Genomic DNA, 46,014 nt, shown 5'->3' on the forward strand with positions numbered 1-46,014 from the left:
CGATCCTAGGATATTGTGCTGCTGTAGTTTCAAGTTCATACGCTCGAGCAACAACTGGACCATACAACTCACCATCGCGTAATTCCACGCCCCATGCAAGTTCGATTGCTCCGCGAAGCGGTTGTTGCATCGCTAATCCTAACAGGCAGTGGCTACCCGCCAGTACAAATAGGCAGTAAATCCCGTTCATTGGACACTTTACTGTCTGATCCCCCAACGAAACGAAGGAGACCAAACCATCGGACCATCTTTGAGTAGTAATACGGGTTCGCTGCAATTCATCAAAACTTGCACGTAGTTGCGGTGGCAACGCAGCTCTACGGGGCGAATTCTGTTGAGCTTTCAAAAAACCTCGCAACATCGCATCGGCTTGTCGTTGTAACGCGAAAATAGGTCCTATGCTCTCTTTCACAATTGTTAAAAACTGTTGATGTTCTTTGTCTGAGGCAAAAGATGGCAGTATGCCTTGATCAGCGAACTTAGTACGTTGTCCGAGAAGATCGATGAAACTAACTGCATAGTTACACACTGTCCAGTTGGTCGGGGTCTGATTTGCTTCTTCCGTACCCACTAACTTGATCTCATCTGTTTCAGATCCACTATTGTTTAATTTGGGATGGCTTCGATTCTGCGGTACAGCCAGCCACCGACATAAAATGATACGCCGACCACGATCAGCGTGCCGATCCTGACCAGCGGGGCGGATGACCCCAGATCGTAGAACAGCACCTTGCCTGCCGAAATGGCGAAGATGAGCAGGGAGGATTGTCCCAGCAGCTTGTCCTTCCAGCTCAGCGACGCCAGCAGACAGCCCAGCGCCAGCGCGCCCCACGCCAGTGACACCGCGATGCGGCCGGTGAACAAATGCGTGGCGGCCGCGATTGCGGCCAGATGTCCCGCGAACAGCAGCAGCGGCCACGCGCCCTTCGCCGCGTTCGCGCGGCGCGCCAAAATATAGCCGCCGTACAACTCCACGGGGTACAGGACGGAGAGTGCGTCCGCGCCGACGACCATGTGGCGATCATAGTCCGCAACGATGCGCACGTAGTTGATGACGAAGATCAGGAACACCGCCAGCCAGACGAAAACTCCCGCCGCCGAAAGCTTGCCCCTGAGCATTCCAAAAACGGCCGTTACCGGCAGTACGATGAGTCCCACCCACGGCATCCAGGCCTCGGGCACGGACTCCAGATAGCCGGCGTGGAAAATCACGATCGCGATGTAGGCGCCCAGCAGCATCCGTCCGCCGGGCATGTCGCGCCTCAATAGGGCTCGCGCGACCATATAAATGATCGCGAGCACGGCGGCGCTTCCCACCGCCACCCACGGCGCATAGGCTGGAATGTGCCGGTCCAGCAATTCGTATTGCAGCACATAGAAGATGAGCAACGCCGGCAGGTGCGCCGTGGCCGTGGATTCGTTCATCGGCGCCATGCGGCGCACGGAATAAAGCGCCGCGGTGCCGGCGAAGATCAGGAATTGCACGGCTTGGAACACCACCACAATCAGCCATTGCTCATAATGGCCGCCGTCGCGCCACGCCTGATCGAAGCCGATCAGCGCGAGGTACAGCGCCAGCAGATACACCGAGCGGGTGCCCACCCAAATCGAAAACCAGCAGAACACCACGCTCCAGCAGGAGTAATAGACGGCCAGATCGGACACGTCCAGCAGCAGGCTGCGCAGCAGAAAGGGCGCGGAATAGGTACCCGCCACGGCGAAGAAGGCATAGAGCGTGCTCTGGAACACATGGCACAACCACAGGGACAGAATGCAGATCAGCAGCACGGCGGACAAGGCGGCGGGCACGCCGATGAGCGCGTAATAGAGATGCGCGCCATAGACGGACAGGAACAGAATGACCACGCCGGCCGCCGGCAGCAGGCCCGCATAAGCGCGATCGCCCGCGCGCAGCGCCCAGCCGACGCCGATCATGGCGAAGGCGGACAACACGGCCAGCATGACCTGCCGCTCCGGCGTGAGCCAGCCGGACACCAGCGCCAGCTTGATGACGTAGGACGCCGCCAGCACCAGCGCCGCGGCCCCGCCCCACCCCAACAGTTGCGTCGCGAACGACGGACCGTGATGCTCGTCTTTTTTCGGCGCTTTGGACGTTGAAGGTTTGGAAACCGCCGGCGCGGGTGCCGTTGGTTTGCCCGGCGCCGTCGCTTCCGGTTTGAGACCGATGTGGGATTCAATCTTTTCCAGCCGTGCCTCTAACGCCGCCAGCTGCTGTTCAATCTCCGCCATGCTCCCTCCTCCCTTTAATGCGTCTTGCGCGAAGCATCCATGCGCTTACCTTCAGGTAAAGCGCTCGGTGAATGGCTCCTTCTTCCAGCCGTGGCCGAAGCGCCGCAACGCCTGATAGACCGCAAAGCGTTGAACGCTGGTCGCGCCCAGATCGGCCATCGCTTCATTGGCCAGGATGTTGTCAGCATCCTTGCGCGTCAATGCCGTCTGACCGCCATCTTCCAGCGTGACCACTCCTTCATATTGATAGAGGACGTCATGCACCCAGCCGCCGAGTTCTATGCGGGGGTCGTCGCTGGCCATGAAGATCGACCATGCAAACTGGGGGATCGACGCGAGATCCGAGACATATCCCTGTGGCACCGTGATGATACCGCCCGCGATGTCACTGCGGAATCGCAGCGGCACCTGGAGGACGAACAGCGCCACGCCGAGCGGCTTGCCTTCAGCCTGCAATTTCCACGGCGCCAGTTGCAATGATACATCGCCATCAATATCGAAGAAGCGGTTGGGCATTACTGCCTCCGGCCGGGCGTGGCCTCGCTGTTCACTTCTTCCGCCCGGCGCGGGCGATGGCTTTGGGATCGGCGCGCTTGAGCCTTTTCGCGGCGCGCTGTTCGCTGCGGTGGCCGCGTCGATCTTCGCGCTTGAATGCCTTCTTCTTGGCCTTGGAACCGTAGATCTGCTTCCACTTGCCGTTTTTGAAGATGATCTGGTAGCCGCCGGACAGGATCTGGAACGGCTCCCTGATCTTTTTCATCTGATCGAACTGCACTGAGCCCGGTTTGTGGAAGGCCTCGAAGTACGCCGGGAACACGAAGTCCGTCATCGGGACGCCCTTGACCGGGAAGCTCAGCGCCTCGACCGGATCGGCGCTTTCGTAGGCGTACATCAGATCCGGATCGGGGCCGGTGGTCATCATGTTGATGGCCGGGTCCACCAGCATCTCCACCAGTTCATGCGAGGCCGATACGCTCACCAGATCCTTGTTCTCCAGTGTCGTTTTCACAAAGACTTTGGCCTCGGGCAGGCCGTCCGGCGTGAGATCGTGGTAGGCGAGCGCGCCGGGTTGGTCGGCATCGTCGAGGAACACCATCGCCCAGGCGCCCTTGATGAAGCCTTCAGACTTGATGAGCTTCGCGGGCGTGCCCCAGACGGGCGCGACGTACTCGTCGATGAACACCTGCATGGCGGTAATGAGTTTGTCGAAGTTGACGCCCAGTTTTGTCTTCGCCTTGTTGAAGCAGGCAATGGTGGGCACGCCGCCCTGATTGAACGCACCGCGTAGTGGTTGTTTGCCTGCGACGCGGGGCGGTCTGCCGGCGGAGCGGCGCGGTTTGATCGCGCGGCGGGCCGTTTTTTCCGCCACCGGCGGACGCGTTGTCTGCGCCGGCCTGGCGACAGGCAGCGGTTCCACCGCGATTTCAAGGATGATGAGTTCGGTCGCGGGCAGGTCTTGCAGCTTGGCGAACAGCGCTTCGAAGGCCTGTTTGCTGCCGCTGATGGAATCCTGGCCCATGGTCTGACCGAGTAGAATGCAGCCCCCGGCGTCCTTGTCGGCATCGCCGGGGTGGATGTAGACGCCCTCGAAATTCGGCACGTTCACCAGATGCGGCAACAGCCGCTGGAACCGTGAGGAGAAATCGACCACCACGTCATAGGCCCCCGCGGGAATGACCCCGGCGCCGCCGATCTTTTCAGATGTCAGGCATTCATATTCACCATTGACGTACAGTTCACCGATCGCGCCCTTGTCAGTGAATTCCTTGCGTATGAGTTTTAATTCCATATTTTTATTTTCCTCGAGTCAGAAATTCAGGTTTGCATCATGAAATGGCATGGCAGTCATCGGCGCGCATAAATCCCGCCGCTCGGATGCAGTGGATGATTTCCTCCATGGAGATGAAAGCCATCGGGCGGCACTTTGCCCCTTTCATCAGAAGCTTTTATTCTAAATTTTGCGATCAGCCTACTCCTGTCATTATTAAAAATCACCGGCTTTTCAGGTTCAAGGGCGTTTCACCTGCAAACGATGCGGTGCCGCGTGAATTCAGCTCTGACATATTTTTTATGGGGTTATCGTGAACCCCTGCAAAAACATGTGAAGTTGCCACCTTATTCACTGACTCACGATTGCCCCATGACCGTGCGCTTGGTTCATTGACAGGCTGGAAAACACCTTGTTGCGCCGCACAAATTAAACGCTACAATGACATTGCATCACACTGCCCAATCACAACAGCGCGAAGGGGGACGTATGGAGATCAAAGACAAAGTGGCTGTGATTACAGGCGCCGGCAGCGGCATCGGCTGCGCCCTGGCGACGGAACTGGCCGGGCGCGGAATGAAGGCGATCGGCCTGATCGACCTCAGCGACGGCCTTGCCGAGGTGTGTGCAAAGATCAACAAGGAAACCGGCAGGGCCGTGGCGCATCCCTTCAAGGGCAACACCACGGACGTGGAGTTTCGCAAGCAGGTCTTCGACGCGATGGAGTCGCAGCACGGCACGGTGACGATTTGCGTGCCGGCCGCGGGCATCACCCGCGATGATCTGGCGGTCAGGGTCGACAAGGCCACCGGCAAGGCGCGCGTCTATCCCGTCGAAAACTTCCGTCTCGTGCTCGAAGTGAATCTGGTGGCGCCCGTGTACTGGGCGATGGAGATGGTGGCCCGCATCGCCGAGGATCGGCTGCGCAAGGGCCTCAAGCGCTGGACGCCGTCGGAGCGGATCCAGGGTACGGTGGTGTTCATCGGCTCCATATCGTCACAGGGCAACAAGGGTCAGATTTCCTACGCCAGCACCAAGGCCGGCCTGGAGGGCGCCGCCGCGACGCTGACGAAGGAGGCGATTTTCCACGGCGTGCGCTGCGGCGTGATCCATCCCGGCTTCACCGACACGCCCATGGTCCGCGCGCTGGGCGCCGAATACATCGAACGCAACATCCTGCCGTTCACTCAACTCGGCCGGCTGATCCGCACGGAGGAAATCGCCGATGCGATCTGCTTCATGATCTCGAACTCGGCGGTGAGCGGCGAGTTGTGGGCGGACGCGGGCTGGCACCCCTCGCCGGCTTAAGTCCGGCAGCACTCCAGTACCAGCCGTTTCCGGTGGCCTCACCGTGGAATCCGCTCACCGCGAGCGGGGCCGGGAGATATCTGAACGGTTTTATCGTGCTGCTTTGGTTCGCCAGCCTGTTTTTAAATGCGCATCTGAGCGAATAGCCGCGCTGCTCAATTCGTATTGCTGGTCGTCAGCGGCTTTGAGCTTCTCTCGCTCAACCGGGTGATGAAGCCATCCATGCCGTATTGCTGTATTTCCGTATCCACCCCCGTGCGGAACGTCACCACGATGCTGACACCGTCCGCCAGGACGTCGTAGACCTTCCAACCCCCATCCGTCTTGATCATCCGGTAATCGATGTTGAGCTGTTGTTTACCGGGCACCGATATGCGGGTGCGCACGACCGCCAATGCCGGGTCGTCGCCGTGCGTCGTCTGCAGGTATGCGATGCTCACGTCGGTATAGTCGGAAACATTGATGGCGTAGGTCCGCAACAGCAGCCGCTTGAAATTGTCGATGAATTGCTGCTGCTGCTCGGGGGTCGCCTCGCGCCAGTGTTTGCCCAGGATCAAGCGCCCGGAACGCACGGTATCCACGTGCGGCGATACGATCTGATCGACGAGTTCAACGGCGTGATTGGGGTCGCTGTCGATGATCGCCTTGTCGCGCAGCACCGCCGTTCGCAGGTCTTCCACCGTGCCGCGGATAACGGCCTGCGGATCGCCGGAACCATCCGCCGCCGCGTTTGCGGCGACGGCAAACACAGTTGCGGCAAACAGCATCAATAGTCGCGAAAAAACAAGCTTGGCCATGAGTTTTATTCCTTGGGAAAATCTGAATGAACCTGCGGGTCTTTCTTGCACGGATACATTTCTAATAGACAACAAATACGGCGGGGAGTTTAACCGTTCATATTCGCGGGATACCAGCCGATTACTGCGAAGCGTATCACAATTACGGAAGTGAATTGCACCCGCCAAGGCTCAAATATCAATGGCCGATAACTGAATTTTTGGTTATTTTCTCCACCGATTCATGCTGTATATTACTAAAAAACGGAGGATTAAGTATGCGCAAAACGATACGAAGGCGCACGCGGCGTTCTTCATCGTTACGACCCGGGCGCAAAGCCGGTGCCCGTTCTGCGACCGTCGCAATGGCCCTGCTTATCGGCTCGCGCAAGGGCGCATTCATACTGCATGCCGGCCCCGGACGCCGTGACTGGCGGACCGTCGGCCCGCACTTCCTCGGCCACGCCGTGCACCACATCGTGCTGGACCCGCGCGATGGCCGCACCCTGCTCTGCACGGCGCACGCGGGACATCTCGGACCGACCCTGTTTCGTTCCACCGATCGCGGCAAGTCCTGGCAGGAGTCGAAGAAACCGCCCGCCTTCGCCAAGGCCCCGGAAGGTGAAACCGGCCGTTCCGTCGATCATGTCTTCTGGCTGGCGCCCGGCCATGCCAGCGAACCCGGGGCATGGTATGCCGGCACATCGCCGCAAGGTTTGTTCCGTTCCGAGGACGGCGGCGTCACCTGGGAGGGGGTCGCGGGGTTCAACGCGCATCCCAAGCGACCGGCCTGGTGCGGCGACGGGCAGCAGGCGGCGCCGGACGGCGCCACCCTGCATTCGATCATCGTCGATCCACGCGATCCAAAACATCTCTACATCGGCCTGTCCTCCGGCGGCGTCTTCGAAAGCACCGACGGCGGCCGCGACTGGGCGCCGATCAACCGAGGCTGCCGCGCCGATTTCATACCGGTGCCGGATCCGGAATACGGCCATGACGTGCACTGCATGCGACTGCACCCGCTCGCCCCGGATCGCCTGTACCAACAAAATCACTGCGGTATCTATCGCATGGACCGCGCCGAAAGCCGCTGGGTGCGCATCGGCGAGCGCATGCCGAAAAAGATCGGCGACATCGGCTTTCCGCTGGCGCTGCATCCGCGCGACCCGGACACGATGTGGGTGTTCCCCATGGATGGCTCGACGGTCTGGCCGCGCGTCAGTCCCGGCGGCAAGCCGGCGGTTTATGTCTCGCACAACGGCGGCGGCAGCTGGCGGCGCCAGGATCGCGGCCTGCCGGTCAATCAGGGCTGGTTCACTGTCAAGCGCCAGGCGATGTGCGCGGATCGGCACGATCCGGCCGGTGTGTACTTCGGCACGACGGGGGGCGAGTTGTGGGCCAGCACGAATGAAGGCGAAAAATGGAACTGCCTCGTCCGTCACCTGCCGGAGATCTATTCGGTCGAAACAGCGGTATTCGCGTGATGCGGGTGCTCATTCCTTCGCAACTTCAGGATTACACGCGCAACGAGAGCCAGGTCGAGGCCAGGGGCGGTACCGTTGGCGAGATTCTGGATGATCTTGACCGGCGGTTCCCCGGGATCCGGTTCCGGATCATCGATGAGCAGGATCGCATCCGCAGACATCTGCGCGTTTTTATCAATGAAGAACAGACCCATGCCCTGGAAACACCGCTGAAGCCAGATGATCGCCTGATTATCCTGGGCGCCCTGAGCGGCGGCTGACCTCCAGCACGCGAAACAATTTCGACAGTTCGAAAAAAATGAATGTCGCAAGGCCGGCAATGAGGCATAAGGCCAGATCGGACGGACGCAGCTCGCCGAACAGGAATAAATTGCTGAGCGCCGGCAGATAGAGAATCAGTCCCAGCAAGGCCGCGGCCCCGATCGTGATCCACCAGAGCGCGGCATTTGGCACGCCCAGCGTGGCCAGCGCCGGGCGCGACCACGAGCGGTTGGCGAAGATCAGGCCGATGCTCGCCAGCACCATGGTCGTGAAAGTCAGCGCCCGGGCCTCATTCGCCCCCCGCCCCGTCATCAGCGCCACCGAGAATATCGACAGGACGACGGCAAGCAATACGAATCCCTGCGTAAAACTGCGCTTCAGGATCCCGCGGTCGAACAGCCGCGCGGATGCGGATCGCGGCGGCCGCCGCATGACATCGGCCTCTTCCGGTTCGGCCTCGAACACTATGGAACATGCGGGATCGATGATGAGCTGCAGGAAGAGGATATGCACGGGCATCAGCACAATCGGCCAGCCCATCATCACCGGGATGAGGGACATGCCGACAATCGGAACGTGCACGGCGATGACGAAAGCGAACGCCTTTCTCAGATTGTCGAAAATGCGGCGTCCGAGTTTCACTGCGCTGACGATCGAGGAGAAATCATCGTCCAGCAGCACCAACGACGCGGATTCGCGCGCCACATCCGTTCCACGTCCGCCCATGGCAATCCCGATGTGTGCCGCCTTGAGCGCCGGCGCATCGTTTACGCCGTCGCCGGTCATGGCAACGATTTCACCATCGGCCTTGAATGCATCCACCAGACGCAGCTTCTGCTCGGGAACCACGCGGCAGAATATGTGAGCAGTTTTGATGCGTTGCTGCAGCTCGGAATCACCCAGCATGCCGAGTTCCGGCCCGGTAATGACGCCATCCCGGCCATCAAGGCCGATCTGCCGGGCAACGCTGAGCGCCGTTGCGGGATAATCGCCGGTGATCATCACCACCCGCAGCCCCGCCCTCAGGCTTTCCGCAATGGCGGCGGCGGCCGTGGGCCGCAAAGGATCGTCGAGTGCGATGAGACCGAGCAGGCGAAACTCAAAATCATGCTGGATTTCAGGCAGGGTCTGGTGAACGAACACCGCCTTGGCGACGCCCAGCACCCGCAGACCCTGTCCGGCCAGGATGTTGACGCGCCGGGTCAACACAGCCGTGTCGGCGGCGTTCAGATGGCAGAGATCGGCGATGGCCTCAGGAGAACCTTTGGCCGCAATGACATAGTGCCTCCCGCCGGGCGATCGCCAGACCCGCGACATCGCCAGCAAATCCCCGGAGAGTGGATAGTCCTCAACCAGCTGCCAGTCGGCGTGCAGGTGCTCCGTCTGCGCGAGCAGTTTGAGCCCGGATTCGCGGATCGCCTTCTCCGTGGGGTCGAAGGGATCCCGGTGGCTCGCCAGCACTGCGAATTCCAATGTTTCGTGAAACTCCTCGGGGAACAGCTGCCCGGAGGATTGCGCGACATCAAACAGCCGGTCGCCGACGGCGAGCTGTGCGAGCGTCATGCGATTCTGTGTCAGCGTGCCGGTCTTGTCCACGCATAAGACCGTGGCGGCGCCGAGCATTTCCACGGCGGGAACGCGCCGGGTCAGCACCTGCTCTTTTGCAATACGCCAGGCACCGAGGCCCAGAAAGATGGTCAACACAACCGGCAACTCTTCGGGCAGAATTGCCATGGCAAACGTGAGACCGGCCAGAAAACCGTTCAGCGGATCCGCGCGCGCCACGCCGTACCATAGCGCGATGCCAGCCGCCAGAGCGGAGCCGAACCATGCCACGCGTTTGACCACCTGCGTGATCTCGCGTTGAATACGGGTTGCCTCCGGCGCAATGGACGCCAGCGACTTGCCGATGTGGCCCATGGCCGTGCCGTCGCCCGTCGCCAACACGCGTGCGAGGCCCTTGCCCTGTGTCACCAGTGTCCCCGAAAACACGAAGGATGAATCGTCGCCGCCGGGCCGCCCCATGGTCATCTGCGTCTCATCACCGGCCAGTTTGCGGACCGGCACCGACTCACCGGTCAACAGCGATTCGTCGACGGTGAGGCTCTTGCTCTCCAGCAACATGCCATCCGCCGGAACGCGATCTCCCTCGGAGAGGACGACAATGTCGCCGCGCACCACCTCACGGCCGGCGATGCGGATCTGCACGCCGTCGCGGATCACCAGCGCGCGCGGGCTGGAAAGATCGCGCAAGGCCTCGAGAGTGCGCTCAGCCTTGCGTTCCTGGATGAAGGTAATTCCCATCACCACAAAGACGAAGGCCAGGAGCATCAGGGCTTCCTGTCTGTTGCCGAGCAGCAGGTAAATGGCACCGCAGGCCACCAGCAGCAGGAACATCGGTTCCCTCGCAACATTGATCGCAATCGCGAAAACGCTGCGCGGTCTGGCCGAGGGAAGTTCGTTGTAACCCTCGAGTGTCAGCAGCTCGGCCGCCCGGGAGGCGGTCAGGCCGCGTGGAGATGAGATGGGAGAGCCCGGGTTCATCCTTTTGTCCTGGCTGTTCAACTGTGGGATGACTCTGCGCTAAACTGAAATGCGCCGGCTATTCTGCACTCCGGCCCCGTCAATGCGCCAGCGATCGGGATCAAACGCCCGGATCATAATGACATGCCGCAAACAACCAAACACACCGCCGCCTTTTTGCGCATATTGCTGCTGGGCGCGCTGACGTCCGCGGTGGTCCTGCTGCTTCGTTATCAACTCGTCGAACCGGATGACATCGCCCAACTATGTCTCCGCACCAACGCGCCGGCATGGTGTGGCGCCAGGCAGTGGGTCGTGCTGGGATTTGCCTGGAACGCCTATGGCTGGGCAAGTCTTGTATTTGCAATCACGGCCATTTTGACCCGTTCGGCCGCGGCCGCCACCGTCGGATTGATCCTGGGCCTGACGGGCGCTTTACTTTACCGCTACTTCCCGGCCGGGCTGGGATTGTTGTTGAGCGCGCTGCTGCTCTCCCGCCTCTGGGCGCCGCCAGTCACAGGTGCCGCCCGCGAGCAGGAGGCACAACGCCGCCCATGACCAGGCGGCGCAGTTGAGACCTCGTTCAACCGCGATGAGGAGCAGCCCGGCCAGCGGCAGCCACCACACCATCAACAGTTCCTCCGGCGCCAGTCGCGCGCGTGAAACCGTATCGCGCGCCCTTATCGCCTCCACGAGCGCGATGCTCGTCACCGGCAGGACCAGCAGCGTTATGGGAAAATTCCGGTAACGTCCATCCAGCACCAATCCCAGATTCAGATACGACATTCCGGCCAGCAATCCGAAGCGGAGCAATCCCAGCATCCGCGACATGGACCATTGACCACCATGGCGGAAGACTGCGATCGTTTCCCCGATGCTTGCGATGCGCGGCAATGCTGCACGTCCATCCAGCCATGACTTGAACGCCGAAAGTATCAATAGGAATGCCAGCCACCCCCATGCGGTGCCTGCGCCCGACAGTAGCCACTCGATGGCATCGCGGCTGTCATTGGCAAGATAATCATACTGCGCCGTCAGCGTGGCGCCGGTGATCACACCGGCGGTTGCCAGGAGGATCATCGCCGGCCGGCCGGCGCGCGGAGGAATGCCGGCGCCGGCGATCATGAAGAGCAGCGCCGCCGCCAGCGCAGCTTGAAGGCCGCGTTGCCAGTCTTCCACTTCGCGCACCGGACCCTGCAAACCGTACTTGGCTTCGCCCCGGGCGTCATACAAGCCCCAGAAGCCGCCGACCGTTCCCTCGGCGAGACGTTTCCAGGGCTGGTCGTAGGCCTCGATCAGGTTGTAGTCGAGCTGATGATCCGCGGCGTAGCGTGTGAATTCGCGTATATAACGTGCGGCATTGATCCGCGAAGGCACGGCGCCCGCGCGGGGCCGCCCGGCGGTGGGCCAGCCGGTCTCACCGATGAGCACGTGCTTGCCCGGGAATTGCCGCGAAGTCTTCGCATACACCTCGCGCGTGTGATCGAGAGCCGCGTCCACGGAAACGGGATTATTCTCCCAGTAGGGCAGTATGTGTATGGTAATGAAAGACACCGCACCGGCGAGGCCGGGGCGCCGCAGCCAGAATTCCCAGACATCGGCATAGCTCACCGGTAGATGCGTGGCGGCATGAACGCGCTCGAGATAGCCGCGCAATGCCGCTTCCGATTGCTCATGCCGCAGCAACACCTCGTTGCCGACGATGATGGCCTTGATGACATCCGCATTGTCCCCCGCCAATCGTGTCGCGATGCGGATTTGCATCTCGTTGTCCGCCGCATCCGGGCCAATCCATACGCCGAGCAACACTTTCATTCCGTATTTACGGGCGACGGCGGGCACGGCGTCCATGCCGCGGGTCACGGCGTAGGTGCGCACGCATCGGAAACGATTCGCCAGGCGCCGCAGATCGACATCGATTTGCGCCGGCGTGATTTCGGCGCCCGGTGCCTCCGGCTGCCAGGCTGGCGTGTAGGATACGCAGGCCAGCCTGCCCTCCGGCGCATTAGGCAGCTCGACGGGCCGTCCCAACTGCCACCAGCGCAGCACGCAAAGCAGCGCCGCCGCGCCAAAGACGACGAGCACGACGATCTTGCGGCTCGAATACTCCACCGGAGGTAACGGTTATTTTTTCTTCAGCAACGAAGCGAGGCCGGCGAAGGGCTGAAAGGTCGCAGCCTTCGGCTCGCGCACGCCGGCTGTCGAATCACCACCGCCGTAACGCACCTGATCGACGTGGCGCATATGCTCCTGGTCGTGACAATAGAGACAGAGCAGTTCCCAGTTGCTGCCGTCGGGCGGATTGTTGCCGTGGTTGTGATCGCGATGATGCACCGTGAGTTCATGCAGGTTCTCGCGCGTGAATTCGCGCCCACAGCGGCCGCAGATCCACGGATAAAGCTTCAACGCCTGTTCGCGATACTCCTGTTCGCGCCGTTCGCCGTAACGGCGCGCCTCGTGGACCAGTTGGTCCAGTTTGCTCCGACCCTGTTCCTTCTTCTCGCCTTTCATCATCGCAACAACGCTGTAAAAAAGTGGATTCTCAGCGAAACGCCTTTTTCATGCATTGATCGCGGGCGTCAGCGGCGGCGGCGGCCAGCTGCTGCTTTTCCGGCGGCATCGATCGATAGGCGGGATCGTTTCCGTCCCGGGTCACCAACACGATATAGTCGTCGAACGTCAGGTCCAGGCTCAGCCTGCCATTCAGGCAATTGCAGAACCGCTGGTGGCCAAAGGAGCTGAGGCACGCGGCGTGACGTTCGTCTGAAATCTTTTTCAATTCCGCCAGGGTATCGAGCGCCTTGAAGCCGGGGTCGGTTGCAGGAGTGCCGCCCCTGGCCACGGGCCGGTTTTCAGCTCCGGGCTCCTCCGCCGCGACGGCGGCAAATACCAGGACGAACATGGATACGGCGACGGCGTCGGCGAGATGCGGCATCACCAATACAACCACCAGGTACCCTCGGAACGGATGGCGTGCCCTTGCAGTGTGATGCGGGCATCGAGCGGATTGCCCGGTTCGATATCGGGCATCGGCGCGATTTGATGCACGGTGTGTCCGGAATGAACAACCATTCCACCTGGAACATAGCGATGCACTGCCGGCGCGGTGGAATGCACCCTTTTCGCGATTTCGTCTATCGGCAGGCCGCGCACCTTTTCATAGCGGATATCCCAGGTATGCAGGCCGCCGCCGCCACGCGGCAGCACGATGCTGGCGGTGAACGAAATGGGCTTCTCAAAATCCGGGTGCGGGTGGTCGCGCCAGTCGATAAGCTGGTATTGCAAATCCACGTGAATGGAGGCGATGGACTGCCGGAACAGCGGTGTCGGCATGAATATGTGGAATCCCGGCCGGCCCGCGCGCCGCTCGAAGGCGCAGGCCCCGCCCAGATGCTCCGCCAGTGATTTCGATAATTTGGCGTATAGCCACTCGAAGTCCTTCTCCAACAGCGGGTTCAACCGCGCGGCCTTGTCGTAATAGCACTTTTTCCTTGCGGCTGGATCGGTGGCGTCGAGGTAGCTTGCCGCACCGAGGGTGTAAAAGGGCGCTTCCGCGTGGCGCTGTTCCCAGTGCGTGCGCAGGGCATGGACGGCGTCCGCTGTACGGCGGCACTCCTCGCTGTTCAGGAATTGATATCGCTCAAACATGGCGGCATTTGCCGTTGATTTTAAATGTAGTGTAGCCCAATTGACGCAGAATTCATCTGAGCGAGTTACGCTAACCTACTGTTGCACAAATAAAACGGATATGTTTCAATGAGCGAAGTTGTACAGTGTTGCAGACATGCGTCTTTCGTCAAGGATATGCAGACTGCGTAATGAAAGCCGTCCTGTCTTATCCGATCTCCCGCTTTGGGCGGTCTTCGACCGCCGCTATCGCACGTTCGTCTCTTCATTTTCGATTCTCGCACGAAAGGGATATGCCCATGAATATTTACGTCGGTAATCTTGCATACAGCATCACGGATGCTGAATTGAAATCCGCTTTTGAACCATATGGTCAGGTCATTTCCGCTGAAGTTATCGTCGACAAACGCACACGCCGCTCGCGCGGTTACGGTTTTGTACGCATGGCCAATGAAGCGCAGGGCCGCGCCGCCATACAGGCGCTGGATGGCAGGGAATTCCAGGGCCGACCGCTGCGCGTCGATGAGTCCAAACCCGGCAGTCAGGAAAAACGATCGCCGGCCAGCCGCGGCGGCCGTTCTTCGCGCGGCCACGGCCGCCATCAGCGCCCCGCCACCAGTGCCTCGGCGGCGCCCGCCGCCCCGGCGCGCGGCGTATTGTCGTTCTTCAAAAAGATATTCTCCAGAGGTTGATCGTGGCACCGATCACGCGGCGCAAAGCCGCGTGATCGGTTTGCTCGTTCACCGGTGCAACCCGTTCCACAGCACCCCGAAGATCACGCTCGTTTGGATTGACAGGTCCCATCATCCTCTCCGGTGATATTCGGCTGACGACCGGTCCGGCGTTCCGACGCTGGCGCGTCAGCCTTGCTCCAGCAATTTGCGCAAATCGCCCAGCGCCGCGTTGGCGCGCGAGAGATAGCTTGCCATGACGAGCGAATGGTTGGCGACGAAACCGAATCCGGTGCCATTCAGGATCATCGGACTCCAGACCGTCGCCTGCGTTCCCTCCAGCTCGCGGATGATCTGCTGCAGGCTGACCAGCGCATTCTTTTTCTCCAGTACACCGTGAAAATCGATTTCGGCCGCCTTCAGAAACACAATCAACGCCCAGGCTGATCCGCGCGCCTCGTAAAATACGTTGTCGATCTCCAGCCACGGCGTCTTGACGCTGATCTGCGCCCGCTCGTCCGTGGAGCCGGCAACGGCGGTGGGACTGTTGAGATCGATGTTGACCCGCTCCTGGCCCACGCTGGCCGACAGCCTCTGCGACAGGCTGCCGAGGCGCTTTTCAACCAGCGCCAGCCAGTCCTTCAGGTTGTCGGCACGGGCGTAGAATTGGGCGTTCTGATCCTTTTCATTCAACAGCCGCGACAGATAGCGCTCCAGCGCCTCGTTGCCGGCGCGATACTCGCTCTCGCTCGACGGCAGTATCCAGGCGTCGTTCTGGTAGTTGAAGTGCGGCTCGGCGGTCTGCAAATCGGGATCCTCGGTGGATTGCGTCTGCGAGCGGCTCATGTCGTTGCGCAGCGCCTTGGCCAGATCGCGCACCTGCGTCAACACGCCGAATTCCCAGCTGGGGATGTTATCCATGAACACGCTCGGCGGCATGACGTCATTGCTGAGATAGCCGCCGCGTTTGTCGAGCAGCGTGTTCACGGTCTCGATCAACGTCGAGGTGATGACCACGCCCGGCCACAGCTTTTTCTCATCGCCACCCACGCGTTTGAGCGCGACCGCCTTTACATCGAACAACTCCGGCTCGCTGTCCCAATACTCCATCAACACCAGATTGATCAGCACTATCACAGTGACGATGCCGCCGATGGCGGTCATTTGCAGGGAATTCTTCAGTCGCTGCAGCATTATTTTCTTGCCTCCCCACGATGATTCCGCATTTGAATTTTTTGATCCATGGTCGTGTCCGGGACTCCGGCACGGTCCGCGTTTGTTTTCACCCGCGCATAGGCCCATGCGATCCATGGCAACAACGTCCCGACATCGACGGTATCCACCGTGGCGCCGCACCAGAGACGCAGACCAGGCGGCGCGTCGCGATGCGCGGCGATGTCATAGGCCACCCGCTCGGCTTCGAGCAGCCCGCACATGTCTCTCACGATGCGCCGGCGTTCTTCCATGCCCTTCCGTATGAACCACGGATCGGTGAACTTGAGACACACGGAGGTGCATGAGCGCGTCTCCAGGCGTTCGGCAAGAAAATCGATCCACGGCGTGCGCTCGACCCACCCGGCCACGACGGCCAGGTTGCGTTCACTGCGAGCGGCCACCTCCGGTACGCCGCCAATCGATGCCGCCCATTTCAGCGTGTCGATTTGATCCTCCACACAGAGCATCGACGGCGTATTGATGGTACTGCCGGTGAAGATTTCCTCATCCAATTTCCCCTTCTTTAGCAGCCGGAACAACTTGGGTAGCGGCCACGGTGGCGTGTAATTCTCCAGTCGCGCCACGGCGCGGGGACTCAGGATCAGCATGCCATGCGCCGCCTCACCGCCCAGCACCTTCTGCCAGGAATAAGTGACGATATCGAGCTTGGACCACGGCAGCGCCATCGCGAACACCGCCGACGTGGCGTCGCAGAGGGTCAGACCCTGACGGTCATCGGCGATCCAGTTGCCGTCAGGTACGCGCACGCCCGAGGTGGTGCCGTTCCAGGTAAAAACCACGTCGCGATTGCAGTCGACACGGTTCAAGTCGGGCAGCCGGCCGTAGTCGGCTTGAAACACGCGCACATCGCGAAGTTTCAACTCGTTTTTCACATCATGCGCCCAGCCGAGACCAAAACTCTCCCATGCCAGGAGATCAACACCGCGCGCGCCCAGCAGAGACCAGATCGCCAGTTCCATCGCGCCGGTGTCAGAGGCCGGCACAATTGCAATCCGGTAATCCCGCGGCAATCCCAGCAGTGCGCGGCTGCGATCCAGAACTTCGCGCAGGCGCCCGAGCCCATCCGACGAGCGGTGCGACCGGCCAAGCAAGGCGCCGCGCAATACCTCGGGCGACCAGCCGGGGCGCTTGGCGCAGGGGCCAGAGGAAAAAAACGGGCGTTCAGGCCGGAGAGTGGGTCGGTTCAACTTATTGATTCCCGAGTTGAGAATTCTGAATGGGTTATTCTACTCGTTATTTTTATGCACCACATTGAAACATATGGCCATGGAAATGGGATCGCTATATCTCAAAAGCGGGCTTTGCGTGAGCCTCATTTCAACGCCCGCGCAATTTTGCGTCATGCCCCACGTTCGGGCTTACACGTCTGCCACCAGGGGTTTATCGCCGCTTTGTTAACGAACTGTGTCAATTTTTCCGCTCGCGCATGATATTAAGAAAGTTCAATAAACAAAGGAGTTATGTGACACAGTTCCATCCGCTACTGATGCGGGTCTCGACTTCCGTCACAAGGACTGCCACACTTAGATTAATGGGAAGCCCGTGTCCCAAGCCTCTACAGAAACTGCGGGATGATCAATTTCAACAAGAAAGGGTAATGCTTATGAAGACGATGAGTAAATTGCTGTCCGCCACCGCGATCGCGCTCGCTGTTGCCACTCCTGCCAGCCCTGCGGCGGAGGGTTCTGCGGGCATTCAGGTCGGCATACTGACCTGCAATGTCGTGCCGGGCAGCCGGGTAAACCTCCTGATCCGCTCAACTGCCGACGTCTCATGCACCTATGAAAACCAGGGACAGACCGAAAAATACAAGGGCGAGACCGGGATCGCGCTGGGTCTGGACCTGAGTTTCAAGGATGATGAAAAATTCGCCTTTACCGTGATCGCCGCTTCATCGGACGTGAAGCCGGGCGCATATGCGCTGGCGGGCAAGTATGTCGGTGGCACGGCGAGCGCCAATGCGGGCGTCGGCATCAGCGCCTCTGCACTGGTCGGCGGCGGCAACAAGAACATCAGCCTGCAACCGCTCGCGCTCGGCACCAGCACCGGTCTCGGCGCTTCGGGCGGCATCGGTTTCCTCTACATCGAAGCTGCGAAGTAAGTCAGGCCTTCATCCCAGCGCCGGCCGGATGGCCGGCGCTGGCGCGGTTTGTATCGTTAATCTTTGTTTCAAACAATCGTTTTCATTACCCGGCCCCGCATGCGCAGGATTCAGGCAATCTGCCGGTCCGGACGGTAGAGCTCGTAGGCCTTGGCGTATTCCATGATGCGGGCCACATCCCGTATAAACGCCTCGTCGTAGCCCGCACGCTCCAAAAGATAAAATCCCATCTCCATGCCGCTGGTGATGCCGCCGCCCGTGATGATGCGCCCGGCGTCCACGACGCGCGCCCGTGAAATTTTCGCCCTGGGGGCGATTTCCGCGAGCCGATCGATGGGCACCTTTCCCATGTTCGAGGCCTCGATCCGATCGGGCTCCTTGCGATTGGTCGCCGGCAAGCCGTCGAGCAGCCCCATTTGTCCGTAGATCCAACTGCCGGTACACACGCTGGTCAGGAGGGTCTCCTCCGGCAGTTCCGATATGAAACGATGCAGATTGGCGTTATAAGTCTCCTGCCGGGTTCCGAATCCGCCGGGAATCAGGAAGGCGTCCATGGCGGGATTATCAGCGAAGCCATAATTGGGCAGCACGGTGAAACCGGCCTGTGCCTGCACCGGCCTCAGGCTTTCTGCGATCAGGAAGGCATCGAGCGATGGATCGAGGCGCCGCGCCACGGAAAAGACGCCGTAGGGGGCGGCGAAATCGACGATTTCCGCGTCCTTGTATATATACACCCCGAGCCGGAATCCAAGTTTATGCGGCATGCTGTTCTCCTTTCACTGCTTCAATTGTTGAATCACCACGGCGCTGGGAATAATCTTCTGGTTTGGTGGGTGCGATCCCCGGGTCGGAAAGATAAACCATGGCCAATGTAAAAACCATTACCAAGACTCTGTGGAGCGAAACCATCATCGAGATGCTGATCGATGGCCTGAAACGCAATGCCGGCGACAAGGAAATTCGCGAATTGATACGTGAGATCCGCAACAAGGGATTCAAACGCCGGTACGTGCTTGCCAAGGTCGAAAAATCCGTCGGCACCCCGGCGATGGAACGTGTCAGGCAGCTGAGCAGTGGTTCAAAATCACCGGAACAGCCGAAGCAATGAGGCCGGAGAGGGAACCCTCTCCGGCGTCGTTATTTCAATGTGAGTGCGGGGCGATGCAGGTGAGGGTTTCCAGTCGGGGGACGACCACCCGTTCCCGCCGTTCCAGCTCCGCCGCCCGCGGCGCAATCAAACCATCGATGAGCCGCTGGACGCTCGGAGGATATTGCCGCTCCACGGAGAAATACAGCAGACCGTGCAGCGCCATGAGTTCGCGGCGCAACAGGTCGGTGGGGTCATTGCCGGCGTTGTTCATAACGGCCACCTCCTCGTTAGGGGACCGGTGGCGATCTTGCGCGCTCAATTTTACAGCTTCGTGAAATCCGCAGGACTCCGTTGCCGCGCGCGGAACAGGATTGAATTCCGCGTCAGGAAACCCTGGGACTCTCCGGCACCGGCGTTGTATCGCGAACCCGACGGGTGGCTTCACGGCTTTCCACGAACCAGCGGATGACGGAGTAAAACACCGGTGTCAGCATCAAACCGAAGAACGTCACGCCCAGCATGCCGAAGAACACCGGCGTGCCCAGTGCCTCACGCATCTCCGCGCCGGCGCCGGTGGACAGCATGAGCGGCACCACGCCCATGACGAAGGCAAACGACGTCATGAGGATGGGCCGCAGCCGCAACCGGCAGGCCTGCAGGGCGGCCTCGATGCGTGACAAACCCTGATCCTGGCGCGACTTGGCGAACTCGACCAGCAGAATGGCGTTCTTGCTGGCCAGTCCCACCAGCACCAGCAACGCCACCTGCGTGAAAATATTGTTGTCGCCGTGGCGCAGGTCCACGCCGCTGAGCGCACACATGATCGTCATTGGCAGGATGAGGATTACCGACAACGGCAGCGACCAGCTTTCATAAAACGCCGCCAGCACCAGAAACACCAGCAGCGTGGACAGCGCGAACACATACAGCGCGATGTTGCCGGCGAGGATTTGCAGATAGCTCAACTCCGTCCATTCGAAACTCATCGACGTCGGCAATTCGCGCTTCGCGAGATCTTCCATGATCGCCACTGCCTGGCCGGAGCTGTAGCCTGGCGCAGGCGCGCCGTTGATTTCGATGGCCGGGTAGGTATTGTAGCGCACGACGCGATCCGGCCCGCTGATCTCCTTCAGGTGCAGCAACCCGCCCAGCGGCACCATCTCGCCACGGCTGTTACGGACCTTAAGCCGGCGGATGTCATCCTCGCGCATTCGGAAGGGCGCGTCGGCCTGGGCCGTCACCTGATAGGTGCGGCCAAACAGATTGAGATCGTTGACGTACAGCGAACCCAGATAGATCTGCAGGGTGTCGAAAATATCCGACAATGGAACGCCCTGCGACTTGGCCTGCACGCGATCGATGTCGGCGTAAATCTGCGGTTCGTTGTTCTGCACACTGGTAAAGAGGCCCACGACGCCGCGCTCTCGATTACCGGCCTCGATGAGCTTGCTGACCGCGGCGTAAAGATTGTCCTGGCCCACCGCCGCACGATCCTGGATCTGCAGCTTGAAACCACCGAGACTGCCCAGACCCAGGATGGGCGGCGGCGGAAACACGCCGACGAAGGCGTCCTGAATGACGCTCATCTTCTGAGTCAGCGAGCCGAGGATGCGCCCGAGCGTTTCGCCGCGTTCGACCCGCTCATGGAAATCCTTGAGCGGCACGAAGACGGTACCGGCATTGGGCGTATTGGCAAAACTGACCACGGAAAATCCCGGGAAGGCCACGGCGCCGGCCGCACCGGGTTCCGAAAGTATGATATCGGACACGCGGCGGATGACCGCCTCGGTGCGGTCGAGCGACGACGCCGGCGGCAACTGCGCATATACCACGAGATAGCCCTTGTCCTGCGAAGGGATGAAGCCCGCCGGCACGCGTTGCAATTCGTGGCCGGTGAACACCAGCAGTCCGGCGTATACCAGCAACACCACCACGGCCAGCCGCAACAGGCGGCCCACGACGGCGGCGTAGAGATTTGAACCGGCCCGGAAGGCCACGTTGAAGATTTTGAAGAACCAGCCCAGCAACAGATTCATGACGCGGGTGGGCAGATCAGGCTTGTCGGCATGTGACTTGAGCAGCAACGCCGCCAGCGCCGGACTCAAGGACAGCGAGTTGAAGGTCGAAATCACCGTCGATGCGGCGATGGTCAGCGCAAACTGCTTGTAGAACTGACCGTTGATGCCGGTGATGAACGCGGCTGGCACGAACACGGCGATCAACACCAGCGCTATGGCAATGATGGGCCCGCTGACCTCGTTCATCGCCTGCCGGGTGGCGTCACGGGGGGACTGGCCCAAAGCGATGTGGCGCTCGACATTCTCCACCACCACGATGGCATCGTCGACGACGATGCCGATGGCGAGGATGAGCCCGAACAGCGACAGCGTGTTGATCGAGAATCCCATGGCCGCCATGACGCCGAAAGTGCCGACGATCGACACCGGCACCGCCAGCAACGGAATAATGGCGGCACGCCAGGTTTGCAGGAACACCAGCACGACGATGACGACCAGCGTCAACGCCTCAAAAAAGGTATGGACCACGGCATCAATGGATTGCTGCACGAACACGGTCGTGTCGTATACGATGCGGTAGTCTATGCCTTCGGGGAATCGATCCTTGAGCTTCGTCATCAATTGCTTGATGTCGCTGGCGGTGGACAGAGCATTGGCGCCTGAACGCAACGAGATTGGGATGGCCGCCGCCGGTTCGTTGTTCAGCAGGCTGCGCAAAGAATAGCGATTGGCGCCCAATTCGATGCGCGCCACGTCGCGCAGCCGCGTCACCTGGCCCGCCTGTCCGTATTTGACGATGATGTTGCCGAAATCCTCCGCAGTGGTCAGACGTCCCTGGGTGGTGACCGTAAACTGAAAGGAAACCGAGTTGTCGGCCGGCGACTGGCCGACGGTGCCTGCGGCCACCTGAACATTTTGTTCGCGCACCGCATTGACGATGTCCGTGGCGGTCAGGTTCAGTGCCGCGATCTTCTCCGGATCCAGCCACAGGCGCATGCCGTAATCACCGGCGCCGAAGATGCGCGCATCGCCAACACCCGGCAGCCGCAGCAGTTCGTTGCGGATGTTGAGCAGGGCGTAATTTGACAGGTACAACTGATCATAGCGTTTCGACGGCGATATCAAATGGATCACCAGCAGGATGTCCGGCGAGCGCTTGGCGGTTGTGACGCCGAGACGACGCACGTCCTCCGGCAGTTTGGGCAGTGCATTGGAGACGCGGTTCTGCACCTGCATCTGGGCGATGTCGAGGTTGGTGCCGATCTCGAAGGTCAGCGTGAGTTGCATCTGGCCGTCGGAGGTCGACTGCGAGGACATGTACAGCAGCCCCTCCACGCCGTTGATCTCCTGCTCGATCGGCGTGGCCACGGTGTCGGCGATGACTTTGGGATTGGCGCCGGGGTAGGACGCCGTGACCACGATGGTCGGCGGAACCACCTCCGGATATTGGGCGATGGGCAGCAGGATCATCGACAGGCCGCCGAGGAGCGTGATCACCGCCGACAGCACCAAGGCGAAAATGGGCCGGTCGATGAAAAAATGCGCCAGTCTCATGGGGTGCGATGCTTAATTTTTTGCGCCGGGCGACGCGTCGGCGGCGGGAGACGCCGCCTGGGCGACAAATTCCGTCATGGTGGTTTGCTGCGGAGTGACGGGCGCGCCGGGGCGGGCGCGCTGCAGGCCGTTGACGATGATCCAGTCACCGGCCTCGATGCCGGACTTGATCACGCGCAGACCATCGATGTCCGCCCCCAGTTTGACGGGACGGTATTCAACGATGTGTTTCGCGTTCACCACCATCAGGTACTGCTGGCCCTGATCGATGCCGACGGCGCGATCCGTGACCAGCAGCGCGGGATATTTACCGCTGCCCGGGATTCGCACGCGGGCAAAAAACCCCGCGCTCAATTGATCGTCGGCATTGGAGAAAACGGCGCGGGCGCGCACCGTGCTGGTATTCGGGTCCAAACGCGGTTCGACGTAATCGATGTAGCCCTGATGCGGAAAGCCGTGTTCATCGGCCAGCGCCATTTCAACGGGGATGTGCGCATCGCGGGCGCTTTCCCGCTTGCCTTCGCGCGCCAGCCGGCGGTATTTCAGGACTGAACGTTCATCGGCATCGAGATAGGCGTAGATGGGATCGATGGACACCAGCACGGCCAGCAGCGTGGCTTCGTTGCCGCCGCCGACGATGAGGTTGCCGGGCGTGACCAGCTCGCGCGAGATACGGCCGCTGATGGGGGCGCGGATCTCGGTGAACTCCAGATTGAGCTTGGCCAGTTCCAGCGCGGCGTTGTCCGCGCGCACCGTGGCCTCGGCCTCCTCCAATTCCCGGCTGCGGATGTCGAGCTGCTCCTCGGCCAGCACATGCGTGCTGAACAACCGCTTGGCGCGCTCCAACTCGCTCTTTGCCAGCGCCGACTGCGCGTTGGCCTGCTGCAACGTGGCCTCGGCCCGTTCCACTTCGGCGCGGTACTGGCGCTGGTCGATGACGAACAGCAGATCGCCCTTCTGCACCTTCTTGCCGGCCTCGAAAAGCACCTTGTCCAGATAACCGCTGACGCGGGCGCGAATCTCCACCGTTTCCGCCGCGTCCAGACGGCCTGTGTATTCATCCCACTCCATGACATCCTTTTGCACGGGTTGGGCGACGGTCACGGCCGGCGGGGGCGGTGCGGCGGCGGCGGCGGCCGAATTGTCCGCCGAGCGGCTGCAACCCGCCAGCCAGGCACCAGCCAAGAGACACAGGAAACCATGCGGCGAAAGAATAAAACGCCAGACATTCATTGAGATACGACTCCCATTGAGACCGCGAAGACGCGTATTGTACCCGTTCTTCTGTAAAGCCTTTTGAACGGCTGCCGTGAAAATGTTCGACACGGCATTTCCCCTCGTTTAGAACTTCATGTCTTCAAAAAAATTCCTGACCCCGTCCAGCCATGAGCTGGTCTTTGGGCTGTGTTTGCCATCCGTCCCTTCCAGCGAACGGCCGAATTGCTGCAACAGCTCCTTTTGCTGGCGGTTGAGATTGACAGGCGTTTCCACCATCACCCGGCAAAGCAAATCGCCCACGCCGGCGCCGCGCACGGACTTCACGCCCTTGCCCCGCAGCCTGAACACGCGGCCGGTCTGCGTCTCCGGCGGTACCTTGAGCGCCACGCGCCCATCCAGCGTTGGCACGTCCAGTTCGCCGCCCAGCGCCGCCGTCACGAAACTGATCGGCACCTCGCAGTGCAGATCGTTCTGCTCGCGATGAAAGATCGGGTGCTCCTTGACGTGCACGCTGACGTACAGGTCCCCCGGCGGGCCGCCATGCTGTCCGGCCTCGCCCTCGCCCGTCAGTCGGATGCGATCGCCGCTGTCCACGCCGGCTGGCACCTTGACCGAATGCGTCTTGTGATCGCGCACGCGCCCGTGGCCGTTGCAGGTGGGACAGGGGTCGCGGATGACCTGCCCCGTGCCGCGGCATCGGGGGCAGGTCTGTTGTATGGAGAAAAATCCCTGGCTCATGCGCACCTGGCCGTGGCCCTGGCAGGTGTCGCAAGTCATGGGCTGGGTGCCCGCGCGCGCGCCCGTGCCATGACAAGACGCGCATTCCTTGGCGGTGGGCGTGCGGATCTTGACGGTGGTTCCGAACACCGCCTCCTCAAGCGTCAATTCCAGATCGTATTGGAGATCGGCGCCGCGATGAACGCGCGGACCGCCGCGGCGCGCGCCGCCGCCGCCGAAGATGTCGCCGAAGACCGAATCAAAGATATCGCCGAAACCGCCCACGCCGGCGCCGCCGAAGCCCGCGGCGGCGGAGGGATCGACCCCGGCGTGGCCGAATTGATCGTAGGCGCCGCGCTTGCGCGCGTCGCTCAAGACCTCGAAGGCCTCCTTGATCTCCTTGAAACTCTCCTCGGCCTGCTTGTTTCCCGGATTGCGATCCGGATGGTGTTTCATCGCCAGCCGGCGATAGGCCTTCTTGATGTCGGCCTCGGAGGCGTTGCGCGCCACCCCCAGCAGTTCGTAGTAGTCCTTTTTCGCCATAACCCAGTCAGTGTGAGCCGTGACAATAAACGGCGAAGGGGCGAGAAGTTTCCGCTTCTCACCCCTCGCACTCCCAATAGCTGTTCTTCTCTTTTACTGCTTCTTGTCGTCCTTGACCTCTTCGAAGTCGGCATCGACCACATTGCCCTCCTTCGGCTGTGCATCGCCAGCCCCGGCACCCGGTGCGGATCCGGCGGCGGCGCCCGCTTCCGCCGCCTGCTTGTAGGCCCGCTCGGCGATCTTGCCGGACAGTTCCATCAAGCGCTGCGACTTGGCTTCTATCACCGCCTTGTCGTCACCGTCCATGACCTTCTTCAATTCCTCGATGGCCGCCTCGATGTCCTTCTTCTCGCCCTCCGCGACCTTGTCTCCCAGTTCCTTCAGCGACTTCTGCGCGGCGTGGATCAGACTGTCGGCATGGTTGCGGGCGTCGACCACCTCATGGAACTTCTTGTCCTCGGCCGCGTGCGCCTCGGCGTCCTTGACCATGCGCTTGATCTCGTCCTCCGACAGGCCGCTGGAGGCCTTGATGACGATGGACTGCTGCTTGCCGGTGGCCTTGTCCTTCGCCGATACGTTGAGAATGCCGTTGGCGTCGATGTCGAAGGTGACCTCGATCTGCGGCATGCCGCGCGGCGCCGGCGGGATGTCCGCCAGGTCGAAGCGGCCCAGCGACTTGTTGGCCGCCGCGCGCTCGCGTTCGCCCTGCAGCACGTGCACCGTCACCGCCGTCTGGCCGTCCTCGGCGGTGGAGAATATCTGCTGCGCCTTGGTCGGGATGGTGGTGTTCTTCTCGATGAGCTTGGTCATCACGCCGCCCAGCGTCTCGATGCCGAGCGACAGCGGCGTGACGTCGAGCAGCAGCACGTCCTTGACGTCGCCGCCCAGCACGCCGCCCTGAATGGCGGCGCCGACCGCCACCGCCTCGTCGGGGTTCACATCCTTGCGCGGCTCCTTGCCGAACAGGTTCTTGACGACCTCCTGCACCTTGGGCATGCGCGTCTGGCCGCCGACGAGGATCACCTCGCCGATGTCGGAGGGCGCGACACCCGCGTCTTTCATCGCGGTTTTGCAGGGTTCGATGGTCTTGTCGATCAGATCCTCGACCAGCGACTCGAGCTTCGCCCGCGTCATCTTGACGTTGAGATGCTTCGGACCGCTGGCGTCGGCCGTGATGTACGGCAGGTTGACGTCGGTCTGCTGACTCGAGGACAGCTCGATCTTGGCCTTCTCCGCCGCCTCCTTCAGGCGCTGGAGGGCCAGTGGGTCGTTGTGCAGATCGAAGCCGTATTCCTTCTTGAATTCATCGCACAGGTAGTCGATGACGCGCAGGTCGAAGTCCTCGCCGCCGAGGAAGGTATCGCCGTTGGTGGACAGCACCTCGAACTGCTTCTCGCCGTCCACATCGGCGATTTCAATGATCGAGATGTCGAACGTGCCGCCGCCCAGGTCATAGACCGCGATCTTGCGTTCGCCCTTGCCGGCCTTGTCCAGGCCGAAGGCGAGCGCGGCCGCCGTGGGCTCGTTGATGATGCGCTTGACCTCGAGTCCGGCGATGCGGCCGGCGTCCTTGGTCGCCTGCCGCTGGGAATCGTTGAAATAGGCCGGCACCGTGATGACGGCGTCGGTCACGGGGTGGCCAAGATAGTCCTCGGCGGTCTTCTTCATCTTCATGAGCACGCGCGCGGAGACCTCCGGCGGCGCCATCTTCTTGCCGTTGACGTCCACCCAGGCGTCGCCGTTGTCCGCGGGGACGATCTTGTAGGGCACCATCTTGATGTCCTTCTGCACCATGTCCTCCGCGTACTTGCGGCCGATCAACCGCTTGACCGCGTACAGGGTGTTCTTGGGATTGGTGACCGCCTGACGCTTGGCGGACTGCCCCACCAGCACTTCATCGTCATTGGTGTAGGCGACGATGCTCGGCGTGGTGCGCGTACCTTCGCTGTTCTCGATGACCTTGGGCTTGCCACCCTCCAGGATGGCCACGCAGGAGTTGGTGGTGCCTAAATCGATGCCGATAATCTTGGACATGCTGCATTCTCCATCATCAAACCGGGGTTGTCAGTAAATGTGGGGGCGACTGGCCGTTTTTCAAGCCTTAAGGCGTGTTATTCCTGAACCTTGCCGCGGGCCACTATGACCAGCGCCGGGCGCAACAAACGGCCGTTCAACGTGTAACCCTTCTGTACCACGGTCAGCACCGTGCTGGACTCTGCGTCGGATTCCTGGGTGCTGATGGCCTGATGCAGATCGGGATTGAATTTTTCACCCAAGGGGTAAATTTCAGCGACGTTGAGCTTCTCCAGCGCGGTATTGAAGAGTTTCAGCGTCAATTCCATCCCCGCGCGCAGGCCGGCGGCCTCGGTGGCGGCCTGCGCCGCCGTCAGGCCCAGTTCCATGCTGTCCTTTACCGGCAGCATTTCCAGGATCAGGCGTTCCTGCCCGTATTTGTGGGCGTTCTCAATATCCCGCTGCGTGCGTTTGCGCAGGTTGTCCAGTTCGGCCGCAAGACGCAGCAGGTCGTTCTGGTAGCCCGCCGCCCTGGACCGCCATTCCTCCAATTCACGGGCCAGGGTCTCGATGTCCCGGCCTTCTTCGGCGGCCGGCGTATCTTCCACCATGTCTGATGGCTTCTCGGCCATCGGCGCCGCGGCGGCAATGTCTGTCACATGCTTCTTTTCCTTAGCCACGATGACTCCATGATTAAAAGCAGGGTTGTCAATGAGTTAAACAAGGCCGTCCGTTTATGAGGCGGATTCTTAAATTAATATATAGACCAAGGAAATGGGGCCGAAACTGCCAAATTCAAGCCTGAAAGTCTGGCGGAACTGGAAAATATCAGGTCAGCGTCTTCAACGCCGCGCCCAGAACCTTGGCGGTCAAATCCACCAATGGCACCACCCGCTCGTAAGGCATGCGGGTCGGCCCAATCACGCCCAGAACACCGATGACCCTGTCCTCGCTGCCGTAAGGCGCGGTCACCACGCTGTAATCGCTCAATACGTCGTAACCGGATTCCTCGCCGATAAAAATCTGCACCCCGTGGGCGTTCACGGCCTGATCGAGCAGGTGCAGGATGTCGCGCTTCTGGTTGAAGGCCTCGAAGATCTGCCGCAGCTTGTCGATATTGGACAGGTCATTGATGGCCATCAGGTTGGTCTGGCCGCTGACGACGTATTCATCGCCGGATTTTTCGGCCACCAGCGCCTTTTCCGCCATTTCGATGGCGGCCTGCATGTGCCGGTCCAGTTCGGCGCGATTGCGCGCCATCTCCCGCAGCAAATCCTCGCGCACCTGCAATAGATCCCGTCCGGCGAAGGCCTGGTTGAGATAATTCGCCGCCTGTTCCAGTTCGGAGGCGCTGTAGGCGCGAGCGGTCTGGATGATGCGATTCTGCACTTCCCGCTCGTTGAAAATCAGGATGGCGAGCACGCGATTATCCGATAGCGGCAGAAATTCAACCTGCCGCAACGCCCGCTGCTCCACCCGGGGGATCATCACCACGCTCGCCAGCCGGGTGATCTCAGACAGCATGTCGGAGGTCTTGAGCAGCAGCCTCTGCACGTCCGCCTCGCGTTCCAGGTCTCCGTGGATGCGCTCCACTTCGCCCGCGGACGGCGCGCGCATGGTCATGATGCTGTCCACGAACAAGCGATAACCCAGCACCGTTGGCACACGGCCGGCCGAGGTGTGAGGCGCGTGAATGAGGCCCAGGTCCTCCAGATCCGCCATGACGTTGCGTATGGTCGCCGGGCTCAGGGTCAGATTCGCCTCCCGCGCGAGCGTGCGTGAACCCACCGGCTGGCCCTCGGCGATATAGCGCTCGACGAGCAGCCTGAACAGGTGTAAGGCCCGCTCCGAGAGTACGCCGGGCGCGGGGGGGCGATGAATGGAACTTCCGGACATAATGTTTTGGAATTTAGCACTCTGCCCCCACGAGTGCAAAAGGACGGATGAGTACGCGCGGCGCTTTGAGATGAATATCAGGAAATGCTAAGGTGAAATCAGCGCCTACCGCGTTCCCCCGTCATGTTCAAACGCATCGGACTTTATGCCAAGCCGGATGACCCCCTCATCCTGCCCGCACTCCAGGCCGTGATGGCCTGCCTCAAACGGCGGCGGCTGGAAACCGTGCTGGATGAGACCAGCGCCGGTCTCATGGGCGGCAGCGCCGGCCGGCTTGCAGGCGGCGGTTGCGATCTCGTGATTGTCGTCGGCGGCGACGGCACGCTGCTCGGCGCCGCCCGCGCCCTGTATCAGGACGATGCCCGTCTGCTCGGCGTCAATCTGGGGCGCCTGGGATTTCTGGCCGATCTCACCCCCGGCGGCCTGCCGCAACAGCTGGACGCGATTCTTGACGGTTCCTACGCGGAGGAGCAGCGCCATTTGCTCCGCTGCGAACTGGAGCGCGGCGGCCGGGTGGTGACCGAAAGTCACGCCTTGAATGACGTGGTGATCCAGAAGTGGAGCACCGCCCGGTTGATTACACTGGGCACGACCATCGACGGCCAGCTGCTGCACAACCAGCGCTCGGACGGGATGATCATCGCCACCCCCACCGGCTCCACGGCCTACGCCGTGTCCGGCGGCGGGCCGATCCTGCACCCCCGCCTGCCCGCCTGGGTCATCGTGCCCATCTGCCCACACACCCTGACCCAGCGCCCCATCGTGGTGGCCGACAGCAGCCGCATTGAAGTCACGATCCATACCCGCAACCTGGACGATGCGCACCTCAACTGCGACGGCGAGGACTTGTGCGCCCTTGAGCCCGGCGACCGGGTGGCCATCACCAAACACAACCGCAGCATCCGCCTCATCCATCCGGCGGGCCACGACCACTACGCCACGTTAAGGGCCAAGCTGCACTGGGGCACCGATCCGTGCTGAGATACCTGGCGATCAAGAATTTCGCGCTGATCGCGGAAGTGGAGATGGAATTCGGCCCCGGCATGACCGTGTTCACGGGAGAGACCGGCGCCGGCAAGTCCATCCTCGTCGAGGCCCTGGGACTGGCGCTGGGCGACCGGGCGGATAGTTCGCTCGTGCGCACCGGCTCGGAACAGGCCAGCATCAACGCCGTGTTCGCACAGCCGTCCAACAAGGAGTTCCAGGCGTGGCTCATGGAACAAGGGGTGGACGCGAATGGCGATGAGATCATCATCAAACGTCAGTTCAGCGCCGACGGCCGTTCACGCGCGTTCATCAACGGCGGACCCGTGCCCCTGCAAACGCTGCGCTCGGTGGGCGAGCAGCTGGCCGACATCCACGGCCAGAACGAGCATCACGCCCTGCTGCGCCGCGAGGTTCAGCGCGATCTGCTCGACGGATATGCCAGCCATCCCGAACTCATGGAACGCGTCGTGGCGGCCTGCCGCCGGGTCCGCGAGACGGAGCGGGCGCTGGCGGAGATCGATGCGCTCGCCGCCAGCGAGCGCGAGGTGGAACTGCTGCGCTACCAGCTCGATGAACTGCGCGCACTCGATCTTACCCCTGAGGAAATCCTGCGCGTGGAGAGTGAGCACAAGCGCCTGGCGCATGCCGGGCGTTTGATGGATGCCGTCAGGCAGGCGCTGGCGGCGCTGAACGATGAGGACAGCTGCGCCGAAGTGGTACTGGAGCGGACACACATCGAATTGCAGGCGCTGGCCAGGCTCGACCCCGCCATCGACGAAGTCACCGCCCTGCTGGATCAGGCGTTGATCCCGCTGCGCGAGGCCGGTCATTGGCTGCGCCGTTATCTGGAGCGCCTCGACGCCGACCCCGACACCGTGCGCCAGTTGGACGACACCCTGGGCCGGCTGCACGATCTGGCGCGCAAACACCGCGTGCGCATGGAGGATCTGCCGCAGCAATTGGCGCAGATCGAGCAACGCCTGCAATTGCTGGAGCATCACACCGAACATCGCGCGAAGTTGAACGCCGATCTCGACGCGGCCCGGCAGGACTATAAGAACGCCGCCCACACGCTGCATGACAGCCGGCTCAAGGCCGCCAAGCGGCTGGGCAAGGCCGTCGCCGACAGTTTGCAGGACCTGGGCATGCCCGGCGGACGGTTCGCCATCGACGTCGCGCTGGACGCAGACACCCTCGGCCCACAGGGTAGCGATCGCGTGGAATTCATGGTCAGCGCCAATCCCGGACAGCCTTTGAAACCCCTGACCAAGGTCGCTTCCGGCGGTGAATTGTCGCGCATCAGCCTGGGGATACAGGTCATCAGCGCCCGCCATCAGACTGCGCCCACCCTCGTGTTCGACGAAGTGGACGTGGGTATCGGCGGCGGCGTGGCGGAGATTGTCGGCCGCCTCCTGCGCCGCCTGGCCGCGCGCGGTCAGGTGCTCTGCGTCACGCACCTGCCACAGGTGGCGGCGCAGGCGCAGGCGCACCTGCAAATCCAGAAACGCATAGCCAGGAACGATACCTTTGTTGCAATCAAGCCGCTCGGCAAGAACGAACGCGTGCAGGAAATCGCGCGCATGCTGGGCGGTGTGACCATCACGCCGCAGACCGTCGAACACGCGAAAGCCATGCTCGAACTGGCCGCTGCCTGACCCACGTATCTCCAATGGGACGCTGGCGGCCGCCCACTTCACAATCCTCCCCCTACATCACCGCAGAGGGTTATCAAGCCTTGCAGGCGGAGCTCAGGGGTTTGTGGGAACGCCGCGCCGAGGTCACCCGGCATCTGGCGGCGGCGGCGGTCGAGGGCGATCGCTCCGAAAACGCCGAGTACATCTACCGCAAAAAGGAGTTGCGCGAGATCGATCGGCGCATCCGCTATCTGCAAAAGCGCCTGCCGCTGCTGAAGGTCATTGCCCGGACGCCGGCGGACATGGAACGCGTATATTTCGGCGCCTGGGTCACGCTCGAAGCGGAGGACGGCTCCACGACGGTCTATCGGATCGTCGGGGCGGATGAGACCCGCGACGGCGAGAATTATCTCAGCGTGGATTCCCCACTGGCCCGGCAACTATTGAAAAAAAGCCCGGGGGAGGCGTTGATGGTTAAAACCGCCCGCATGACCCGGCGCTATCTGCTCATGGACATTGGTTATCAGCCGCCCCCGGCCAAAGCGGGGTAGGCCCTCCCGCCGCGTGGTTGTGCGGTGCGGATCATCCATATCCGGAAACAATGGGTTAGGGCAATATTCATATATCGTTTATACTGATTATTCCAGAATCGTGCCCAGCTTAGCGATCCATAAACGATAAAAAAATATTTCACATTTTGCCTCCCAATGAACGGCATCAGAAACCTCGAAAACAGCACCCTGGCCAAGTACCAGGTCATCAAGGAGATTGGCAAGGGCAACATGGGCAAGGTCTATCTCGGCCACGATCCCTTCGTTGATCGACCGGTCGCCATCAAGGTGGCGGATCAGGAACGGCTGTCCTCCATGGAAGACGGCGACCTCTACAAAAAGCTTTTTTTCAACGAGGCCCAGGCGGCTGGGATGCTGAAACACCCCAACATCACCGGCATCTACGACGCCGGCGCCAACGACGGCGTCTATTACATCGTCATGGAGTACGTGCACGGCGGCCAGACGCTGGAGAATTTTTGCGATCCCCAGAACCTGCTGCCGCTCAACGAGGTGATCACCATCACTTACAAATGCGCCGCGGCGCTGGACTACGCCCACAAGAAAGGGGTCATCCATCGCGACATCAAGCCGCGCAACATCCTCATCACCGAGGAGCATGACGTCAAGATCACCGACTTCGGCATCGCCGTGCTGCCGGAGGATCTGGGCAGCACCATGGTCAACCACGCCGGTTCGCCCCTGTACATGTCACCGGAGCAGATACAGGATCAGGACGTCACGCCGCAGACCGATATTTTCGCGCTGGGACTGGTGGTCTATGAGCTGCTGACAGGCCATCATCCATTTCAATCCAACAACATCGAGGCCATCCAGCACCTCATCCTCAACGGCGCCATTCCCCCCATCAAGAATTATCGCAATGACGTGCCCGACGTGCTGGAACGCATCGTCCATCGCGCACTGGCCCGCGATTCGCGCCAGCGCTACAAGAGCGCCATGGACATGGCCGGGGATTTGAGCCTGGTGTTCGATTTCATCCAGCCGGCCCGGGAATCGATCTCGCGCCAGGAAAAATTCAACGCCGTGCGGGCGCAGGATTTCTTCCGCGATTTCACCGACAACGAGATCTGGGAATTGATCAATGCCAGCCAGTGGCTGGACCTGCCGCCCAAGAGCAGCGTCATCATCGAAGGTGACGTGGACAAATCCTTTTACGTCATCCTCTCCGGCGCGGTGGAGGTCATGAAGTCCGGTATATTCGTGGACACGTTGGTGAGCGGCGATTGTTTCGGCGAGATGGGCTTTGTTTCCGGGCGCGAGCGCACCGCCAGCATCAGCACGCGCGAGGCCAGCACGTTGATCAAGGTTCATTCGGCGCAGATCGAGCGCACTTCGCTCAACTGCCAGTTGCGTTTCCACAAGCTGTTCCTGCACACCCTGATTGCGCGCCTGTCGCGGGCGACTGATCGCATCGTCCGCACGGGCCAGCCGGCGGCCCATGAACCGTCAACCCACGCCGCCTCCTAAGCGCCCGGCCGCCGTCGCGGCGCCGGCCGCGCAATCCGCCAAACCGGAGGGCCGGCTGGGCCTCGAGCAACTGCTGAACTGGCTGCTGGCGGACAAGCTCATCCTCAAACAACACATTGAACAATTGCGCAACGCGGCGCCGGGTCGTGTCGAGGATACGCGCCACCCGCTCATACGCATCAGCGAACAGGGTTGGGTCAGCGCGACACAGCCCCCCTACCCGTTGAGCCTCGAACGGCTGACGCGCTGGCTCGCGGAGAGAGTGGGACTCCCCTATCTGCGCATCGACCCGCTCAAGATCGACGTCGAGGCCGTCACCAAGCTGGTGTCACAGGCCTATGCCACCCGCTTCAGCTTCCTGCCCATCGCGGTGGACGCGGAGGCCATCACGGTCGCAACCGCCGAGCCGTACCTGCGCGAGTGGGAGACGGAGCTCGCGCGCATCCTGCAGCACAAGATCAAGCGCGTCATCGTCAATCCCAAGGACGTCGAACGCTATCTGAAGGAGTTTTACGGTGTCAGCCGTTCCATTTTCGGCGCCACCCGGACCTCCAGCGAGGCATCGCTGGCCGGCAACTTCGAGTCGCTGACCGAACTGGGCAAGATCGGCGAGCCGGACGCCAACGATCAGCACATCGTGCATCTGGTCGACTGGTTGCTGCAATTCGCCTTCGAGCAGCGCGCCAGCGACATCCACGTCGAGCCGCGCCGCGAACTGTCCCGCATCCGCTTCCGCATCGACGGCATGCTGCATCAGGTGCACGAGTTGCCGACGCCCATTGTGACCGCCATCACCAGCCGCCTGAAATCGCTGGGCCGAATGGACGTCGCCGACAAGCGCCGTCCGCAGGACGGGCGCGTCAAGACCAAGACGCCGGCGGGCAAGGAGGTGGAGATGCGCCTGTCCACCATGCCGACCACCTTCGGCGAAAAACTGGTGTTGCGCATCTTCGATCCACAGGTCCTAAGCCGCAGCTTCACCGAGCTCGGATTCGGCGAGCATGAATTCGCCTCCTGGCAGCGCATGGTGGAAAACCCCCATGGTTTCATCCTGGTCACCGGCCCCACCGGTTCCGGCAAGACCACCTCGCTTTACTGCGCGCTCAAACAACTGGCGCGGCCGGAATACAACGTATGCAGCATCGAAGACCCCATCGAAATGGTGGAGCCGCAGTTCAATCAGATGCAGGTGCAGCCCGCCATCGACGTGGACTTCGCCACCGGCGTGCGCACGCTGCTGCGCCAGGACCCGGACATCATCATGATCGGCGAAATCCGTGATCGCGAGACCGCCGACGTCGCCATCCAGGCGGCGCTTACCGGCCACCTCGTGCTCTCCACGCTGCACACCAACGACGCCCCCTCCGCCATCACGCGGCTCATCGACATCGGCGTGCAACCGTTCTTGATCGGCGCCTCGCTGCTCGGCGTCGTGGCCCAGCGTCTGGTACGTACGCTTTGCAGCCACTGCAAGAAGCCCGGCAAACTGGAATGGAGCGGCTGGCAGGCGCTGACCGCCAACATCCACGTCGCCGCCCCCAAGGAGGTGTTCCTTCCGGTCGGCTGCGATGAATGCCGGCACACCGGCTACCTGGGCCGCACCGGACTTTATGAAATCCTCACCATGAACCGCGAGATGCGCGACATGATCAGGCCGCACGTGGACTCGGGGACGCTGCGCGACGCCGCGATCCGAAGCGGCATGCGCGACCTGCGCCAGAGCGGCGCTGAAAAGATCGTCGCCGGCATCACCACGCTGGAGGAAGTCCTTTCCGTCATCCCCCCGCAGGAATCCTGACAGGTCGCTGCAAAACTACTGCACTCGGCGTTACTTTGTTGCCCGGCCCCCGGAAACCTTCATCTACTGACGTGTAAATTGCGGACTATTGGTTCCAACAAATTCCCCGAAGTATATGATGACGCGTATCGACACTTTTTTCATGAAACAATCCCCCGCGGTCATAACAATAACAGGGCTTGTCTTCGTTGTTATCCTCGGCGCCATTGATTTTTCATCGGGATATGAGATTGGTTTTTCCATCTTTTACTTGGCTCCCATTGTCTTTGTGACATGGTACGCGGGGAGGCAACGGGGACTTCTTGCAGCCATCATTTCTGCGCTCGTGTGGTTTGGAGCCGACCATTTCAGCGGACATGTGTTCTCGCGTTCTTTTATTCCCTTCTGGAATATGTTGGTGCGTTTGGGCTTCTTCCTCATAGTGGTTACCCTCTTATCTCAGTTGAAACTGGCCTATGAGAAACAAAAAAGGATGACCTGTGAGCTGCGGGATTCCATAGACAAAACCAGAATCCTCAGCGGCCTGATTCCCATCTGTGCGTGGTGTAAAAAAATACGGACTGACAGCGGATATTGGCAACAAGTTGAGACGTACATTACCGAGAATTCAGAGGCCTCATTCACTCATGGGATGTGTCCAGAATGCAAAAGGAAAGAACTCCAATCTTTACATCAACAAAAATGATAGGGGTGGGCTCGATTTATTCATATTCAATATTCGAACATGATCACTTTGTTCGACCTAGAAGTCCTCCAACTTCATATCAAAAGCGCGTTGGTTCCCGAATATAAACTTCAACCAGCTCGGGAGTAGTCTTCGACAGGCGGGCAGGTGCAGACGAGGTGGCGGTCGCCTTCGACGTTGTCGATGCGCGACACCGGCGGCCAGTACTTGGTGTCGTTGAGGTAAGGCAGCGGGAAGAATGCCTGTTGCTTCGAATACGGCCGCGACCATTGGTCATCCAATAGCAGGTCATGGGTGTGCGGAGCATGTTTCAGTGGATTGTCATTTTTATCCAGCTTGCCTGATTCAACGGCGGCGATTTCGCCGTGAATGCTGATCATCGCGTCGCAGAATTTATCCAATTCCCGCTTGTCCTCGCTTTCCGTCGGCTCGATCATCAGCGTGCCGGGCACCGGGAAGGACACCGTCGGGGCGTGAAAACCGTAGTCGATGAGCCGCTTGGCGACGTCCTCGACGGTGATGCCGCAGCGATCCTTGATCGGCCGAAGATCTATGATGCATTCGTGCGCCACCAAACCGTTCCTGCCCGTATATAAGATCGGATAGTGGTCCTTCAGTCGCCGGGCGATATAGTTGGCGTTGAGAATGGCGACTTGCGTCGCGCGCTTCAAGCCCGCCTCGCCCATGAGCGCGATGTAGGTCCATGGGATGGTGAGGATGCTGGCCGAGCCCCACGGCGCCGCTGCGATGGTGCCGATGGTCTCCACGCCTGCCGCAGCGGCTGCGGGATTGATGCCGTTAAGCACCGGATGATCGGGCAGGAACGGCGCCAGATGCGCGGCGACGCCGATCGGTCCCATGCCGGGGCCGCCACCGCCATGCGGGATGCAGAAGGTCTTGTGCAGGTTGAGGTGGCAGACGTCGAATCCGATCTCCGCCGGCCGCGACAGACCCACCATCGCATTCATATTGGCGCCGTCGAGATACACCTGCCCGCCCGCATCGTGCACGACAGCACAAAGCTCACAAACGGATTCCTCGAATACGCCGTGGGTCGAGGGATAGGTGATCATCAGCGCCGCGAGCCTGGCGGCATGCTTTTTGACCTTGGCCTTCAAATCCGTCACGTCGACGTTGCCATGCGCATCGCAGGCGACGACGATGACTTTCAATCCGGCCATGACCGCGCTGGCCGGATTGGTGCCGTGCGCCGAGGCCGGGATCAGGCACACGTCGCGTTGCATCTCGCCGCGCGTCTCGTGATATTTGCGGATCACCAAGAGGCCCGAGTACTCGCCCTGCGAGCCGGCGTTGGGCTGGAACGAGAAGGCGGCAAAGCCGGTGATTTCGCACAGCCGCTCCTCCAGTTCCTCGAACAACTGTTGATAGCCCTGCACCTGGTCGAGCGGCGCAAACGGATGAATGGCACTGAAGAGCTGGTAGCTCACCGGCAGCATCTCGATGGCAGCGTTGAGCTTCATGGTGCATGAGCCAAGCGGGATCATGGATCGATCCAGCGCGACGTCGCGGTTCACCAGCTTGCGCAGGTAGCGCAGCATCTCGGTCTCGGTGTGATAGCGGTTAAAGACCGGATGTTGGAGCATGGTGTTCTGCCGGCGCAGCGACGGCGGGATGCATTCCTCCACCTGTCCGTCCAATGCGGCCACGTCCAGCAACTGTTCCGCGTGCGTGGCGAATGCCTGCCAGAGCTGCTTCAGTTCGCTGCGACGTGAAGTTTCATCGAAACTCAGGCCCAGGTGATCCGCGTCGATCACGCGCAGATTGAAGCGCGCCTCGCGGGCCCGCGCCGCGATGCGCTTGGCGACGCCAGGCACGCGCACCACGAGGGTGTCGAAGAATTGAGCATGCGCGACTTGCAGATTCAGCCGCCGCAGGCCCGCGGCGAAAATCTGCGCCATGCGGTGCACCCGCTCGGCGATGACGCGCAGACCTTGGGGGCCGTGATAGACCGCGTAGAAACCGGCGATCACGGCCAGAAGCACCTGCGCGGTGCAGATGTTGCTGGTCGCCTTCTCGCGGCGGATATGCTGTTCGCGGGTCTGCAACGCCATGCGCAGCGCCGGCCGGCCGCGCGTATCCACGGACACGCCGATAATGCGGCCCGGCATCTGTCGCTTGAATTCGTCGCGGGTGGCGAAGAAGGCCGCATGTGGCCCGCCGTAGCCCATCGGCACGCCGAAGCGCTGTGCGGAACCGATAACGATGTCGGCGCCCAATTCACCGGGGGGCGTCAGCAACACCAGGGCCAATGGATCGGCGGCTACGGTAACCAGAGCGCCGCGCTTATGGGCCCAATCGACGACCGTCTTGGGGTCGCGTACCAGACCGCTTGAGCCGGGATACTGAACAAGCACTCCGAATACTTCCCGCTCCGGCGGCCCCGCCCACGGATCGGCAATGATCACTTCGATGCCCAGCGGCCGTGCGCGCGTCTTCACTACAGCAATGGTCTGTGGATGGCAGTCACTATCAACGAGGAAGGCATCGGCCGGCAGCGATACCAGCCGTCGCGTCATGGTCATGGCCTCGGCCGCGGCGGTGGCCTCATCCAGCAACGAGGCATTGGCGACGGCCATGCCGGTCAGATCGCTCACCACCTGCTGGAAGTTCAACAGCGCCTCCAGCCTCCCTTGGCTGATCTCCGCCTGATACGGCGTGTAGGCCGTGTACCAGCCGGGGTTTTCCAGCACGTTGCGCTTGATGACGTTGGGCATGATGGTGTCGTAATAGCCCATGCCGATCATGCTCGTGAATACCTGATTGCGCGACCGCATGCGCCGCAGATAACTTTCCACCACGCGCTCGCTGCGTGGCGGTGGCAGTTGAAAGGCTTTCTTGGAGCGGATGTCGGCAGGGAAGGTGCGATCCGCCAGTTCATCCAGCGTGCGCAGGCCGAGCGACTCCAGCATCGCGCCGATCTCACGCTCGTCCGGCCCGATGTGACGGCGAATGAAATCGCCGCGATCCTCCAGTTCCTCCAGCGTACGGCGTGTTTCGGACGGATTCATCGGAATTGTCGGGCTGTTTATTTCAGACCGGCGATGTAGGCTTGATAATCCTGCTCATTCATCAAGGCGTCGAACTGTTTTTTGTCCGAGGGCTTGAGCTTGAGAAACCAGCCACCGCCCGTCGGTTCGTTGTTGACCCGTTCGGGATGATCCGCCAGTTCCGTGTTGATGGCAGTCACAGTGCCGGTAATTGGCATCTTGACGTCGCTCGCCGCCTTTACCGATTCGACCACGGCGGCATCCTCGTCCTGTTTCACCTGCCGGCCCACCACCGGCAATTCGACGTAAACCACGTCGCCGAGTTGTTGCTGCGCGTAATCTGTGATGCCGACCGTGACCGTACCATCGGCCTCCTGTCGCAACCATTCGTGATCTTTGCTGTATTTAAGCTTCGGCATGAATGCGTTCTCCTTTTAATTTCTATAGTATCGGTGTGGAACGAATGGCAGCGAAGTTTGTACAATCGGCACCCGCTGGCCGCGCAGCATGGCGTACGCGGATGCACGCTTGCGCACATCATCCGTGCGGAGATAACCCATGGCAATGGGACGTTGCAGGCTGGGACTGAAACCGCCGCTCGTGATTCTGCCCGCAGTCGTGCCCGTGGCGTCTGCAAGCGCGACATCGGCGCGCAATGGCGCCCTGCCCTCCGGCAATAAACCCACGCGCAGTTCCACCGGGCCTACGGCCCTCTCGTGCTCCAGCGCTGCGGCGCCGGGGAATCCGCCGGTGCGCGCCCCGCCGTGACGGCGCGTCTTCGCGATGGTCCAGCCCAGACCGGCGGCGAGCACGGTGGTTCGCTCATCGATGTCGTGGCCATATAGACACAATCCCGCCTCCAATCGCAGCGAATCGCGCGCGCCCAGACCGATGAGTCCGACTTCCGGCTCTTTCAGAAGGCGACGCGCCAGTTGTTCCGCCTGATCAGCAGGCAGTGCGATCTCGTAACCATCCTCGCCGGTGTAGCCGGAGCGGCTGACACGGCACTGGATGCCGCCGATATTTACATGGATCACGGAGAGGAACGGCAATGTAGCAAGTGCCGGCGCCAGCCGCGCCATCACCGCGGCTGCTTCCGGGCCCTGTAATGCCAGTAGTGCGAGATGGGACAACGCCAAAATCGTGCAGCGTCCTGCGAGCGCAGTTGAAAGATGTTCGAACACCACCGTCTTGCGTGCGGCGTTGACCACCATGATCAATTCATCGCCCATGTTTGCGATCATGATGTCGTCGATGACGCCGCCGCGATCATTGGTCAGCAGCGCGTAGCATTGCCGCCCCTCCGGCAATTCGACAATGTCGGCGGGGGTCAGTGATTCCAGCGCCGCGGCGCGCACGTCACCCCGGATGGCGATCTGCCCCATGTGCGAGATATCAAAGAGGCCCGCGTGCGTGCGGGTGTGCTGATGCTCGCGCAATATCCCGTCCTTGTATTGCACCGGCATGTCATAACCGGCGAAACCGGTGAACCTGGCACCGGCCTCAACGTGCAGGGCGTGCAGCGGGGTGTGCTTGAGTGCGGGATGAGTGGTCGCGGTCTTGGTCACGGGAGAATTCATGCGGGTAATTTAGCATCCGCGCACCACCCGGTCACGGAGAACGCCGCCTGACGGTTTTTATGTGGCTTCAGCCGCGGGGGTGATGCTGCGCGTGCAGTTCTTTCAGGCGAGCGCGGGCGACGTGCGTGTAGATCTGCGTTGTGGAGATGTTGCTGTGACCGAGCAGCATCTGCACGACGCGCAGATCCGCGCCGTGATTCAGCAGATGGGTGGCGAAGGCATGCCGCAGCGTGTGCGGCGACAACGGCTTGTCGATGCCGGCCTTGCTGGCGTGGCGTTTGACCAGATACCAGAAGGCCTGCCGTGTCATGGGCTCGCCGCGCGGCGTGATGAAAAGATAAGACGATGGCCGCCCCCCCAACAGCGCGGGGCGCGACCCCTTGAGATAGCGTTCCAGCCACAGCACGGCCTCCTCGCCCAGCGGCACGAGCCTGTCCTTGTTGCCCTTGCCGGTGACGCGCAGCGCGCCCTGGCGCGGATTGACCTGCACGCCCCGCAGGCGCACCAGTTCCGAAACGCGCAGGCCGGTGGCGTACATCACCTCCAGCATGGCGCGGTCGCGCAGGCCCAGGGACGTGTCTACATCCGGCGCGGCCAGCAATTTTTCGACTTCCTGCTCGCTCAGGGATTGCGGCAACACCCGTCCCAGACGCGGCGCGGGCACATGTGCACTGGGGTCGTGGTTCATGAGATTCTCGCGCAGCAGATACTGAAACAGGCGCTTCAAGGTCGACAGCCGCCGCGCGGTGGTGCGTGCTGAATTACCGGCGTATGCCGCAAGAAACATCATCAGATCGCCACTCTGGGCTTGTAACAGTGGTAATTTCCTGGCATCGAGCCAGTCGAGGAAGGCGGCGAGATCGTTGCGATAGGCCAGCAGCGTGTTGTCGGACAGACCGCGCTCCACCCAGATCGCGTCTAGGAAACGCTCCAGCAGCGCGCCATCCGCGCCGGGCATGCTGACTTTATCGGCCTTGGCCATAAACGGAATTGTAAAGGAACTTCCGATCCAATCGGAGATTTAGTGGTGCAGGGATGCGCCGCCATTTTCTATGACCTCATGGTCATTGAAAATGAAGGCAACTGAAAATCGCATTTTCAGTTTCCGTGTTCCGAGAAGTCCGGGATGGACTTATTCAGGGCCCGAAAACAAGAAACGGATGCCGCCTCCGGGCAGCATCCGTTTTTGACGAACCCGCGTGTGAACGCAGGTGATAAAGCGTTTATTCCCCCTTGGCCTCGATCTTCTCGCGGATGCGGGCCGCCTTGCCGCGCAGATCGCGCATGTGATAGAGCTTGGCGCGGCGCACGTCGCCGCGGCGCTTCACCTCGATTTCGTTGATACTGGGGCTATAGGTACGGAACACGCGTTCCACGCCCTCGCCATGGGAGACCTTGCGCACGGTGAAGGAGGAATTCATGCCGCGATTGCGCCTGGCGATGACCACGCCCTCGAAGGCCTGCAAACGCTCGCGCTCGCCCTCCTTGACCTTGACCTGCACCACCACGATGTCGCCGGGGCGGAAATCCGGAATCTTCAATTTCATCTGCCCGGCTTCGATTTGTTCAATGAGCTTGCTCATGATGTCTATCTTCCACTATTTCTAAAATTTCTGTCCGCACTCGCGGATGAATTCCGCCAGCAAGGCCTGCTCATCCTCGCCCAACGATCGCTTCAACAGCAGCGCCGGCCGCCTGAGCCAGGTCAGGCCCAGGGCCTGTTTGCGGCGCCACCGCTTAATCTCGGCATGGTTGCCGGACAACAAAACCGCCGGCACCGGCAGCCCGCCGGCCACTTCAGGGCGCGTATAGTGCGGGTAATCGAACAGGCCGTCAACAAAGGAATCCTGTCCCGCGGAGCCCTCATCGCCCAGCACGCCGGGCAGGGTCCGCGCGACGGCATCGATCACCACCATCGCCGCCAGTTCCCCGCCGCTCAGCACATAATCGCCGATCGACCATTCCTCATCGATCCCGGCGTCGATGAAGCGCTGATCCACGCCCTCGTAACGTCCCGCGACCAGGATCACTTCCGGCCGCGCGGCCAGTTCGCGCACACCGGCGTGGTCGAGCGGCCGTCCCTGCGGACCGAGGTAAAGCGCCCGCGCGTGCGGCATGGCGGCCCGCGCCTCCCGCAGCGCTGCGCGCAGCGGCCCGACCTGCATCACCATCCCGGGCCCGCCGCCGTAGGGGGAATCGTCCACCCTGCGGTAATTGCCGGCGGCATAGTCGCGCGGATTCCACGTCCGCACTTCAATCAACCCCGTCTCGGCCGCCCGGCCGCTGACGCCGTGATCCGTCACCGCCCGCAGCATCTCCGGAAACAGCGTGATGACTCCGGCGCGCCAGCTCATGAGAACTCGGGCTCCCAATCCACGTCGATCCGGCCCTGCTTTTCATCCACGGCCAGCACGTACACCTTCGGCACCACCGGGATCAAATGCTCGCGCTCCGTGTCGGCCACCACCAGCACGTCGTTGGCGCCCGCCGTTTCCATAATCCGCCGCACCCGGCCCAACTCCGCGCCCCGGCGGTTGATTACGCGCATCCCGACCAGATCGGCGACGAAATGCTCGCCTTTCCCGCGCGGCGGGAGCTGCGCACGTGTAATCGCGATCTCCACGTCCCGCATGCCGAGCGCCGTATCCCGATCCTCGATACCCGCCAGTTCAGCTACGAGGCCCCTGCCCTGCACGCGGCCCGTGACGACTTCACGCGGCTCCCAGATGCGGTCCCGCCGCAAATACCAGGGCGAGTAGGTGAAAATCTCCTCTTTCGGCTTGGTGTACGAATAAATTTTCACCCACCCCTTGACGCCATGCACGCCAACAATGCGGCCGACGGGCACAAAATTCTCGTGTCCCGCCGCGCGGTCAGAGGTCGCGTCGGCGGGCGCGGACACAACGGGAGGGATCAGGCGGCTTGGTGCGCGCTGATCAGGCTGGCAACACGCGGGGTGGGCTGGGCGCCCTTGGACAGCCAGTAGTCGACGCGGCTTTTATCCACCTGGAAGGCGACTTCTTTTTTCGTCGCCATGGGGTTGTAGAAGCCGATGCGCTCCAGATGCTTGCCCCCGCTTGCCTTGCGGCTGTCGGTTACGATGACGTGATAAAACGGACGCTTCGGGGCGCCCCCACGAGCCAGACGAATGCTTACCATGCGGCAAAGTTCCTGTCAGAATTTGAATGTCCGTCCCCGCATTTCAATCAGGGACGGTAATTTAAGGGCGCGTATTGTACGGGAATTCATCCGGAAAAGAAAAGGACTGGTTGCCTTGGCCTTATGAATACCAATGACACCCTGCGCGAACAGAAAAAACGGCTGCGCGGGCAGTTGAAGGCGGCCCGCGCCGGCTTGGGCGAGGCCGAGCGCAAGCGGTATTCCGCGACCATCGTCGAGCGGGTGCTGGCCCTGCCGGAGGTGCAAAAGGCCCGCAGCTGCTTCATCTTCGTCGGTATCGGCGAGGAAATCGCCACGGCACCGTTGATCGACCGGCTCGCCGCCGCCGGCAAGACGCTGTACGTGCCCAAAATCATCAGCAAGACGGAAATGATCGCCTGCCCCTTCCGTGGCTGGGACGATCTCAGGCCCGCGCAACTGGGGATACCCACGCCCACCGGCACAGAGCGTTACGATGGCCCCATTGACGTCGTAATCACGCCCGGTCTCGGGTTCACCGCGTCCGGGGCACGCATCGGATACGGCGCCGGTTACTACGATCGCTGGTTCGCCACGCATAAGGTCGGCGCCAAAATCGCGCTCGCTTTTGAAGCACAAATACTGCCGGATCTTCCCACCCACGACGGCGATCTCCCCGTGGACATGCTGGTCACCGAGCAGCGCACGATTACTGTAAAGGCATAGGGAGTCTGCTGAAATGCAGCAGGTCACTTTTGACACGCTCAGATTATGCGGCGTAGGCTGTCAAAATATATGAAACAAATTGATCTAAAAACTTGGGAGGAATTCGAAGATCACGTTTTACAATTAGAACACGAACGCAGTGAGCGCAAGAAAGTAACAAACCGTTATATTTCAGATTATTTGTTTCGCGGTCAATCTGATAGTTCGTGGGAACTTTCTACTACGCTTGAACGCTACGCGGGCCGTTTATTGAGTCTAGAGGAGTACTATCAAATAGTACTCGCGACGAAGCCACAAGTTGAAACCTTTACTGGGGCTAGATGGGAAATACCGTCTAAGCCTGAGTATCTGCAAAAGATAGAAGAAGTGGGCTTTTTGACTTTCGGTAGATTTCCCGCATATGAGTATTTCGTTTATCTTCGCCATCACGGTTTCCCTTCGCCTCTGCTTGACTGGACACGATCGCCTTTTGTTGCGGCGTACTTCGCCTTCAAAGATCATCAATCGTCAGAAACTAGTACCTCTATTTTCGCTTACTGTGAGTACACTGCAGGAAACAAAACAGGGTCAAGTTCACATCCGGAAATTACTGGTCTTGGCCCTTATGTACGAAGCCATCGCCGTCACTTTCAACAACAGAGTCATTACACGATTTGCACAATAAACCAAGGTAGTAACCTTTCTTATGCTCAACATGACGATGTTTTCGCTGAGAACAGTGAAGATCAAGACGAATTGTGGAAGTTCAATATTCCAAGCTCGGAACGACTTAAAGTCCTCAAGCGCTTGGAGCTATACAACATTAATGCCTTCTCGCTTTTCGGTTCAGAGGAAAGTCTTATGGAGACTCTCTCCTTTCGCGAGATATTATTCCGAAATGAAAAATAAAACCCCGCTCAAGGCGGGGTCTTAACAACAAGAATAATCCTGCGCCAGTCGTTATTGATTGACGGCCTTCATCGACAGGCGCACGCGGCCCTGCTTGTCGATCTCCAGCACCTTGACCTTGACCATGTCGCCCTCGCGCAGCTTGTCGCTGACGCTCTCGACGCGCTCGTCGGAGATCTGCGAGATGTGCACCAGACCGTCGCGGCCCGGCAGAATGTTGACGAAGGCGCCGAAGTCCATGAGCTTGGCCACGCGGCCCTCGTAGATCGCGCCCACCTGTACGTCGGCGGTGATCTGCTCGACGCGGCGCTTGGCCTCCAGGCCCGCGGCGGCGTCGACCGACGCGATCTTGACGGTGCCGTCGTCCTCGATGTCGATGGTCGTACCGGTTTCTTCGGTCAGCGCGCGGATCACCGCGCCGCCCTTGCCGATCACATCGCGAATCTTGTCCGGGTGAATCTTGATGGTGATGAT

The 46,014-nt window shown here is 61.0% G+C and carries 43 protein-coding genes; 14 read left to right on the forward strand and 29 right to left on the reverse strand.

The window, feature by feature from the left end; genetic code table 11:
• The 4 genes from VMH34_10530 to VMH34_10545 form a co-directional block, all read right to left on the reverse strand.
• The coding region (locus tag VMH34_10530; protein HTT09210.1) for a hypothetical protein at nucleotides 1-571 on the reverse strand (571 nt) is incomplete at its 3' end.
• A gap of 35 nt (nucleotides 572-606) precedes the next feature.
• Nucleotides 607-2,250, reverse strand: coding sequence for a DUF2339 domain-containing protein (locus tag VMH34_10535; protein ID HTT09211.1), 1,644 nt, complete (start codon nucleotides 2,248-2,250; stop codon nucleotides 607-609).
• Between the two features lie 51 nt (nucleotides 2,251-2,301).
• A complete protein-coding gene (locus tag VMH34_10540; GenBank protein HTT09212.1) occupies nucleotides 2,302-2,766 on the reverse strand; it encodes a DUF1353 domain-containing protein in 465 nt (154 codons plus the stop codon).
• 31 nt (nucleotides 2,767-2,797) lie between these two features.
• On the reverse strand, nucleotides 2,798-4,039 hold the full coding sequence (locus tag VMH34_10545) for a DUF5675 family protein (GenBank protein HTT09213.1): 1,242 nt from the start codon (nucleotides 4,037-4,039) through the stop codon (nucleotides 2,798-2,800).
• A gap of 486 nt (nucleotides 4,040-4,525) precedes the next feature.
• On the opposite strand from VMH34_10545, the gene VMH34_10550 reads away from it, so the two are divergent.
• Nucleotides 4,526-5,326 carry an SDR family NAD(P)-dependent oxidoreductase gene (locus tag VMH34_10550; GenBank protein ID HTT09214.1) on the forward strand — a complete coding sequence of 267 codons (801 nt, stop codon included), beginning with the start codon at nucleotides 4,526-4,528 and terminating at the stop codon, nucleotides 5,324-5,326.
• Between the two features lie 155 nt (nucleotides 5,327-5,481).
• Here VMH34_10550 and VMH34_10555 read toward each other — a convergent pair whose 3' ends face one another.
• Nucleotides 5,482-6,123, reverse strand: a complete 642-nt coding sequence (locus VMH34_10555; protein ID HTT09215.1) for an ABC transporter substrate-binding protein — start codon at nucleotides 6,121-6,123, stop codon at nucleotides 5,482-5,484.
• A 344-nt stretch (nucleotides 6,124-6,467) separates the two neighbouring features.
• On the opposite strand from VMH34_10555, the gene VMH34_10560 reads away from it, so the two are divergent.
• Both VMH34_10560 and VMH34_10565 read left to right on the forward strand, forming a co-directional pair.
• Complete coding sequence (locus VMH34_10560; protein HTT09216.1) at nucleotides 6,468-7,586, forward strand: glycosyl hydrolase; 1,119 nt, start codon at nucleotides 6,468-6,470, stop codon at nucleotides 7,584-7,586.
• Complete coding sequence (locus tag VMH34_10565; protein HTT09217.1) at nucleotides 7,586-7,846, forward strand: MoaD/ThiS family protein; 261 nt, start codon at nucleotides 7,586-7,588, stop codon at nucleotides 7,844-7,846. Before VMH34_10560 ends, VMH34_10565 begins: the two co-directional genes overlap by 1 nt.
• Here VMH34_10565 and VMH34_10570 read toward each other — a convergent pair.
• The 5 genes from VMH34_10570 to VMH34_10590 form a co-directional block, all read right to left on the reverse strand.
• Nucleotides 7,818-10,391 carry a cation-translocating P-type ATPase gene (locus VMH34_10570; protein HTT09218.1) on the reverse strand — a complete coding sequence of 858 codons (2,574 nt, stop codon included), beginning with the start codon at nucleotides 10,389-10,391 and terminating at the stop codon, nucleotides 7,818-7,820. The genes VMH34_10565 and VMH34_10570 overlap by 29 nt on opposite strands.
• A 414-nt stretch (nucleotides 10,392-10,805) precedes the next feature.
• Nucleotides 10,806-12,482 carry a glycoside hydrolase family 17 gene (locus VMH34_10575; GenBank protein HTT09219.1) on the reverse strand — a complete coding sequence of 559 codons (1,677 nt, stop codon included), beginning with the start codon at nucleotides 12,480-12,482 and terminating at the stop codon, nucleotides 10,806-10,808.
• 12 nt (nucleotides 12,483-12,494) lie between these two features.
• Nucleotides 12,495-12,881 (reverse strand): YajD family HNH nuclease, encoded by a 387-nt coding sequence (locus VMH34_10580; GenBank protein HTT09220.1) that lies wholly within the window; start codon nucleotides 12,879-12,881, stop codon nucleotides 12,495-12,497.
• A 31-nt stretch (nucleotides 12,882-12,912) separates the two neighbouring features.
• Entirely contained in the window at nucleotides 12,913-13,320 is a 408-nt protein-coding gene (locus VMH34_10585; GenBank protein HTT09221.1) for a hypothetical protein, read from the reverse strand.
• Complete coding sequence (locus VMH34_10590; protein ID HTT09222.1) at nucleotides 13,305-14,018, reverse strand: hypothetical protein; 714 nt, start codon at nucleotides 14,016-14,018, stop codon at nucleotides 13,305-13,307. The genes VMH34_10585 and VMH34_10590 overlap by 16 nt, the downstream gene beginning before the upstream one ends.
• 278 nt (nucleotides 14,019-14,296) lie before the next feature.
• Here VMH34_10590 and VMH34_10595 point away from each other — a divergent pair, with 278 nt between their 5' ends.
• Entirely contained in the window at nucleotides 14,297-14,689 is a 393-nt protein-coding gene (locus VMH34_10595; GenBank protein ID HTT09223.1) for an RNA-binding protein, read from the forward strand.
• 168 nt (nucleotides 14,690-14,857) lie between these two features.
• On the opposite strand, the gene VMH34_10600 is transcribed toward VMH34_10595, so the two are convergent.
• Nucleotides 14,858-15,862, reverse strand: a complete 1,005-nt coding sequence (locus tag VMH34_10600) for a DUF2333 family protein (protein HTT09224.1) — start codon at nucleotides 15,860-15,862, stop codon at nucleotides 14,858-14,860.
• Nucleotides 15,862-17,100: a phosphoserine transaminase gene (locus VMH34_10605; protein HTT09225.1), complete on the reverse strand. Its 1,239-nt coding sequence runs from the start codon at nucleotides 17,098-17,100 to the stop codon at nucleotides 15,862-15,864. Before VMH34_10605 ends, VMH34_10600 begins: the two co-directional genes overlap by 1 nt.
• A gap of 407 nt (nucleotides 17,101-17,507) precedes the next feature.
• On the opposite strand from VMH34_10605, the gene VMH34_10610 reads away from it, so the two are divergent.
• The gene (locus VMH34_10610) at nucleotides 17,508-18,005 is read left to right on the forward strand and encodes a DUF992 domain-containing protein (protein HTT09226.1); all 498 of its coding nucleotides are present in this window, start codon (nucleotides 17,508-17,510) and stop codon (nucleotides 18,003-18,005) included.
• Nucleotides 18,006-18,115: 110 nt separating this feature from the next.
• On the opposite strand, the gene VMH34_10615 is transcribed toward VMH34_10610, so the two are convergent.
• Nucleotides 18,116-18,769, reverse strand: a complete 654-nt coding sequence (locus VMH34_10615) for a DJ-1/PfpI family protein (protein HTT09227.1) — start codon at nucleotides 18,767-18,769, stop codon at nucleotides 18,116-18,118.
• A gap of 98 nt (nucleotides 18,770-18,867) precedes the next feature.
• On the opposite strand from VMH34_10615, the gene VMH34_10620 reads away from it, so the two are divergent.
• A complete protein-coding gene (locus tag VMH34_10620; protein ID HTT09228.1) occupies nucleotides 18,868-19,113 on the forward strand; it encodes a hypothetical protein in 246 nt (81 codons plus the stop codon).
• Between the two features lie 34 nt (nucleotides 19,114-19,147).
• Here VMH34_10620 and VMH34_10625 read toward each other — a convergent pair whose 3' ends face one another.
• The 7 genes from VMH34_10625 to hrcA form a co-directional block, all read right to left on the reverse strand.
• A complete protein-coding gene (locus VMH34_10625; protein HTT09229.1) occupies nucleotides 19,148-19,366 on the reverse strand; it encodes a hypothetical protein in 219 nt (72 codons plus the stop codon).
• A gap of 112 nt (nucleotides 19,367-19,478) precedes the next feature.
• A complete protein-coding gene (locus VMH34_10630) occupies nucleotides 19,479-22,667 on the reverse strand; it encodes a multidrug efflux RND transporter permease subunit (GenBank protein HTT09230.1) in 3,189 nt (1,062 codons plus the stop codon).
• Between the two features lie 12 nt (nucleotides 22,668-22,679).
• A complete protein-coding gene (locus tag VMH34_10635) occupies nucleotides 22,680-23,852 on the reverse strand; it encodes an efflux RND transporter periplasmic adaptor subunit (GenBank protein HTT09231.1) in 1,173 nt (390 codons plus the stop codon).
• Nucleotides 23,853-24,008: 156 nt separating this feature from the next.
• A complete protein-coding gene (dnaJ, locus tag VMH34_10640; GenBank protein ID HTT09232.1) occupies nucleotides 24,009-25,145 on the reverse strand; it encodes a molecular chaperone DnaJ in 1,137 nt (378 codons plus the stop codon).
• Between the two features lie 93 nt (nucleotides 25,146-25,238).
• Nucleotides 25,239-27,179, reverse strand: a complete 1,941-nt coding sequence (gene dnaK / locus VMH34_10645; GenBank protein ID HTT09233.1) for a molecular chaperone DnaK — start codon at nucleotides 27,177-27,179, stop codon at nucleotides 25,239-25,241.
• 77 nt (nucleotides 27,180-27,256) lie between these two features.
• Nucleotides 27,257-27,838: a nucleotide exchange factor GrpE gene (gene grpE / locus VMH34_10650; GenBank protein HTT09234.1), complete on the reverse strand. Its 582-nt coding sequence runs from the start codon at nucleotides 27,836-27,838 to the stop codon at nucleotides 27,257-27,259.
• 148 nt (nucleotides 27,839-27,986) lie between these two features.
• Entirely contained in the window at nucleotides 27,987-29,054 is a 1,068-nt protein-coding gene (gene hrcA, locus VMH34_10655) for a heat-inducible transcriptional repressor HrcA (protein ID HTT09235.1), read from the reverse strand.
• Between the two features lie 123 nt (nucleotides 29,055-29,177).
• Here hrcA and VMH34_10660 point away from each other — a divergent pair, with 123 nt between their 5' ends.
• From VMH34_10660 to VMH34_10685, 6 genes are all read left to right on the forward strand, one after another.
• Nucleotides 29,178-30,035 carry an NAD(+) kinase gene (locus VMH34_10660; GenBank protein ID HTT09236.1) on the forward strand — a complete coding sequence of 286 codons (858 nt, stop codon included), beginning with the start codon at nucleotides 29,178-29,180 and terminating at the stop codon, nucleotides 30,033-30,035.
• Entirely contained in the window at nucleotides 30,029-31,696 is a 1,668-nt protein-coding gene (gene recN, locus VMH34_10665; GenBank protein HTT09237.1) for a DNA repair protein RecN, read from the forward strand. The genes VMH34_10660 and recN overlap by 7 nt, the downstream gene beginning before the upstream one ends.
• Before the next feature lie 14 nt (nucleotides 31,697-31,710).
• A complete protein-coding gene (gene greB, locus VMH34_10670; protein HTT09238.1) occupies nucleotides 31,711-32,226 on the forward strand; it encodes a transcription elongation factor GreB in 516 nt (171 codons plus the stop codon).
• Between the two features lie 156 nt (nucleotides 32,227-32,382).
• Nucleotides 32,383-33,717, forward strand: coding sequence for a serine/threonine-protein kinase (locus tag VMH34_10675; protein ID HTT09239.1), 1,335 nt, complete (start codon nucleotides 32,383-32,385; stop codon nucleotides 33,715-33,717).
• On the forward strand, nucleotides 33,689-35,515 hold the full coding sequence (locus VMH34_10680) for an ATPase, T2SS/T4P/T4SS family (protein HTT09240.1): 1,827 nt from the start codon (nucleotides 33,689-33,691) through the stop codon (nucleotides 35,513-35,515). Before VMH34_10675 ends, VMH34_10680 begins: the two co-directional genes overlap by 29 nt.
• Nucleotides 35,516-35,630: 115 nt before the next feature.
• Nucleotides 35,631-36,200: a hypothetical protein gene (locus VMH34_10685; protein ID HTT09241.1), complete on the forward strand. Its 570-nt coding sequence runs from the start codon at nucleotides 35,631-35,633 to the stop codon at nucleotides 36,198-36,200.
• 110 nt (nucleotides 36,201-36,310) lie between these two features.
• Here the strand turns inward: VMH34_10685 and gcvP are convergent, their stop codons facing one another.
• The 8 genes from gcvP to rpsP form a co-directional block, all read right to left on the reverse strand.
• Entirely contained in the window at nucleotides 36,311-39,229 is a 2,919-nt protein-coding gene (gene gcvP / locus VMH34_10690) for an aminomethyl-transferring glycine dehydrogenase (protein ID HTT09242.1), read from the reverse strand.
• 17 nt (nucleotides 39,230-39,246) lie between these two features.
• Nucleotides 39,247-39,627, reverse strand: coding sequence for a glycine cleavage system protein GcvH (gcvH, locus tag VMH34_10695; protein ID HTT09243.1), 381 nt, complete (start codon nucleotides 39,625-39,627; stop codon nucleotides 39,247-39,249).
• Between the two features lie 15 nt (nucleotides 39,628-39,642).
• Nucleotides 39,643-40,788, reverse strand: coding sequence for a glycine cleavage system aminomethyltransferase GcvT (gene gcvT / locus VMH34_10700; GenBank protein HTT09244.1), 1,146 nt, complete (start codon nucleotides 40,786-40,788; stop codon nucleotides 39,643-39,645).
• Between the two features lie 67 nt (nucleotides 40,789-40,855).
• Nucleotides 40,856-41,770, reverse strand: a complete 915-nt coding sequence (gene xerD, locus VMH34_10705) for a site-specific tyrosine recombinase XerD (GenBank protein HTT09245.1) — start codon at nucleotides 41,768-41,770, stop codon at nucleotides 40,856-40,858.
• Between the two features lie 241 nt (nucleotides 41,771-42,011).
• Nucleotides 42,012-42,371 (reverse strand): 50S ribosomal protein L19, encoded by a 360-nt coding sequence (gene rplS / locus VMH34_10710; protein HTT09246.1) that lies wholly within the window; start codon nucleotides 42,369-42,371, stop codon nucleotides 42,012-42,014.
• A gap of 21 nt (nucleotides 42,372-42,392) precedes the next feature.
• The gene (gene trmD / locus VMH34_10715; GenBank protein HTT09247.1) at nucleotides 42,393-43,142 is read right to left on the reverse strand and encodes a tRNA (guanosine(37)-N1)-methyltransferase TrmD; all 750 of its coding nucleotides are present in this window, start codon (nucleotides 43,140-43,142) and stop codon (nucleotides 42,393-42,395) included.
• On the reverse strand, nucleotides 43,139-43,690 hold the full coding sequence (rimM, locus tag VMH34_10720; protein HTT09248.1) for a ribosome maturation factor RimM: 552 nt from the start codon (nucleotides 43,688-43,690) through the stop codon (nucleotides 43,139-43,141). Before rimM ends, trmD begins: the two co-directional genes overlap by 4 nt.
• Nucleotides 43,691-43,701: 11 nt before the next feature.
• Nucleotides 43,702-43,947 (reverse strand): 30S ribosomal protein S16, encoded by a 246-nt coding sequence (gene rpsP / locus VMH34_10725; GenBank protein ID HTT09249.1) that lies wholly within the window; start codon nucleotides 43,945-43,947, stop codon nucleotides 43,702-43,704.
• A gap of 123 nt (nucleotides 43,948-44,070) precedes the next feature.
• Between rpsP and VMH34_10730 the strand changes: the two genes are divergently transcribed.
• Nucleotides 44,071-44,652, forward strand: coding sequence for a 5-formyltetrahydrofolate cyclo-ligase (locus tag VMH34_10730; protein ID HTT09250.1), 582 nt, complete (start codon nucleotides 44,071-44,073; stop codon nucleotides 44,650-44,652).
• A 69-nt stretch (nucleotides 44,653-44,721) separates the two neighbouring features.
• Nucleotides 44,722-45,540, forward strand: coding sequence for an FRG domain-containing protein (locus VMH34_10735; GenBank protein HTT09251.1), 819 nt, complete (start codon nucleotides 44,722-44,724; stop codon nucleotides 45,538-45,540).
• Between the two features lie 51 nt (nucleotides 45,541-45,591).
• Here the strand turns inward: VMH34_10735 and VMH34_10740 are convergent.
• Nucleotides 45,592-46,014: S1 RNA-binding domain-containing protein (locus VMH34_10740; protein ID HTT09252.1), on the reverse strand; the 423-nt coding region annotated here is incomplete at its 5' end.

It is taken from the genome of Gammaproteobacteria bacterium, assembly GCA_035501935.1.
Lineage (GTDB): Bacteria > Pseudomonadota > Gammaproteobacteria > JAJPIJ01 > JAJPIJ01 > JAJPIJ01.

Excerpts from the sequence above, each read along its gene's own strand:
- VMH34_10595 (HTT09223.1), top strand. The coding sequence starts at position 14,297 with ATGAATATTTACGTCGGTAATCTTGCATACAGCATCACGGATGCTGAA.
- VMH34_10630 (HTT09230.1), bottom strand. The coding sequence starts at position 22,667 with ATGAGACTGGCGCATTTTTTCATCGACCGGCCCATTTTCGCCTTGGTG.
- VMH34_10560 (HTT09216.1), top strand. The coding sequence starts at position 6,468 with ATGGCCCTGCTTATCGGCTCGCGCAAGGGCGCATTCATACTGCATGCC.
- VMH34_10615 (HTT09227.1), bottom strand. The coding sequence starts at position 18,769 with ATGCCGCATAAACTTGGATTCCGGCTCGGGGTGTATATATACAAGGAC.
- dnaK (HTT09233.1), bottom strand. The coding sequence starts at position 27,179 with ATGTCCAAGATTATCGGCATCGATTTAGGCACCACCAACTCCTGCGTG.
- rpsP (HTT09249.1), bottom strand. The coding sequence starts at position 43,947 with ATGGTAAGCATTCGTCTGGCTCGTGGGGGCGCCCCGAAGCGTCCGTTT.
- rplS (HTT09246.1), bottom strand. The coding sequence starts at position 42,371 with ATGAGCAAGCTCATTGAACAAATCGAAGCCGGGCAGATGAAATTGAAG.
- xerD (HTT09245.1), bottom strand. The coding sequence starts at position 41,770 with ATGGCCAAGGCCGATAAAGTCAGCATGCCCGGCGCGGATGGCGCGCTG.
- gcvP (HTT09242.1), bottom strand. The coding sequence starts at position 39,229 with ATGAATCCGTCCGAAACACGCCGTACGCTGGAGGAACTGGAGGATCGC.
- VMH34_10570 (HTT09218.1), bottom strand. The coding sequence starts at position 10,391 with ATGAACCCGGGCTCTCCCATCTCATCTCCACGCGGCCTGACCGCCTCC.
- hrcA (HTT09235.1), bottom strand. The coding sequence starts at position 29,054 with ATGTCCGGAAGTTCCATTCATCGCCCCCCCGCGCCCGGCGTACTCTCG.
- VMH34_10685 (HTT09241.1), top strand. The coding sequence starts at position 35,631 with ATGATGACGCGTATCGACACTTTTTTCATGAAACAATCCCCCGCGGTC.
- VMH34_10565 (HTT09217.1), top strand. The coding sequence starts at position 7,586 with ATGCGGGTGCTCATTCCTTCGCAACTTCAGGATTACACGCGCAACGAG.
- VMH34_10590 (HTT09222.1), bottom strand. The coding sequence starts at position 14,018 with ATGTTTGAGCGATATCAATTCCTGAACAGCGAGGAGTGCCGCCGTACA.
- gcvH (HTT09243.1), bottom strand. The coding sequence starts at position 39,627 with ATGCCGAAGCTTAAATACAGCAAAGATCACGAATGGTTGCGACAGGAG.
- trmD (HTT09247.1), bottom strand. The coding sequence starts at position 43,142 with ATGAGCTGGCGCGCCGGAGTCATCACGCTGTTTCCGGAGATGCTGCGG.
- gcvT (HTT09244.1), bottom strand. The coding sequence starts at position 40,788 with ATGAATTCTCCCGTGACCAAGACCGCGACCACTCATCCCGCACTCAAG.
- VMH34_10580 (HTT09220.1), bottom strand. The coding sequence starts at position 12,881 with ATGAAAGGCGAGAAGAAGGAACAGGGTCGGAGCAAACTGGACCAACTG.
- VMH34_10610 (HTT09226.1), top strand. The coding sequence starts at position 17,508 with ATGAAGACGATGAGTAAATTGCTGTCCGCCACCGCGATCGCGCTCGCT.
- dnaJ (HTT09232.1), bottom strand. The coding sequence starts at position 25,145 with ATGGCGAAAAAGGACTACTACGAACTGCTGGGGGTGGCGCGCAACGCC.
- VMH34_10545 (HTT09213.1), bottom strand. The coding sequence starts at position 4,039 with ATGGAATTAAAACTCATACGCAAGGAATTCACTGACAAGGGCGCGATC.
- VMH34_10680 (HTT09240.1), top strand. The coding sequence starts at position 33,689 with ATGAACCGTCAACCCACGCCGCCTCCTAAGCGCCCGGCCGCCGTCGCG.
- greB (HTT09238.1), top strand. The coding sequence starts at position 31,711 with ATGGGACGCTGGCGGCCGCCCACTTCACAATCCTCCCCCTACATCACC.
- VMH34_10735 (HTT09251.1), top strand. The coding sequence starts at position 44,722 with ATGAAACAAATTGATCTAAAAACTTGGGAGGAATTCGAAGATCACGTT.
- VMH34_10555 (HTT09215.1), bottom strand. The coding sequence starts at position 6,123 with ATGGCCAAGCTTGTTTTTTCGCGACTATTGATGCTGTTTGCCGCAACT.
- VMH34_10730 (HTT09250.1), top strand. The coding sequence starts at position 44,071 with ATGAATACCAATGACACCCTGCGCGAACAGAAAAAACGGCTGCGCGGG.
- VMH34_10600 (HTT09224.1), bottom strand. The coding sequence starts at position 15,862 with ATGCTGCAGCGACTGAAGAATTCCCTGCAAATGACCGCCATCGGCGGC.
- VMH34_10535 (HTT09211.1), bottom strand. The coding sequence starts at position 2,250 with ATGGCGGAGATTGAACAGCAGCTGGCGGCGTTAGAGGCACGGCTGGAA.
- VMH34_10620 (HTT09228.1), top strand. The coding sequence starts at position 18,868 with ATGGCCAATGTAAAAACCATTACCAAGACTCTGTGGAGCGAAACCATC.
- VMH34_10625 (HTT09229.1), bottom strand. The coding sequence starts at position 19,366 with ATGAACAACGCCGGCAATGACCCCACCGACCTGTTGCGCCGCGAACTC.
- VMH34_10660 (HTT09236.1), top strand. The coding sequence starts at position 29,178 with ATGTTCAAACGCATCGGACTTTATGCCAAGCCGGATGACCCCCTCATC.
- VMH34_10675 (HTT09239.1), top strand. The coding sequence starts at position 32,383 with ATGAACGGCATCAGAAACCTCGAAAACAGCACCCTGGCCAAGTACCAG.
- VMH34_10540 (HTT09212.1), bottom strand. The coding sequence starts at position 2,766 with ATGCCCAACCGCTTCTTCGATATTGATGGCGATGTATCATTGCAACTG.